Origin of the sequence: Streptomyces sp. NPDC006208 (genome assembly GCF_040613775.1) — a bacterium.
Taxonomy (GTDB): Bacteria; Actinomycetota; Actinomycetes; order Streptomycetales; family Streptomycetaceae; genus Streptomyces.
In genome coordinates, this window is record NZ_JBEXSW010000018.1 from 57,672 (window position 1) to 114,065 (window position 56,394).

General features: G+C 69.8%; 54 protein-coding genes and 5 tRNA genes (1 of these 59 cut by a window edge). 40 read left to right on the top strand and 19 right to left on the bottom strand.

Going from position 1 to position 56,394, the window contains the following annotated elements:
* Positions 1-487: 487 nt before the first annotated feature.
* Positions 488-2,098, top strand: coding sequence for an acyl-CoA carboxylase subunit beta (locus ABZ208_RS16820; RefSeq protein ID WP_328396057.1), 1,611 nt, complete (start codon positions 488-490; stop codon positions 2,096-2,098).
* A gap of 39 nt (positions 2,099-2,137) precedes the next feature.
* Positions 2,138-2,344: an acyl-CoA carboxylase subunit epsilon gene (locus tag ABZ208_RS16825; protein ID WP_356910235.1), complete on the top strand. Its 207-nt coding sequence runs from the start codon at positions 2,138-2,140 to the stop codon at positions 2,342-2,344.
* A 425-nt stretch (positions 2,345-2,769) separates the two neighbouring features.
* Here ABZ208_RS16825 and ABZ208_RS16830 read toward each other — a convergent pair whose 3' ends face one another.
* The 8 genes from ABZ208_RS16830 to ABZ208_RS16865 all read right to left on the bottom strand — a co-directional run bounded on the left by ABZ208_RS16830 (position 2,770) and on the right by ABZ208_RS16865 (position 13,063).
* Positions 2,770-3,351, bottom strand: a complete 582-nt coding sequence (locus ABZ208_RS16830; protein WP_050791473.1) for an ATP/GTP-binding protein — start codon at positions 3,349-3,351, stop codon at positions 2,770-2,772.
* Positions 3,332-3,913: a DUF742 domain-containing protein gene (locus tag ABZ208_RS16835; protein ID WP_356910236.1), complete on the bottom strand. Its 582-nt coding sequence runs from the start codon at positions 3,911-3,913 to the stop codon at positions 3,332-3,334. Before ABZ208_RS16835 ends, ABZ208_RS16830 begins: the two co-directional genes overlap by 20 nt.
* A 96-nt stretch (positions 3,914-4,009) precedes the next feature.
* Positions 4,010-4,423, bottom strand: coding sequence for a roadblock/LC7 domain-containing protein (locus tag ABZ208_RS16840; protein WP_006127847.1), 414 nt, complete (start codon positions 4,421-4,423; stop codon positions 4,010-4,012).
* A gap of 10 nt (positions 4,424-4,433) precedes the next feature.
* Complete coding sequence (locus tag ABZ208_RS16845) at positions 4,434-7,709, bottom strand: nitrate- and nitrite sensing domain-containing protein (RefSeq protein ID WP_356910237.1); 3,276 nt, start codon at positions 7,707-7,709, stop codon at positions 4,434-4,436.
* A 335-nt stretch (positions 7,710-8,044) separates the two neighbouring features.
* Positions 8,045-8,626 (bottom strand): ATP/GTP-binding protein, encoded by a 582-nt coding sequence (locus ABZ208_RS16850; RefSeq protein ID WP_328396049.1) that lies wholly within the window; start codon positions 8,624-8,626, stop codon positions 8,045-8,047.
* A complete protein-coding gene (locus ABZ208_RS16855; RefSeq protein WP_328396047.1) occupies positions 8,607-9,011 on the bottom strand; it encodes a DUF742 domain-containing protein in 405 nt (134 codons plus the stop codon). Before ABZ208_RS16855 ends, ABZ208_RS16850 begins: the two co-directional genes overlap by 20 nt.
* Positions 9,012-9,148: 137 nt before the next feature.
* The gene (locus tag ABZ208_RS16860) at positions 9,149-9,562 is read right to left on the bottom strand and encodes a roadblock/LC7 domain-containing protein (protein ID WP_005311457.1); all 414 of its coding nucleotides are present in this window, start codon (positions 9,560-9,562) and stop codon (positions 9,149-9,151) included.
* A 9-nt stretch (positions 9,563-9,571) separates the two neighbouring features.
* The gene (locus ABZ208_RS16865; RefSeq protein WP_356910238.1) at positions 9,572-13,063 is read right to left on the bottom strand and encodes a nitrate- and nitrite sensing domain-containing protein; all 3,492 of its coding nucleotides are present in this window, start codon (positions 13,061-13,063) and stop codon (positions 9,572-9,574) included.
* Between the two features lie 583 nt (positions 13,064-13,646).
* On the opposite strand from ABZ208_RS16865, the gene ABZ208_RS16870 reads away from it, so the two are divergent.
* The 9 genes from ABZ208_RS16870 to ABZ208_RS16910 all read left to right on the top strand — a co-directional run bounded on the left by ABZ208_RS16870 (position 13,647) and on the right by ABZ208_RS16910 (position 17,561).
* Entirely contained in the window at positions 13,647-13,820 is a 174-nt protein-coding gene (locus tag ABZ208_RS16870; RefSeq protein WP_356910239.1) for a hypothetical protein, read from the top strand.
* A 102-nt stretch (positions 13,821-13,922) separates the two neighbouring features.
* The gene (locus ABZ208_RS16875) at positions 13,923-14,696 is read left to right on the top strand and encodes a fumarylacetoacetate hydrolase family protein (protein WP_356910240.1); all 774 of its coding nucleotides are present in this window, start codon (positions 13,923-13,925) and stop codon (positions 14,694-14,696) included.
* Positions 14,689-16,164, top strand: a complete 1,476-nt coding sequence (gene gltX, locus ABZ208_RS16880) for a glutamate--tRNA ligase (RefSeq protein WP_356910241.1) — start codon at positions 14,689-14,691, stop codon at positions 16,162-16,164. Before ABZ208_RS16875 ends, gltX begins: the two co-directional genes overlap by 8 nt.
* Positions 16,165-16,274: 110 nt before the next feature.
* Positions 16,275-16,994 (top strand): HAD family hydrolase, encoded by a 720-nt coding sequence (locus ABZ208_RS16885; protein WP_356910242.1) that lies wholly within the window; start codon positions 16,275-16,277, stop codon positions 16,992-16,994.
* An 87-nt stretch (positions 16,995-17,081) separates the two neighbouring features.
* Positions 17,082-17,153, top strand: a tRNA-Gln gene (locus ABZ208_RS16890).
* Between the two features lie 21 nt (positions 17,154-17,174).
* Positions 17,175-17,247, top strand: a tRNA-Glu gene (locus ABZ208_RS16895).
* Positions 17,248-17,309: 62 nt separating this feature from the next.
* Positions 17,310-17,382 (top strand) — tRNA-Glu (locus tag ABZ208_RS16900).
* A 16-nt stretch (positions 17,383-17,398) separates the two neighbouring features.
* Positions 17,399-17,470 (top strand) — tRNA-Gln (locus ABZ208_RS16905).
* 18 nt (positions 17,471-17,488) lie between these two features.
* Positions 17,489-17,561: transfer RNA gene (locus ABZ208_RS16910), tRNA-Glu, on the top strand.
* A 41-nt stretch (positions 17,562-17,602) separates the two neighbouring features.
* On the opposite strand, the gene ABZ208_RS16915 is transcribed toward ABZ208_RS16910, so the two are convergent.
* The gene (locus ABZ208_RS16915) at positions 17,603-18,241 is read right to left on the bottom strand and encodes a MerR family transcriptional regulator (RefSeq protein ID WP_356910243.1); all 639 of its coding nucleotides are present in this window, start codon (positions 18,239-18,241) and stop codon (positions 17,603-17,605) included.
* A 103-nt stretch (positions 18,242-18,344) separates the two neighbouring features.
* Between ABZ208_RS16915 and ABZ208_RS16920 the strand changes: the two genes are divergently transcribed.
* Positions 18,345-18,833: a DUF4188 domain-containing protein gene (locus ABZ208_RS16920; protein ID WP_356910244.1), complete on the top strand. Its 489-nt coding sequence runs from the start codon at positions 18,345-18,347 to the stop codon at positions 18,831-18,833.
* A gap of 15 nt (positions 18,834-18,848) precedes the next feature.
* Here the strand turns inward: ABZ208_RS16920 and ABZ208_RS16925 are convergent, their stop codons facing one another.
* Entirely contained in the window at positions 18,849-19,058 is a 210-nt protein-coding gene (locus ABZ208_RS16925) for a nickel-binding protein (RefSeq protein WP_356910302.1), read from the bottom strand.
* 193 nt (positions 19,059-19,251) lie between these two features.
* The gene (gene ndgR / locus ABZ208_RS16930; RefSeq protein WP_026278050.1) at positions 19,252-19,968 is read right to left on the bottom strand and encodes an IclR family transcriptional regulator NdgR; all 717 of its coding nucleotides are present in this window, start codon (positions 19,966-19,968) and stop codon (positions 19,252-19,254) included.
* A gap of 144 nt (positions 19,969-20,112) precedes the next feature.
* On the opposite strand from ndgR, the gene leuC reads away from it, so the two are divergent.
* The 4 genes from leuC to ABZ208_RS16950 all read left to right on the top strand — a co-directional run bounded on the left by leuC (position 20,113) and on the right by ABZ208_RS16950 (position 23,246).
* Complete coding sequence (leuC, locus tag ABZ208_RS16935) at positions 20,113-21,537, top strand: 3-isopropylmalate dehydratase large subunit (RefSeq protein WP_356910245.1); 1,425 nt, start codon at positions 20,113-20,115, stop codon at positions 21,535-21,537.
* Between the two features lie 5 nt (positions 21,538-21,542).
* A complete protein-coding gene (gene leuD, locus ABZ208_RS16940) occupies positions 21,543-22,136 on the top strand; it encodes a 3-isopropylmalate dehydratase small subunit (protein WP_356910246.1) in 594 nt (197 codons plus the stop codon).
* A 104-nt stretch (positions 22,137-22,240) separates the two neighbouring features.
* Complete coding sequence (locus ABZ208_RS16945) at positions 22,241-22,468, top strand: hypothetical protein (protein ID WP_328396025.1); 228 nt, start codon at positions 22,241-22,243, stop codon at positions 22,466-22,468.
* A gap of 142 nt (positions 22,469-22,610) precedes the next feature.
* Positions 22,611-23,246 (top strand): HU family DNA-binding protein, encoded by a 636-nt coding sequence (locus tag ABZ208_RS16950; protein WP_356910247.1) that lies wholly within the window; start codon positions 22,611-22,613, stop codon positions 23,244-23,246.
* A gap of 91 nt (positions 23,247-23,337) precedes the next feature.
* Here ABZ208_RS16950 and ABZ208_RS16955 read toward each other — a convergent pair whose 3' ends face one another.
* A complete protein-coding gene (locus ABZ208_RS16955) occupies positions 23,338-23,541 on the bottom strand; it encodes a hypothetical protein (RefSeq protein WP_328396021.1) in 204 nt (67 codons plus the stop codon).
* A gap of 10 nt (positions 23,542-23,551) precedes the next feature.
* Positions 23,552-24,247 (bottom strand): 2-phospho-L-lactate guanylyltransferase, encoded by a 696-nt coding sequence (cofC, locus tag ABZ208_RS16960; RefSeq protein WP_356910248.1) that lies wholly within the window; start codon positions 24,245-24,247, stop codon positions 23,552-23,554.
* Positions 24,248-24,405: 158 nt separating this feature from the next.
* Here cofC and ABZ208_RS16965 point away from each other — a divergent pair, with 158 nt between their 5' ends.
* The 3 genes from ABZ208_RS16965 to ABZ208_RS16975 are packed head-to-tail and all read left to right on the top strand — an operon-like array spanning position 24,406 to position 27,357.
* Positions 24,406-25,158, top strand: a complete 753-nt coding sequence (locus ABZ208_RS16965; protein WP_356910249.1) for a lysophospholipid acyltransferase family protein — start codon at positions 24,406-24,408, stop codon at positions 25,156-25,158.
* Positions 25,155-26,165 (top strand): NAD(P)H-dependent glycerol-3-phosphate dehydrogenase, encoded by a 1,011-nt coding sequence (locus ABZ208_RS16970; RefSeq protein WP_356910250.1) that lies wholly within the window; start codon positions 25,155-25,157, stop codon positions 26,163-26,165. The genes ABZ208_RS16965 and ABZ208_RS16970 overlap by 4 nt, the downstream gene beginning before the upstream one ends.
* 34 nt (positions 26,166-26,199) lie before the next feature.
* The gene (locus ABZ208_RS16975) at positions 26,200-27,357 is read left to right on the top strand and encodes a D-alanine--D-alanine ligase family protein (RefSeq protein ID WP_356910251.1); all 1,158 of its coding nucleotides are present in this window, start codon (positions 26,200-26,202) and stop codon (positions 27,355-27,357) included.
* 393 nt (positions 27,358-27,750) lie between these two features.
* Here ABZ208_RS16975 and ABZ208_RS16980 read toward each other — a convergent pair whose 3' ends face one another.
* Positions 27,751-27,984, bottom strand: coding sequence for an Lrp/AsnC ligand binding domain-containing protein (locus ABZ208_RS16980; protein WP_356910252.1), 234 nt, complete (start codon positions 27,982-27,984; stop codon positions 27,751-27,753).
* Between the two features lie 227 nt (positions 27,985-28,211).
* On the opposite strand from ABZ208_RS16980, the gene ABZ208_RS16985 reads away from it, so the two are divergent.
* A complete protein-coding gene (locus ABZ208_RS16985; protein WP_356910253.1) occupies positions 28,212-29,183 on the top strand; it encodes a thiamine-phosphate kinase in 972 nt (323 codons plus the stop codon).
* 10 nt (positions 29,184-29,193) lie between these two features.
* On the top strand, positions 29,194-29,997 hold the full coding sequence (gene thiD, locus ABZ208_RS16990) for a bifunctional hydroxymethylpyrimidine kinase/phosphomethylpyrimidine kinase (RefSeq protein WP_356910254.1): 804 nt from the start codon (positions 29,194-29,196) through the stop codon (positions 29,995-29,997).
* Positions 29,998-30,088: 91 nt separating this feature from the next.
* Here the strand turns inward: thiD and rpmB are convergent, their stop codons facing one another.
* Positions 30,089-30,274 (bottom strand): 50S ribosomal protein L28, encoded by a 186-nt coding sequence (rpmB, locus tag ABZ208_RS16995; protein WP_003957616.1) that lies wholly within the window; start codon positions 30,272-30,274, stop codon positions 30,089-30,091.
* A gap of 263 nt (positions 30,275-30,537) precedes the next feature.
* Here rpmB and ABZ208_RS17000 point away from each other — a divergent pair, with 263 nt between their 5' ends.
* The 9 genes from ABZ208_RS17000 (at position 30,538) to mutM (ending at position 39,743) form a co-directional block, all read left to right on the top strand.
* Positions 30,538-32,127: a DAK2 domain-containing protein gene (locus ABZ208_RS17000; protein WP_356910255.1), complete on the top strand. Its 1,590-nt coding sequence runs from the start codon at positions 30,538-30,540 to the stop codon at positions 32,125-32,127.
* A gap of 289 nt (positions 32,128-32,416) precedes the next feature.
* On the top strand, positions 32,417-34,537 hold the full coding sequence (gene recG, locus ABZ208_RS17005; protein ID WP_356910303.1) for an ATP-dependent DNA helicase RecG: 2,121 nt from the start codon (positions 32,417-32,419) through the stop codon (positions 34,535-34,537).
* Between the two features lie 111 nt (positions 34,538-34,648).
* A complete protein-coding gene (gene rsmD, locus ABZ208_RS17010; protein ID WP_356910256.1) occupies positions 34,649-35,233 on the top strand; it encodes a 16S rRNA (guanine(966)-N(2))-methyltransferase RsmD in 585 nt (194 codons plus the stop codon).
* Positions 35,234-35,259: 26 nt separating this feature from the next.
* Complete coding sequence (coaD, locus tag ABZ208_RS17015; protein WP_356910304.1) at positions 35,260-35,742, top strand: pantetheine-phosphate adenylyltransferase; 483 nt, start codon at positions 35,260-35,262, stop codon at positions 35,740-35,742.
* Positions 35,743-35,836: 94 nt separating this feature from the next.
* Positions 35,837-36,928, top strand: a complete 1,092-nt coding sequence (locus ABZ208_RS17020) for a cell division initiation protein (protein ID WP_356910257.1) — start codon at positions 35,837-35,839, stop codon at positions 36,926-36,928.
* A 135-nt stretch (positions 36,929-37,063) separates the two neighbouring features.
* A complete protein-coding gene (locus ABZ208_RS17025; RefSeq protein ID WP_356910305.1) occupies positions 37,064-37,711 on the top strand; it encodes a DUF177 domain-containing protein in 648 nt (215 codons plus the stop codon).
* Between the two features lie 2 nt (positions 37,712-37,713).
* Positions 37,714-37,887: a 50S ribosomal protein L32 gene (rpmF, locus tag ABZ208_RS17030; protein WP_026165248.1), complete on the top strand. Its 174-nt coding sequence runs from the start codon at positions 37,714-37,716 to the stop codon at positions 37,885-37,887.
* 19 nt (positions 37,888-37,906) lie between these two features.
* Positions 37,907-38,770, top strand: coding sequence for a ribonuclease III (gene rnc, locus ABZ208_RS17035; RefSeq protein ID WP_356910258.1), 864 nt, complete (start codon positions 37,907-37,909; stop codon positions 38,768-38,770).
* Between the two features lie 112 nt (positions 38,771-38,882).
* Positions 38,883-39,743: a bifunctional DNA-formamidopyrimidine glycosylase/DNA-(apurinic or apyrimidinic site) lyase gene (mutM, locus tag ABZ208_RS17040; protein ID WP_356910259.1), complete on the top strand. Its 861-nt coding sequence runs from the start codon at positions 38,883-38,885 to the stop codon at positions 39,741-39,743.
* On the opposite strand, the gene ABZ208_RS17045 is transcribed toward mutM, so the two are convergent.
* Complete coding sequence (locus ABZ208_RS17045; protein WP_356910260.1) at positions 39,716-40,141, bottom strand: helix-turn-helix domain-containing protein; 426 nt, start codon at positions 40,139-40,141, stop codon at positions 39,716-39,718. The genes mutM and ABZ208_RS17045 overlap by 28 nt on opposite strands.
* Positions 40,142-40,254: 113 nt before the next feature.
* Here ABZ208_RS17045 and ABZ208_RS17050 point away from each other — a divergent pair, with 113 nt between their 5' ends.
* Complete coding sequence (locus ABZ208_RS17050; RefSeq protein WP_356910261.1) at positions 40,255-40,845, top strand: flavodoxin family protein; 591 nt, start codon at positions 40,255-40,257, stop codon at positions 40,843-40,845.
* A gap of 70 nt (positions 40,846-40,915) precedes the next feature.
* Here the strand turns inward: ABZ208_RS17050 and ABZ208_RS17055 are convergent, their stop codons facing one another.
* On the bottom strand, positions 40,916-41,791 hold the full coding sequence (locus ABZ208_RS17055) for a CAP domain-containing protein (RefSeq protein WP_356910262.1): 876 nt from the start codon (positions 41,789-41,791) through the stop codon (positions 40,916-40,918).
* 154 nt (positions 41,792-41,945) lie between these two features.
* Between ABZ208_RS17055 and ABZ208_RS17060 the strand changes: the two genes are divergently transcribed.
* The 4 genes from ABZ208_RS17060 to ABZ208_RS17075 all read left to right on the top strand — a co-directional run bounded on the left by ABZ208_RS17060 (position 41,946) and on the right by ABZ208_RS17075 (position 48,522).
* On the top strand, positions 41,946-42,227 hold the full coding sequence (locus ABZ208_RS17060; protein WP_356910263.1) for an acylphosphatase: 282 nt from the start codon (positions 41,946-41,948) through the stop codon (positions 42,225-42,227).
* 413 nt (positions 42,228-42,640) lie between these two features.
* A complete protein-coding gene (locus ABZ208_RS17065; RefSeq protein ID WP_215097132.1) occupies positions 42,641-42,859 on the top strand; it encodes a hypothetical protein in 219 nt (72 codons plus the stop codon).
* A 185-nt stretch (positions 42,860-43,044) separates the two neighbouring features.
* Positions 43,045-46,947 (top strand): AAA family ATPase, encoded by a 3,903-nt coding sequence (locus ABZ208_RS17070; RefSeq protein WP_356910264.1) that lies wholly within the window; start codon positions 43,045-43,047, stop codon positions 46,945-46,947.
* A 153-nt stretch (positions 46,948-47,100) separates the two neighbouring features.
* Positions 47,101-48,522 carry a sugar porter family MFS transporter gene (locus ABZ208_RS17075; protein ID WP_356910265.1) on the top strand — a complete coding sequence of 474 codons (1,422 nt, stop codon included), beginning with the start codon at positions 47,101-47,103 and terminating at the stop codon, positions 48,520-48,522.
* A 34-nt stretch (positions 48,523-48,556) separates the two neighbouring features.
* Here the strand turns inward: ABZ208_RS17075 and ABZ208_RS17080 are convergent, their stop codons facing one another.
* Complete coding sequence (locus tag ABZ208_RS17080) at positions 48,557-49,534, bottom strand: LLM class flavin-dependent oxidoreductase (protein WP_356910266.1); 978 nt, start codon at positions 49,532-49,534, stop codon at positions 48,557-48,559.
* Positions 49,535-49,692: 158 nt separating this feature from the next.
* Between ABZ208_RS17080 and ftsY the strand changes: the two genes are divergently transcribed.
* A complete protein-coding gene (ftsY, locus tag ABZ208_RS17085; protein WP_356910267.1) occupies positions 49,693-50,916 on the top strand; it encodes a signal recognition particle-docking protein FtsY in 1,224 nt (407 codons plus the stop codon).
* A gap of 92 nt (positions 50,917-51,008) precedes the next feature.
* Here ftsY and ABZ208_RS17090 read toward each other — a convergent pair whose 3' ends face one another.
* Complete coding sequence (locus ABZ208_RS17090; protein WP_356910268.1) at positions 51,009-51,671, bottom strand: bifunctional DNA primase/polymerase; 663 nt, start codon at positions 51,669-51,671, stop codon at positions 51,009-51,011.
* A 429-nt stretch (positions 51,672-52,100) separates the two neighbouring features.
* Here ABZ208_RS17090 and ABZ208_RS17095 point away from each other — a divergent pair, with 429 nt between their 5' ends.
* The 4 genes from ABZ208_RS17095 to ABZ208_RS17110 form a co-directional block, all read left to right on the top strand.
* Entirely contained in the window at positions 52,101-53,576 is a 1,476-nt protein-coding gene (locus ABZ208_RS17095; RefSeq protein ID WP_356910269.1) for a hypothetical protein, read from the top strand.
* Positions 53,577-53,874: 298 nt separating this feature from the next.
* On the top strand, positions 53,875-55,230 hold the full coding sequence (locus ABZ208_RS17100) for an ammonium transporter (protein ID WP_356910270.1): 1,356 nt from the start codon (positions 53,875-53,877) through the stop codon (positions 55,228-55,230).
* Entirely contained in the window at positions 55,227-55,565 is a 339-nt protein-coding gene (locus tag ABZ208_RS17105) for a P-II family nitrogen regulator (protein WP_356910271.1), read from the top strand. Before ABZ208_RS17100 ends, ABZ208_RS17105 begins: the two co-directional genes overlap by 4 nt.
* 26 nt (positions 55,566-55,591) lie before the next feature.
* Positions 55,592-56,394: the 5' end (the start) of a [protein-PII] uridylyltransferase gene (locus ABZ208_RS17110; RefSeq protein ID WP_356910272.1), read on the top strand. 1,660 nt of this gene lie beyond the right edge of the window; the window shows 803 of its 2,463 coding nt (coding positions 1-803); it begins with the start codon at positions 55,592-55,594; the stop codon falls past the right edge of the window.

Sequence of the window (56,394 nt, forward strand, 5' to 3'; positions counted from 1 at the left end):
CCGCCATGAAATGCCGCTCCGCTCTCAGCGCGCTCGCGCTCGTCTCGGGCGCCTGATCGTCCCCGGTCCCGGTGCCTCGCGAGCCGCCTGCCGGGCGCTGGTCGATCACCTGCTTGGGTCAACGGCCGTGAACTTCTGGCGGCTCGGTAAGGTGGGCCGCCCGCCGCGGCGTGCCCGCACACCCCCTGTGAGGGTCCCTGGCTGTCGCGCAGGGCCGGTGATCAGCAAGGATGCGTCCGCCGAAGCGCTGGCCGCAGGGGCGGGGTGCCTCGGCTGCACCTCCCCCGGGAAACGCCCGGACGGGGAAGGCGTATGAGGTGACGCTCGGCTGAACAGTGTTGTAAGACCTCCACAACGGCAGACCATCCCCGGCTGGTGAATGACGCTCCGTGCGAAACGGTTCTGTGGGACACCGACAGCAGATCGGGCGCGAGACTGTACGGAGTGGACGGCAGGGTTTTCTTGGTCTGATCCGTAGGGTCGATGCATGACCGTTTTGGACGAGACCACCAGCGACGCAGCCGAGGTCGTCGACGCCGTCGAGGCCGTCGACGCGCGCGGCCGCGTGGCCGAGCTGCACGCCCGCCGCGAGGAGGCCCGGCGCGGACCCAGCGACCGTGCCACCGAGGCCCAGCACGCCAAGGGCAAGCTGACCGCCCGCGAGCGTATCGAGCTGCTGCTGGACGAGGGCTCGTTCCGCGAGGTCGAGCAACTGCGCAGGCACCGGGCCACCGGGTTCGGTCTCGAGGCCAAGAAGCCGTACACCGACGGTGTCATCACCGGCTGGGGCACGGTCGAGGGCCGTACGGTCTTCGTCTACGCGCACGACTTCCGGATCTTCGGCGGCGCGCTCGGCGAGGCCCACGCCACCAAGATCCACAAGATCATGGACATGGCCATCTCGGCCGGGGCGCCGCTCGTCTCCCTGAACGACGGAGCCGGCGCCCGTATCCAGGAGGGCGTCTCCGCGCTCGCCGGATACGGCGGCATCTTCCAGCGCAACACCCGGGCGTCCGGCGTCATCCCGCAGATCAGCGTGATGCTCGGCCCGTGCGCGGGCGGCGCGGCGTACTCGCCGGCGCTCACCGACTTCGTGTTCATGGTCCGCGAGACCTCGCAGATGTTCATCACCGGCCCGGACGTCGTCAAGGCGGTCACCGGTGAGGAGATCACCCAGAACGGGCTGGGCGGCGCGGATGTGCACGCCGAGACCTCGGGCGTCGCGCACTTCGCGTACGACGACGAGGAGACCTGCATCGCCGAGGTGCGCTACCTGCTCTCGATGCTGCCCTCCAACAACCGGGAGAACCCGCCGTCCGTCCAGGCCGACGACCCGTCCGAGCGTCGCTCGGACGTGCTGCTCGACCTGGTCCCGGCGGACGGCAACCGCCCGTACGACATGCACAAGGTCATCGAGGAGCTCGTCGACGACGGCGACTACCTCGAGATTCACGAGCGGTGGGCCCGCAACATCATCTGCGCGCTCGCCCGGCTCAACGGTCAGGTGGTCGGCATCGTCGCCAACCAGCCGCAGTCCCTGGCCGGTGTCCTGGACATCGAAGCCTCCGAGAAGGCAGCGCGCTTCGTGCAGATGTGCGACGCCTTCAACATCCCGATCATCACCCTGCTGGACGTGCCCGGCTTCCTGCCGGGCGTCGACCAGGAGCACGGTGGAATCATCCGGCACGGGGCGAAGCTGCTGTACGCGTACTGCAATGCCACGGTGCCGAGGATCTCGCTGATCCTGCGCAAGGCGTACGGCGGTGCGTACATCGTCATGGACTCCCAGTCCATCGGTGCGGACCTCACCTACGCCTGGCCGACCAACGAGATCGCGGTGATGGGCGCCGAGGGTGCCGCCAACGTCATCTTCCGCCGGCAGATCGCCGACGCCGACGACCCCGAGGCCATGCGCAAGCGGATGGTCAAGGAGTACAAGGCCGAGCTGATGCACCCCTACTACGCAGCGGAGCGCGGACTGGTCGACGACGTCATCGACCCGGCCGAGACCCGCGAGGTGCTCATCCGCTCGCTCGCGATGCTCCGCACCAAGCACGCAGATCTGCCGTCGCGCAAGCACGGCAACCCCCCGCAGTGACCCTGCGACGAGACTGACGAGACTGGAGCCACGAAGCTCATGAGCACTCCGACCGACTCCTCCTCCCTCCTGCGCGTCGAGAAGGGCCAGGCGGCCCCCGAGGAACTCGCGGCCATCACCGCGGTCCTCCTGGCCCGTGCAGCGTCCACCACCACTCCCCAGCCCCACCGCGGCCGTTCCACGGCGGGCTGGCGCCGACTGGAGCGCCAGCCGGGCTTCCGCTCGGCCCACAGCTGGCAGGGCTGACAACCGTCCGGCCTCTCGAGGCCGCCGCAGGGCCCCCGCTCGCGCGACTGCGAGCGGGGGCCCTGCGCGTTCCCCCGTCGTCTGCTCACGCCCTGGCCTTCTGTCCGCGGCCCTGAGCCGGGGCTCAGGGCCGCAGAAGGCCGTCCCCTGACACCGCTCGGCGTGCCGCCGGCGTTCGGCCGCCGTAGCCGGGTACGGCGGTGCGTGCCGCAGCGCGGGCCGGGAGGCCGACGGTCACAAAGAGTGCCAGACCCTCGGCACCTCGCCCCTCGTAACGCCCAAGGGCGCGCGCAGACACAGGACTTGGGGAAGTCGTTCGCTCCGGGCGGGCCGGCCAGGGTGATCCGGCGGCCACGAGGAAAGGCTCCGCACTCCTTTCGGAGTGCGGAGCCTTTCCCACGGCCGGACAGGGATCCGGTGCGGACCTACCGCAGGCGCGCCATGAGGGCGTGCTCGACGAGCGTGATGAGGGCGCTCTTGGCGTCCGCGCGGTGGCGGGCGTCGGTGGTGATGATCGGGGTGTCGGGGCCGATCTGGAGTGCTTCGCGGACTTCCTCGGGGTTGTAGGGCTGGTGTCCGTCGAAGCCGTTGAGGGCGATGACGAACGGCAGGCCGCTGTTCTCGAAGTAGTCGACCGCGGGGAAGCAGTCGGCGAGGCGGCGGGTGTCGACGAGGACGACGGCGCCGATGGCGCCGCGGACCAGGTCGTCCCACATGAACCAGAAGCGGTCCTGGCCCGGGGTGCCGAAGAGGTACAGGATCAGGTCCTGGTCCAGGGTGATGCGGCCGAAGTCCATGGCCACCGTGGTGGTGGTCTTGTCGCCGGTGTGGGTGAGGTCGTCGATGCCGGCCGATGCGGACGTCATGACGGCTTCGGTACGCAGCGGGTTGATCTCCGAGACGGCGCCGACGAACGTGGTCTTGCCCACGCCGAAGCCGCCCGCCACCACGATCTTCGCGCTGGTGGTTGAGCGGGCTGCACCGCCGCTAGAGCTTGCGAAGTCCACTGAGCACCCTTTCGAGCAGTGTCACGGCTGGCTGGCCGCCGGCGGACTCGTCGCCGCCGGGCTGGTGAATGGCGACAAGTCCGGCCTCCGCCAGGTCGGCGACGAGGATCCGGGCAACGCCGAGGGGGATGGAGAGAAGGGCCGAGATCTCGGCGACCGACTTGATCTCGAAGCACAGTCGGCAGATCCGCTGGTGCTCAGGCAACTGCCCTTGCAGCCTGGACGGATCGGCCGTGGTGCTGACCAGCGCCTCGATGGCGAGCTGGTAGCGCGGCCGGGTCCGGCCGCCGGTCATGGCGTACGGGCGCACCAACGGGTTGCTGCCGCCCGATGCCGACGACGGCTGAGGAGCCTTCCGCGGCTGCACCGGCTGGATCCGGGAGTGTCCCCCCGGCCCCATCGGCTGGTCGTACGACGGGTCGTACGGCGACTGCTGCTGCTGATAGGGCCCCTGAGTGCCCTGTCTGCTCGGCGTCGAAGGAAAGTTGAAGCGGTTCGCCGAGTGATCGCCCGAAGGCTGATGACCACCTTCATAGGGGCGTCCGCCTGGGGGTGTTGCCACGTTTCCTCCTCCGACTGCCGGTCGCCGGTCCCTGTCCCTGTGGAGCCGCGCCACCGCACCTTACGGTGCGGTGGCGTGAAACGCACTGTCTGCCTGTTAGTTGAGAAGACTTCCCTGGAGCTCCGCCCGCAGGTCCGGGGTGAGCACGCTGCCTGCACGGTCCACCAGGAGGGCCATCTCGTAGCCCACCAGGCCGATGTCGGCATCGGGGTGGGCCAGAACGGCCAGCGAGGATCCGTCGGAGATGGACATGATGAAGAGGAAGCCGCGCTCCATCTCCACAACCGTCTGGTTGACAGCGCCGCCTTCGAAGATCCGGGATGCTCCAGCGGTCAGCGAGGTCAGACCGGAGGCGACAGCCGCCAGCTGATCGGCGCGGTCGCGCGGGAAACCTTCGGACATCGCCAGCAGGAGTCCGTCGGCGGAGACCACCACGGTGTGGGACACCCCAGGGGTGTTGTCCACGAAGTTGGTGATCAACCAGTTCAGATTCTGCGCCGCCTGGCTCATCGGGCTCACACTAACGCTCCTGGTTGTAGGTACTACCCGGGCCACTCTGTCGATCGTAAGTGGCCGGTCCGTTCGTGTCCGTCCCCGCATTGCGTCCCTTCTGGACGCCGCGACGCAGGTTGCTCAACCTGCCGCGCACGTCTTCGGGGGCGCGGGAGACCTGGGGGCCGCCCTGCGGGGTCTGCTCCGCGGTGCCTTCGACCAGGTTGGCCTTGGGCACGCGCCGGGGGAGACCGGAGGAGGTGACTCCTCCTGCCTTCGGGTCGCGAAGCTTCTCCGCCCGCTGCCAGCGCTCGTCGTTCTTCGAACGCCATTCGCCGGGGCCGGAGCCGGTGTCGGAGCCTGAGTCGGAGGAGGTACCGAAGCCGAAGCCGGTGCCGCGGCCGCCGATGGTGGGCCGCCCGCTCGGTGAAGCTTGCGGCGCCTGCTCGGCGGGCTGCTGCCACTGCTGTGCCGGCTGCTGCTGCGACGGCTGGCTGCTGCCGCGCTTGGGAAGGCCGGAGGTCGTCCGCTCGTGGCTGCTGCTCGGAGAGGGTCCCGGACGATCAAAGCCTACGCGCTCGGAAGCGCTCGTGGGAGCGTCCGGGGCAGATTCCGATTCGGTCCGGTACTCCGGCTCGTACGCGGTCTGATAGCCGTCCTGGGCCGACCACTCCGCCTGGTGGGCCTGAGAGTCGTACGAGGCGTCGTACTGCGGCTGGGCGCTCTGCGGAGCCTGGTAGCCGGCTTCCGTATAGGCCTCCGCCGAGTGCTGCGCAGACTCCTGGGTCTCGGGGTAGCCGCCGGGCGCCTGGTAGTCGTCGTACGCCGTCTGCTGGTCCTGCGCGTAGCCCTGGTCGTACGCGGAGCCGTACTCCTGACCGTCCTGGGCGTATCCCTGACCGTCCTGGGCGTACCCCTGCTCGTCCTGGGCGTACCCCTGCTCGTCGCGGTACAGCGGACGCTCGCCGCCGTGCGCCTGGGCCTCGAGGGCGGCACGCCGCTCCTCGCGGGCCAGCGAGCGGCCGACCGGGTCGAGCTGTGAGGAGTCCGCGGGCTGCTCGTAGCGGGAGTCGTCGAAGCCGAGTTCCGCCGCTGTGCGCATCGGGGGGCTGTCGTACGACTCGTACGACTCGTACGACTGCTGCAGCTGCTCCGGGATGATCGAGGAGACCGTGAAGTCGTCCTCGGGCAGTGCCTCGCCGCCGCCGCCGTGGGTGATGGCGTCGGGAAGCATGACGAGAGAGGTGGTGCCGGCCTGCTCGCCCGAGGGGCGCAGCTGGACGCGGACGCCGTGCCGGTCGGCGAGTCGGCCGACCACGAACAGGCCCATGCGCTGCGAGACGGCGGCGTCCACCGTCGGCGGGTTGGCCAGCTTGTGGTTGATGTCGGCGAAGTCCTCGGCCGTCAGGCCGATGCCCTTGTCGTGGATCTCGATCATGACGCGACCGTCGGGCAGCCGGGTGGCCGTCACGCGAACCTTGGTCTGCGGGGAGGAGAACGTCGTCGCGTTCTCCAGCAGCTCGGCGAGCAGGTGCACGAGGTCGGTCACGGCCTGGCCGTGGATGTCCGTCTCCGGGACGCCCGTGAGCTCGATGCGCTCGTAGGACTCCACCTCGGAGGAGGCGGCGCGCAGCACGTCGACCAGCGGAACCGGCTGGTTCCAGCGGCGGCCGGGCTCCTCGCCCGCGAGGACGAGGAGGTTCTCGCCGTTGCGGCGCATACGGGTCGCCAGGTGGTCCAGCCTGAAGAGGTTCTCCAGCTGGTCCGGGTCGGCCTCGTTGTTCTCCAGGTCGGTGATCAGGGTCAGCTGGCCCTCGATCAGCGACTGGTTGCGGCGCGAGAGGTTGGTGAAGATCGCGTTGACGTTGCCACGGAGCATGGCCTGCTCGGCGGCGAGCCGGACGGCCTCGCGGTGGACCTGGTCGAAGGCGCGGGCGACCTCGCCGATCTCGTCCTGGGTGTCGATCGGGATCGGCTGGACCCGGGTGTCGACGCGGCCCGGCTCGGTGCGCGAGAGCTGGTCGACCAGCATCGGAAGACGCTGCTCGGCGATACCGAAGGCGGCGGTGCGCAGCTGGCGCATCGAGCGGCTCATCTGGCGGGCCATGAGACCGGCCAGGATGAAGGCGGTCAGCAGGGCGATGACGACGATGGCGCCGTTGACGATGGCGTCGGTCTTGGCGTCGTCGGAGATGGCCGCCGCTTCTTCCACGGCCCGGTCGACGAGGCTCTTCTCGATCTCGGTGTAGCCGTCGAACTTCGCGGTGGATCCGCCGAACCAGGTCTGGGGCGTGATGTCCTGCGTCTTGAGCTTGTCGGGCGACACGCCCTGGCCGATCTGGGTGGCCATGCCGGTCAGCACGGAACCGTCCTGGCCCTCAGGAGGGGTCAGCCCCGCGGCCGCCAGCCGCTTCTTGCCCTCGGCGGCCTTGGTGGTCATGACCTCCTTGAGCCGGTCCACTTCGGCCTGTGTACCGCCGGAGACGTACTCGCCGATGGCGATCTGCTCGAGGTAGTTGTACGAGTTGAACGCCACGAGCTGGCGATTGAGGACGACCTGGTCCTTGCTGGGCCGGACCAGCAGGTGCATGCCGATGGAGCGCTGCAGGGACGTGGCGGCCTTGGCCAGCTGGACGGCGTAGACGGTACGGCCGTAGCTGGTGATGTTGCCGGTGCCGAGGCCGAGCTCGTTGGAGAACTCCATCAGGTAGTGATGGACGGCGACGTAGCCCTCTTCGGTCTGCACCGGGTCGAGCGCCTTGGTGTAGGCGGCCCCGCGGAGCTTCTCGAGCGTCGGCTCTGCTTTGCGGAACAGGTTCAGACGGCGCTTGAGGCCTTCCGTCTGCGGCATCTGCTCGATGACCTTGTCGAACTTGGCCTTGGCGGCATCCGTGTTCGCGTACGCGTCACGGATGACGGGACCCTTGCGGGCGTCGGCACTGGTGGCCAGCAGCAGAGGCTGGGCCGTCAGGTCACGCTCGTTCAGCAGCGCCTGGCCGTACTCGGAGGCAGCACGCACGACGAGCGCCGTCTTCTCGGCGTCCTGTGCTTCGCTCCAGGTGTCGATCGAGGTCTTGACCTGGAAGCCGCCCATCACCAGTCCGACGATGACGGGGATGAGCAGGATCGCGTTCAGGCGGGTCGGTACCCGCCAGTTGCGCGGGGACAGCCGGCTTGTGCTGCCGGCGGCCGGGGAAGCACCGGAGGTACCCGACACATCCGCAGGCGACGCCGCTGTGCGCGGCGGCGGGGTGAAGTTGCCCCGCGCCTGCTGCTCTGCGGAGCTGTTCTTGCTTCGCCTCACTCGACCAACAACCTCTCGGCGTCGGCACCTAGGTTGTGCCGTTTTTCGTTCAGAGCCGTACTACTCGGGAGTTCGAGAATTTCAGCACGTCGAAGCGTCCCGTTCCAAACACCTGGAATCTGTGATTCCGAGTGGCCTACGCCTCAGATAAATCGGGCATAAAGAACGAGCCTCGACAAAAGGCGAGGCTCATGTGGCGCAGTGGTATCAGCCGTGTGCGGCGGGTGTTCGCTGCGCGTCAATTCTCTGTCGAAATGTTATGAACATGGAGGCGGACCGTGTCAAAAGACACGGCCCGAGCCTCCACAACTACGACAACTGCCGTATAACGCCGTCTACTTGAGCCGTGCCATGAGGGCGTGCTCGACGAGCGTGATGAGGGCGCTCTTGGCGTCCGCGCGGTGGCGGGCGTCGGTGGTGATGATGGGGGTGTCCGGGCCGATCTGGAGTGCTTCGCGGACTTCCTCCGGGTTGTACGGCTGATGCCCCTCGAAACCGTTGAGGGCGATGACGAACGGCAGGCCGCTGTTCTCGAAGTAGTCGACCGCGGGGAAGCAGTCGGCGAGACGTCGCGTGTCCACCAGCACGACGGCGCCGATGGCACCACGGACCAGATCGTCCCACATGAACCAGAAGCGGTCCTGACCGGGGGTACCGAAGAGGTACAGGATCAGGTCCTGGTCCAGGGTGATGCGGCCGAAGTCCATGGCCACCGTGGTGGTGGTCTTGCCTCCGGTGTGGGTGAGGTCGTCGATGCCGGCCGATGCGGACGTCATGACGGCTTCGGTACGCAGCGGGTTGATCTCCGAGACGGCGCCGACGAACGTGGTCTTGCCCACGCCGAAGCCGCCCGCCACCACGATCTTCGCGCTGGTGGTCGATCGGGCTGCGTCGCCGCTAGATCTTGCGAAGTCCACTGAGCACCCTTTCGAGCAGTGTCACATCCGGCGTGCCGCCGGCCTCTCCGTTGCCCGGCTGGTGGATGGCCACCATGCCTGCCTCCGCCAGGTCGGCGACGAGGATCCGGGCAACGCCGAGCGGCATCGACAGCAGAGCAGAGATCTCCGCCACCGACTTGACCTCCCGGCACAGGTGGCAGATCCGCTGGTGCTCGGGGAGCAGCCCGGCAAGGAGTGCCGGGTCGGCCGTGGTGCTGACCAGCGCCTCGATGGCGAGCTGGTAGCGCGGCCGGGTCCGGCCGCCGGTCATGGCGTACGGACGGACCAGCGGCTGATCGCCCTCATCCCCGTAGGCGTCCAGCGAGGCGCCGTACGGATCGTGAGAGGCGGGTGGCGGGGTCATGAATCCTCCGGGCGTGACAACACGTGGTCTGCGTGCCGTCTGAGTGGGCCGGTGGGGGGCCTAAGGGCAGCCTGACGGATGACTGTGCGGTGGAGCGCATTGGAGCAGCTGCGTCTGTACGTGGGGGGAACAGTGACTCAGTGCAGCAGGCTTCCCTGGAGCTCGGCCCTCAGGTCCGGCGTGAGCACACTGCCGGCCCTGTCGACCAGGAGAGCCATCTCGTAGCCCACGAGACCGATGTCGCAGTCGGGGTGCGCGAGCACGGCCAGCGAGGAGCCGTCGGAGACCGACATCAGGAAAAGGAAGCCGCGTTCCATTTCGACCACGGTCTGGCTGACCGGGCCGCCTTCGAAGATCCGGGATGCTCCCGCGGTCAGCGAGGTCAGCCCCGATGCGACCGCGGCAAGCTGGTCGGCACGGTCGCGGGGAAAGCCTTCGGACATGGCCAGCAGAAGACCGTCGGCGGAGACCACCACTGTGTGGGACACCCCAGGGGTGTTGTCCACGAAGTTGGTGATCAACCAGTTCAGATTCTGCGCCGCCTGGCTCATCGGGCTCAACTAACGCTCCTGCTGGTGGGTGGGGCCGAGGTTGAAGCTGCCGGTCGTGCTGTTCTGCTGCCGGCCCTGCTGGATACCGCGTCGGAGGTTGGTCAGTCGGCCGCGCACGTCATCGGGCGCACGAGAGACCTGCGGACCACTTTGGTGGCTCTGCTCCTGCGCGGTGCCCGGCACGAGGTTGGCGCGCGGGACCCGGCGGGGCAGACCCGAGGTGGTGACGCCGCCGGCCGCGGGCTTCCTGACCCGCTCGGCCTGGCGTACCAACTCGTCATTGGGCGACGTGCGCCACGCGGCACCGTTCGCGTTCTGCGCGTTGCCCGGGGTTGCCGGGCTCGGCGCGGGGGTGCGCTGGGGCATCGGCGGAGCGGTGCGCTCCGGCGACGCCTGCGGGACACCGGGGTTCTGCTCGGAGGACCGGCCGCCCGGCCCACCGTGGAACCAGTTCGTCTCAAGGGTGTCGTACAGCGGCGTCCGGCCGTCCCCGGGACCCGAGGCCGGCGGCAGCGCCTCCGGCTGGTACGGGGCGGGCAGCCCCGCCGCGTTTCCCTGGGAGACGTTCCCGGCGGGGCGCTGCGGCGCGAAGCTCGAGGTGTCGCGCTGCTGGGCGGGCGCCGGCTGCTGCGGAGCGGAGTTGCCGTACACGTCGGGGCGGGCGAACTGCCCCGTGGACCGGTCGCCGCGCGGCTGTGCTGCTCCATAGCCTGCGGCCTGGGGGGTGCTTCCGTAATCCGGGCGGGGGAACTCCGCCGTAGCGGCGTGGTCCTCGTGCCCGCGCGGCGCGTCCGATGCCGGACGCTGCTGCGGGACCGGCGGCTGCTCGCTGCCCCAGCTGGTGGTCTGCGGCCGCTGCTGACGCGGCGGTACGGACTCGTCGCGGCGGCCGGCGGGGCCGCCGGGCAGCTCGGCACGCGGACCGCCCGTGGGGGGCAGCTGCCGGCCGCGGTCACCCGCGCCGGGCGCGTTCTGCTGGAAACCGCTCTGCCTGGGGGCCTCGTTACGGGCCGGTGCGCCCTGCGGACCGCGCGGCGCACCGAAACCGGCGCCCTGACGCGAGGCGTCCTGCTGGGCCGTGCCCTGGCCGCCGCCCTGTCCGGGGCGCGGAGCCGGAGCCCCGTCACGGCCCGGGAGCGCAGCGCGCGGAGCCGTACTGGCACCGACCTGGCCGCGGGGGGCACCCGCGCCGAGCCGGCCGCCCGCAGGCGTGCCGCCACCGGCGCCGCCGAGGCCCGGACGGCTGCCGCCGGCCGGTGCACCGGGACGGCCCGCCGGCGCCGGGGGAACGGCGCCCTGGCCGCCCGCACCGGGCTTGGCGGGCACCTTCTTGCCGCCGTGGGCGACATCGACGGGGAGCATGACCAGCGCGGTGGTGCCACCGGAGTCGGAGGGGCGCAGCTGGATACGGATGCCGTGTCGCAGGGACAGGCGGCCGACCACGAACAGGCCCATTCGACGGGAGACCGACACGTCCACGGTGGGCGGCGACGCGAGCCGCTCGTTGATCGCGGCGAGGTCCTCGGGGGAGAGACCGATGCCGGTGTCGTGGATCTCGACGAGCACCCGGCCGTCGGGCAGGGCGTGACCGGTGACCTTGACCTTGGTCTGCGGCGAGGAGAACGACGTGGCGTTCTCGAGCAGCTCGGCGAGCAGGTGCACAAGGTCGTTGACGACGCGGCCGGCGACCTCGGTCGCGGGGACGGCGGCCAGTTCGATGCGCTCGTACTGCTCCACCTCGGAGGCGGCGGCACGGAGCACGTCGACCAGCGGGACCGGCCGGGTCCACCGGCGGCCCGGCTCCTCGCCCGCGAGGACGAGGAGGTTCTCGCCGTTCCGGCGCATACGGGTCGCGAGGTGGTCGAGCTTGAAGAGCGAGGACAGCTGGTCGGGGTCGGCCTCGCGGGACTCCAGCTCCGAGATGAGCGAGAGCTGACGCTGGATAAGACCCTGGCTGCGGCGCGAGAGGTTGGTGAACATCGCGTTGACGTTGCCCCGGAGGAGGGCCTGCTCGGCGGCGAGGCGAACCGCCTCGCGGTGCACGTCGTCGAAGGCCGCGGCCACTTTGCCGATCTCGTCCCGGGAGTGCACACCGACGGACTCGACGGAGGTGTCGACGTCCTGAGGGTCGGCCTCGGACAGCTGCTTGACGAGCTCGGGCAGGCGGTCCTGGGCGACCTTCGTCGCCGTGTCCTGCAGTCGCCGCAGCGAACGGATCATGGATCGCGCCACGACGAACGCGCCGACGAGCGAGACGCCGAGGACGACGAGGATCAGCGCACCGTTGATGATGGCCTCGCGCTGCGACTCCTCGCGCAGCTCACGGGCCTTGTTCTCCATCTGGTCGAGCAGCGTGCCCTCGATCTGCTTCATCGCGTTGATGCGGACCGAGTAGTCGTCGGTCCAGTCCAGGTGCGAGCGCTCGGGCAGCCGCTTCAGGGCGTCCTTCGTGTCCAGCACGCGGTTGGCGTACGCCTCGGAGGACGCGATGATCGGGTTGCCGTTCTCCATCGTGGTGGTGAGCGCCTCGGAGTCGCCGCCGGAGGACTCGTAGATCGACTTGAAGGCCTTGAGCTCGGTCTCGCCGTTCTCCATGGCTGCCTTGCCGTAGAGACGGTCGTTCTCGGACAGCCCCGGGGCCTTCGCGTCGCTGCCGCCGGGCAGCGCCGCGGCGATGATCGCGCGCTGGATGGACGCGTACTCCTTGGCGGAGGAGAACGCCGCCAGGGCGCGCGTCCGCTTGATCATCTCCGGGTTGCTGGTCGCCTGCGCCATGTCCTGGGAGAGGCTCAGCAGCGACTCGATGAGCCGGCTGTAGCGCTCCACGGTCATGGAGTTGGGGACGTCCGGGGCGTAGGCCCCGTCCCGGATGTTGTTGAGGGTGTTGACCTGTACGGCGATCTGGTTCGCGTTGGCGCGGATGGACTCCAGCGCCTCGTCGTCGTCCGTGTTGGGGATGTCACGCGTGGCCTCGAGGAAGGCCTTGCGGGCACGGTCGGTCTGCGTACGCGGCCCGGAGACCTTGAAGTCGGTCTCAGGAGTGCCGTTGGCCAGCGGGCCGGCGGACAGGTCGCGCTCCGCCTGGAGCGCCTGTGCCAGCTCGGTGGCCTCCTGGGTCATCTTGGTCAGCAGCTGCATGTGGTCCAGCTGCTTCATGTCGTCCATGGACTCCTGGATACGGAGTCCACCCAGCGTGGTCGCCGCGACGACCGGCAGGGTGAGCAGTGAGACCAGACGCGTGCTGATGCGCCAGTTGCGGAGCGCTATTCGCGATCCGGTGTCGGTGGGGCTCTTGGGTGCGCGGAAGCTCTTCAGCCTCGCCGAAACCGACCCGTCGCCCGAGGGCGCCGATGCACCGGGGCGTGCGGCACGGTCACCGCTGTCGCCGGGCGCAGCCGGTCCCTGGTTGTGGGCGTGCTGGGGCGAGGAGCCGCGGTCGGTCCCGCCGCGCGGCTCCTGTTCCGCCGCAGCGCTGCCATCCCTCTTGAAACGTCCCTGCACTAGCGTCGCAACCTCTGGACCAGGCGTCCCTCCGCTTGCACGGCGGGACGGTGTCGGCGTCTTGGGGCAAAAGAACTGCCCCATGGGTGGTCGTGATTGACCGGCGCTTCCTCCCCCTTCTCCCGCCGCTGCCCGGCGCTGCGTTGCGCCCTTGCGCGCCGGCATGAAACCCGCGGCGGTGCGTGGAATTCCAGCACAGCGCCGGATCTCCAACAAGAGCCTCGTACCGGCCTGTGACCTAGGTGACACGGTGTAGAGGTCTTGTCACGAATCGTGGAGAGTGTTCCGGGATGAATCGGTCTTTATCGTGCAAGTTGCTTAGGGGTGGGGGGTGTCCTAGTCGCGATGATCAGGAGCGGAATGGTGCATTCAGTGGCGCAATGTCCGATTCCGCAATGATGATTCATGGTCCGAATTGTCTGAATTCACGCGAGACTCGTGAGGAAACTCACACCTAGATCGTTGAGTCATCCGCTCATTTGAGGGGAACCGCATGTTTAGCCTGTCGCTTTACAGGGATTGCCCATCCGTCAACCGGCGCTCACCGCAGTGCCCGTAGCCCGACAAGGTCTGAAAACAACCGATGAAGACGACGATGATGTTCCGCAACATAGCGAACCCGCGGCGCACGACTCTCGCCCACCTCGCGGACGCGGACGAGCTGCAGACGCCGGAGCAGCCGGAACACTCGCTCGATCTTCCCGCCCAGACCGCGAACCCCCGCCGGACCGTCCTGATGGACGCCCCCGACCAGTGACGTCACCTGCGCCGTAATGCGCGCGATCGGGCCCCCTTGCCGCGTTAGCCTGGAGCGTCAGACTCCGGCCAGCGAGCAAGTAGTGAGGGGCGACAGCATCCCGTGCGCATCGCCAGGTTCTCCATCGACGGCAATGTCGCCTTCGGCGCGGTCGAGGACGGCCCCGAAGGCCTCGTCCTCGACATCATCAAGGGCATTCCGTACGCCGACTTCGAGCTCTCCGGGACCAAGGTTCCGCTGAGCAAGGTCCGGCTCCTGCCGCCCGTGCTCCCCAACAAGGTCGTGGCCATCGGCCGCAACTACGCGGAGCACGCGGCAGAGCTCGGCAACGCGGTCCCGGACGTACCCGTCGCCTTCTTCAAGCCCACCACCTCGGTGATCGGCAGCGGTGACGCGATCGAGTACCCCTCGTTCTCGAGCGAGCTGCACCACGAGGCGGAGCTCGCCGTCGTCATCGGCCGTATGTGCCGCGAAGTCCCGCGCGAGCGTGTCAAGGACGTCATCTTCGGCTACACCTGCGCCAACGACGTCACCGCGCGTGACGCCCAGCAGCGCGAGAAGCAGTGGGCCAGGGCGAAGGGCTTCGACACCTCCTGTCCGCTCGGCCCCTGGGTGGAGACCGATCTGGACCCCGGCGACCTGACCATCCAGTGCACGGTCAACGGCGAGCAGCGCCAACTGGGTCGTACGAGCGAGATGGTCCGCTCCATCGAGGACCTGATCGTCCATATCACGGAGGCCATGACGCTGCTCCCGGGCGATGTCGTCCTCACCGGCACGCCGGCCGGGGTCGGCCCCCTCAACGTCGGCGACGAGGTCGCCGTCACCATCGAAGGCATCGGCACTCTCACCAACAGGGTGATCAAGCGTGGCTAACGCGAACGTCCGCGTACGTTTCTGTCCCTCCCCGACCGGCAACCCCCATGTGGGCCTGGTGCGCACCGCTCTGTTCAACTGGGCCTACGCCCGGCACAGCGGCGGCACCATGGTCTTCCGCATCGAGGACACCGACGCGGCCCGCGACTCCGAGGAGTCGTACCTCCAACTGCTCGACTCGCTGCGCTGGCTGGGTCTCGACTGGGACGAGGGCCCCGAGGCCGGCGGCCCGCACGCGCCGTACCGCCAGTCCCAGCGGATGGACATCTACAAGGACGTCGCCGAGAAGCTGCAGGCCGCCGGTCACGCGTACCACTGCTACTGCACCCCCCTGGAGCTCGAGGCCCGCCGCGACGCCGCCCGCGCCGCCGGCAAGCCCTCCGGCTACGACGGAAAGTGCCGCACGCTGAGCGCCGAGCAGAAGGCCGCGTACGAGGCAGAAGGCCGCGAGTCGATCGTGCGCTTCAAGATGCCCGACGAGCCGATCACCTTCACGGACCTGGTCCGCGGCGAGCTCACCTTCACCCCGGACAACGTCCCGGACTACGGCATCGTCCGCGCCAACGGTGCCCCGCTGTACACCCTGGTGAACCCGGTCGACGACGCCCTGATGGAGATCACCCACGTCCTGCGCGGCGAGGACCTGCTCTCCTCCACCCCCCGCCAGATCGCCCTCTACAAGGCGCTGATCGAGCTGGGCGTCGCCCAGCAGATCCCGGCCTTCGGCCACCTGCCGTACGTCATGGGCGAGGGCAACAAGAAGCTCTCCAAGCGCGACCCGCAGGCGTCGCTCAACATCTACCGCGAGCGCGGCTTCCTGCCCGAGGGCCTGCTCAACTATCTCTCGCTGCTCGGCTGGTCCTTCTCCGCCGACCAGGACGTCTTCTCGATCTCCGAGATGATCGAGAAGTTCGACGTCGCGGACGTCAACGCGAACCCGGCCCGCTTCGACCTGAAGAAGGCCGAGGCGATCAACGCGGACCACATCCGCCGCCTGGACGTGAAGGCCTTCACCGAGGCGTGCGAGCCCTGGCTGCAGGCCCCGCACGCCAACTGGGCGCCCGAGGACTTCGACCGCGCCGCGTGGGAGGCCATCGCCCCGTACGCCCAGACCCGTCTGACGGTCCTGTCCGACATCACGGCCAACGTCGACTTCCTGTTCCGCAAGGAGCCGGTGGAGGACGAGGCGTCCTGGACCAAGGCGATGAAGGAGGGCTCGGACGCCCTGCTGCGCACCGCCCGCGAGAAGCTCGAGGCCGCGGACTGGACGAGCCCGGAGTCGCTGAAGGAGGCGGTCCTGGCCGCAGGCGAGGCCCACGGCCTCAAGCTCGGCAAGGCCCAGGCCCCGGTCCGCGTCGCGGTCACCGGCCGTACGGTGGGCCTGCCGCTCTTCGAGTCCCTGCAGATCCTGGGCAAGGAGCGCACGCTGTCCCGCATCGACGCGGCGCTGGCGAAGCTGGCCGCGTAGTCCCGGATCATGCCGATCCGCGCGGTCCTCCGGGACATCGACGCCGCATTGTTCGGGGGATGACCCCCGAACCCCCCGGCAGGGGGCGGCGTGCGGGGTACCGTCGGATCATGCCCATCCGCGCGGTCCTCTGGGACATCGACGACACGATCTTCGACTACACCGGTGCCGATCACGCGGGAATGCAGCAGCACCTGAGCAACGAGGGCCTGCCCGACGGATATGCATCCGTCGGGCAGGCCCTTGGCCGTTGGCGGGAGCTCACGGATCACCACTGGGCCCGGTTCGCCGCCGGAGAGACCGACTTCCAGGGGCAGCGCCGCGACCGGGTGCGCAGTTTCCTCGGCAGGGAACTGTCCGACGACGAGGCCGACGCCTGGTTCGGCCGCCATGTCGTGCACTACGAAGCCGCCTGGGCGCTCTTCCCGGACGCCCTGCCCGTCCTTGACATGCTCGCCCATGACTATCGTCACGGTGTCCTGTCGAACTCGAGCATCCACAACCAGGACCGCAAGCTGCGCGTCCTGGGCGTGCGCGACCGTTTCGAGGCCGTCGTCTGCGCCGTCGAGCTGGGCCTCTCCAAGCCCGATCCTGCGGCCTTCCACGCCGCCTGCGAGGCGCTTGACCTGGCTCCGCACGAAGTTGCCTACGTGGGGGACCAACCCGACATCGACGCCGGCGGGGCCGTGGCCGCGGGGCTCGTCGGTATCTGGCTGGACCGTGCCGGACTCGGCGGGCGCCCCGAGCTGACCAGGATCACCGGTCTCGACGAGCTACCCGGGGTGCTGCGGGCGGATACCCGTTTTGGAGCGCCGTCCACCTTCGGGTAATGTTCTTCCTGCGCCGCCCGAGCGGGCCGAAAGGCCGACCGGGAGGCGCACAACAGAATGAGACCCCCGCAGGGGGTTGATTTTTGATGGCCTATGGTGTAATTGGCAGCACGACTGATTCTGGTTCAGTTAGTCTAGGTTCGAGTCCTGGTAGGCCAGCTCGCAGAGCTCATCTGCAAAGCCCCCGTTGTGTAGCGGCCTAGCACGCTGCCCTCTCAAGGCAGTAGCGCCGGTTCGAATCCGGTCGGGGGTACAGATCCTTCCCGCGTGATCACCTGGGTCGCACCCGACTGATCACGATGCAGGATCGCTAGGGCCCCCGTTGTGTAGCGGCCTAGCACGCCGCCCTCTCAAGGCGGTAGCGCCGGTTCGAATCCGGTCGGGGGTACTGGTCTAAACCACCATGGGCTATGGTGTAATTGGCAACACGAATGATTCTGGTTCATTTGTTCTAGGTTCGAGTCCTGGTAGCCCAGCAGATCGAAGCAGATCTTGCCCCCGTTGTGTAGCGGCCTAGCACGCCGCCCTCTCAAGGCGGTAGCGCCGGTTCGAATCCGGTCGGGGGTACGCGAAGGAAAGCCCCTCCCCTGTCGGGGGAGGGGCTTTTCTCATGTGTAGCGCCGGCGTGACTCCTCCGCCTGTGCCAGTCTGCGCAGGCTCAGCAGCACCGGCTCGTACAGCACCGTGAACGCCACCGCCGCCTCCAGCTGTTCTTCCTCCCGCTCGTACCGCTCGATCAAGTCCAGGTCGGCGACGGCCAGTTCGGCGGCCGAGCGGGCGTACGGCAGCAACTCGGCCACATCGCAGGGGTAGCCGAGCCGGTCCATCGAGGCGATCGCCTCGACCAGCATCCGGTACGCCGGTGACTTGTACCCCGCCTCGTGGCCGAAGCTCCAGTCGAGCCGCTCCAGCAGGGCGTCGGCGGTCCGCAGGGCGGCCTGGGCGGCCGGATCCTGCTCGTCCGGGTCCGGACCGTGCGCAATGGCCCACACGGCTGCGCCGAGGCGCATGTGGTGGTCGAGCGAGTCGTCGTCGACGGCGGCGAGCACCTCGCGGGCGGTGGCCACCGGTACCCGTCCGACCTGGATCAGGGCCCGGACCAGACGCAGGCGGCGCAGATGGTCGTCGTCGTACTCGGCCTGGGTGGCGCTGACCCGGTGCCCGGGTGGCAGCAGCCGCTCACGCAGGTAGTACTTGATCGTGGCGGTGGGTACGCCACTGCGTTCGCTGAGCTCTGCCAGTCGCATCGTCGGGCATCCTTAACGCTTGCCAAAATTATTGGAGAGTGACACTATCCAAGCGTAGATAGATAGCTCCACTATCCAATCTTCCTCGCAAGGGGGAACCGCGATGAGCAACCAGCCGATCCCGGGGCGCATGACCGCCGAGTCGCAGGACGGAGTGACTGTCTTCCTCATCGGGATGCGCATCAACAGCTTCCGTGCGGTGCGGAGTTGGTGGCCGACCTTCACCGCCATGCCGCGCATGCTGAGGGAACTGTCGAAGGAGGAGGACAGCGGACTGCTGGGGTACCAGATGCTGTTGGGCGGACCCCGGCTGACCTACGTCGTCCAGTACTGGGAGTCGACCGAGAAGCTCCTCGCCTACGCCTCCCAGCCGGACAAGGAGCACCGCCCCGCCTGGGCCGCCTTCAACCGCCGGATGCGTGAGGGCAAGGGCAAGGTGGGTTTCTGGCACGAGACGTATGTCGTCCCGGCCGGTTCCTACGAGTCCGTCTATGTGAACATGCCCGCATTCGGTCTGGGCGCGGCGACCGGCGTCGTTCCCGTCGGCCGCCGCGGCGACCGGGCCGCCGACCGGCTGAAGCCGGCGGTCTGACAGAGGTTCGCCGGGTCACACGCTGAGCGGGACAGGGTTTCTCTCGTCCGCGGGGTGGCCCGTGCGCTCGTGCACACGCTGCACGGCCTCCGCCGACGGGCCTTCGGGCAGGCAGTAGACGGTGCCCGACGCCGGGTCGGCCCAGGCCTTCTCGAAGTGCACACCCTCTTCGCCCTCGATCGCCAGGTCGGCCCGGTGTGCCTCGCGCAGCTGGTCGCCGGTGATGCCCTGGTCCTGCCGGCCCGGCCGGGCGTACCGACCGGTGCGTGTGGATCCCTCGGCACTTCCATGCTGCACCCACCGCGTGCGGCCGCCCGCGCCGGAAGACGGTCTGTCGCGGGCGCCCGTGGCGGCACAAACACGTCCGGCCGGCCCCTGCGGCGTTGAAGGGGCCGGCCGGACGTGGACGAAGGGGGGTTCAGCCTGAGCGGCGCAGGGCCTCGCTCAGTCGTGCCGCCGCGTCGATGACCGCCTGGGCGTGCATCCGGCCCGGGTGGCGGGTCAGACGCTCGATCGGTCCGGACACCGAGACGGCGGCGACCACGCGGTTGGACGGGCCGCGTACCGGTGCGGAGACCGAGGCCACGCCCGGCTCGCGCTCGCCGATCGACTGGGCCCAGCCCCGGCGCCGTACGCCCGAGAGCGCCGTGGCCGTGAAGCGGGCACCCTGCAGTCCGCGGTGCAGACGCTCCGGCTCCTCCCAGGCCATCAGGATCTGGGCCGACGAGCCCGCCTTCATCGTGAGCGTCGAGCCGACCGGCACGGTGTCCCGCAGTCCGGACAGCCGCTCGGCCGCAGCCACGCAGATGCGCATGTCGCCCTGCCGGCGGTAGAGCTGCGCGCTCTCGCCGGTGACATCGCGCAGGTGGGTGAGTACGGGCCCGGCCGTGGCCAGCAGCCGGTCCTCGCCCGCCGCGGCGGCGAGCTCCGCCAGCCGCGGGCCGAGGATGAACCGGCCCTGCATGTCCCTCGCCACCATCCGGTGGTGTTCCAGTGCCACGGCCAGCCGATGGGCCGTGGGTCGTGCGAGCCCTGTCGCCGCGACCAGCCCGGCGAGGGTGGCCGGACCGGACTCCAGAGCGCTCAGAACCAGAGCTGCCTTGTCGAGAACGCCGACGCCGCTAGAGTTGTCCATGCAACGATATTCACGTCTCACACTGTGAAACGCAAGTTCAAATTTCCGGGGAACTTGCGACGCTGTAGTTGCGGCCCGCGGACCAACGGGCTCTGCACAAGATCTCTAGTTGTGTCGGCGGCACAGTCGGCCGGAGGGAAAGCGATGGGTAGGACACTCGCGGAGAAGGTCTGGGACGACCATGTCGTCCGGCGCGCCGAGGGCGAGCCCGACCTCCTCTTCATCGATCTGCATCTGCTGCACGAGGTGACCAGCCCCCAGGCTTTCGACGGGCTTCGGCTGGGCGGCCGCCAGGTGCGTCGTCTCGACCTCACCATCGCGACCGAGGACCACAACACCCCGACCCTGGACATCGACAAGCCGATCGCCGACCCGGTCTCGCGAGCCCAGCTGGAGACGCTGCGCAAGAACTGTGCCGAGTTCGGTGTCCGGCTGCACCCGCTGGGCGACGTCGAGCAGGGTGTCGTCCACGTGGTGGGCCCGCAGCTGGGCCTGACCCAGCCCGGCACCACCGTGGTCTGCGGTGACTCCCACACCTCCACCCACGGTGCGTTCGGCGCCCTGGCATTCGGTATCGGCACCTCCCAGGTCGAGCATGTGCTGGCCACCCAGACGCTGCCGCTGGCCCGCCCCAAGACCATGGCCATCACGGTCGAGGGCGAACTGCCCGACGGCGTCACCGCCAAGGACCTGATCCTGGCCATCATCGCCAGGATCGGCACCGGCGGCGGCCAGGGCTATGTCCTGGAGTACCGCGGCTCCGCCATCGAGAAACTGTCGATGGAAGCCCGGATGACCATCTGCAACATGTCGATCGAGGCGGGCGCCCGGGCGGGCATGATCGCTCCGGACCGGACCACGTTCGACTATCTGGAGGGCCGCGATCACGCGCCCGAGGGTGACGACTGGGACGCCGCCGTCGAGTACTGGAAGACGCTGCGCACCGATGACGACGCGGTCTTCGACGCCGAGGTGTTCATCGACGCCTCCGAACTCTCCCCGTTCGTCACCTGGGGCACCAATCCCGGTCAGGGCGCGCCCCTGTCGGCACATGTCCCCGACCCGGCTTCGTACGAGGACGCTTCGGAGCGCCTGGCTGCCGAAAAGGCCCTGGAGTACATGGGGTTGACCGCCGGGCAGGCATTGCGTGACATCAGGGTCGACACCGTCTTCGTAGGCTCGTGCACCAACGGCCGCATCGAGGACCTGCGCAACGCCGCCTCGATCCTGCAGGGCCGCAAAGTCGCCGACGGCGTACGGATGCTGATCGTTCCCGGCTCGGTTCGGGTCGCGCTGCAGGCGGTGGAGGAGGGCCTGGACAAGGTCTTCAAGGACGCCGGCGCCGAATGGCGGCACGCTGGCTGCTCGATGTGTCTGGGCATGAACCCCGACCAGCTGGCGCCCGGCGAGCGTTCCGCCTCCACCTCCAACCGCAACTTCGAAGGCAGGCAGGGCAAGGGCGGCCGTACCCATCTGGTCTCGCCGCAGGTCGCCGCCGCCACCGCGGTCCTCGGCCACCTGGCCTCACCCGCCGACCTGTCCGACACCCGTACGCCCGCCGGAGTCTGAACACCATGGAAGCTTTCACCACGCACACCGGCCGGGCCGTCCCGCTGCGACGCAGCAATGTCGACACCGACCAGATCATCCCGGCGCACTGGCTGAAGAAGGTCACCCGGGACGGCTTCGAGGACGGACTCTTCGAGGCCTGGCGCAAGGACTCCGAGTTCGTGCTCAACCGCCCCGAGCGGCAGGGTGCCACGGTGCTGATCGCCGGATCCGACTTCGGCACCGGTTCCTCGCGCGAACACGCCGTGTGGGCGCTGCAGAACTACGGCTTCAAGACCGTCATCTCCTCCCGGTTCGCCGACATCTTCCGCGGTAACTCGCTCAAGAACGGGCTGCTGACGGTGGTGTTGGAGCAGAAGATCGTCGAGGCCCTGTGGGAGCTGACCGAGGCCGACCCGACCGTGGAGATCACGGTCGACCTCGAGACGCGTCAGGTTCTCGCCCCGGGCATCACCGCCGACTTCGAACTCGACGAGAACGCCCGCTGGCGACTGCTGAACGGTCTCGACGACATCAGCCTCACCCTTCAGAACGAAGCGGACATCGCCGCCTACGAGGCCGGCCGGCCGGCCTTCAAGCCGCGGACGATTCAGGCCTGAGCAGCGCTTTTCCCGAACTGCGCCCCCCACCGCCCGGTGGGGGGCGCAGTCGGTTGTTGAGGTCCGGCCGGGCGACAACTCGCCCCAGATGGCACAATCGGTGCATGGACCGTGACAGCCAACTCGAGCTCTACGAGGCAGTCGCGGCCCGATTGAAAGAGGCGCACACAAGAGTGCGCGAACTGCAAGTCCCGGAGGGCGTAAGGATGGCGCTGTCCCGGAAGCTGCTGGTCGTCACGGCAGCGGCGAAGCACGATCTCCCGGACGCGGCAAGGCGTCTGGACCGGTTGATGAACGACCTCGATGAGGGTCGTTTCCCCGAAGGCGACTGACACCCAGAACTCCGAGGCGGTCGACATCGTTGCGGCACTAGGGTGATTAGCCCGTTTCGTGTTTGATTTGCGGTATATATCTGCCTAACGTGCGAAAAAGCCTGGACCGATTCGTTCCGGCAATGTCTCCGAAGGGGAAGACGTGAACAAGGCGCAGCTCGTAGAAGCGATTGCCGACAAGCTCGGCGGCCGTCAGCAGGCCGCGGAGGCTGTCGACGCGGTACTTGACGCGATCGTCCGCGCAACAGTCGCCGGAGACCGGGTTTCGGTCACCGGCTTCGGCTCGTTCGAGAAGGTCGACCGCCCCGCCCGTTACGCCCGCAACCCGCAGACGGGTGAGCGCGTGCGGGTCAAGAAGACGTCCGTTCCGCGCTTCCGTGCGGGCCAGGGCTTCAAGGACCTGGTGAGCGGCACGAAGAAGCTCCCCAAGGGTGGCGAGGTCGCCGTCAAGAAGGCTCCCAAGGGCAGTCTTTCGGGCGGTATTTCCCGCACGACGGCCAAGGCCGCGGCCAAGAAGGCCACCGCCAAGAAGGCCGTCGCGAAGAAGACCACCGCCAAGAAGGCCGTCGCGAAGAAGACGACGGCGGCCAAGAAGACCGCGGCGAAGAAGACGACCGCCAAGACCACGGCGGCCGCCAAGAAGACCACGGCGGCGAAGAAGACCGCTGCGGCCAAGAAGACCGCGCCCGCCAAGAAGGCCACGGCCAAGAAGGCTCCGGCCAAGCGGGCGACGTCCCGCAAGACCACCGCCAAGAAGACCACTGCCAGGAAAAAGTAAGCGGCACACGGTCGTACAGCCACTCACGCGCCGGGCCGGTTTCCCCTTCGGGAGACCGGCCCGCGGCGTGTCCGGAGTGCTGCCGCGGGTGTCAGAAGGTCTGCAGCGTCACCAGCGTGATGCGGCGCGCCTCGCCCTCGCCCTCGGTCTCGATCCGTACCCGCTGCCCCGGCCGCAGCAGCCGCAGCCCGCCCGCGTCGAAGGCGGCGGCATCGAACTCCACCGGGGTGCCGTCGTCGAGCAGCACGCTCCCGCTGCGGGTTTCGGGGTCGTATGTGTACGAGGTCGCCTGCATGCGCGGCAGCCTATCCGCCCGCCCGGCCGTCCAGAACGCGGGCGCCGGCCGCCCAGCGCCCAGCCGTGTACGGACCCGCCCCCAGCGCCAGCGCGGCCATGAGGTCCTGGGCGGTGTCCACGTCCTGGCGCACGGAATCGACGCCGTCGAGAAGGATTTCAACGGCGCCGGACATCAAATGCCGACGGCGCGAAGGGCCGCCGAATGCGGGCCTGAATTCGGCGCCCGGCGCGGCGGTGAGCAATGTCGTGCCCATTCCTGCCGCATCCGCCAGAAATGCCCGATTGAATCCCGAGGCGGCGTCAAGTACACGTGCCAATTCCGCGGGACGCAATGCGGGGAGATCCGCGTTGAGCGCGGCGACCGGAGCGCCGGGACGCACGGCGCGCACCGCGGCGGAGCCGTGCGCGAGGGCCGCATTGAGGCCGGCCGCGGGCGTGTCCGGCACGATCCGTGCCCCCAGCGCCGCGAGTGCGACCGCAGCCGCCGGATCGTCCGTGACGACCACCACATCGCGTACGGCGGGACAGGACAACGCGGCGGCCACGGTGTCCTGCGCGAACGCGAGCGCCAGATGCGGCCGCAGGCCCGCGTCCGCCGCGTCCGCCAGCCTGCTCTTGGCCTGGGCGAGGGGCTTGAGCGGGACGATCAGCGACCACTGTGGGGTCGGGTCGGTGTTCGCGGCGGGCTCCGGGTCGATGCGCATCGCGCCCATTGTGGCTCGCTGTGGCAAGCTGCCGGGGGCCGGGCTGAGGGCCGCTCGCGGGGTCGGGGCGTACGGTGTTCTCGACAGACCAGGGGCCTGGGGCGACACTTGACCCCCAGCAGCCAGGCAGTAGCCCGGTCATAGAGGAAGGTGTCCGAGTGTCCCGCCGTAGAATCGGCTTCTGGTACCGCCTGGCGGCGGTCATCGCAAAGCCGCCGCTGGTCGTTCTGTTCAAGCGGGACTGGCGGGGAATGGAACACATTCCGGGCGACGGCGGATTCATCACCGCGGTCAACCACAACTCCTATCTGGACCCGCTGTCCTACGCGCACTTCCAGTACAACACCGGACGAGTGCCGCGCTTCCTCGCCAAGGCCGCTCTGTTCAAGGGCTCCTTCGTCGGCACGATGCTGCGCGGCACCCAGCAGATCCCTGTCTACCGCGAGACCACCAACGCGCTGGACGCCTTCCGCGCCGCCGTGGACGCCATCGAGCGCGGTGAATGCGTGGCGTTCTACCCCGAGGGCACCCTCACCCGCGACCCGGACATGTGGCCGATGGCCGGCAAGACCGGCGCCGCACGGGTCGCCCTGATGACCCGCGTCCCGGTGATCCCCGTCGCCCAGTGGGGCGCCAACCTGGCGATGCCGCCGTACGCCAAGGAGAACAAGCTCCGGCTGTTCCCGCGCAAGACGCTCCGGGTGCTCGCCGGACCGCCCGTCGACCTGGACCGTTTCTACGGCCTCGACCCCACCCCCGACGTGCTGCGCGAGGCGACCGAGGCCATCATGGCCGCGATCACCGCGCTGCTGGAGGAGGTACGCGGCGAACAGGCGCCGGCCGAGCCGTACGACCACCGCACCGCCCGTGCGGAACAGCGGCGCAGGGCCGCTGAGGAGGAAGCGAAGTGACCCACCCGGTCAAGGCAGCCGTCTTCGGAACAGGCTCGTGGGGCACGGCGTTCGGCATGGTGCTCGCGGACGCGGGCTGCGAGGTCACCCTCTGGGGCCGTCGCGCCGAACTCGTCGACGCGGTCAACACCACCCGAACCAATCCCGACTACCTGCCCGGGATCGAGCTCCCGGCCGGCATGCGGGCCACCACCGACCCGGCCGAGGCGCTGCACGGCGCGGACTTCACCGTCCTTGCCGTCCCGTCCCAGACCCTGCGCGGCAACCTCGCCGCCTGGGCGCCGAAACTGCCCTCCGACACCGTCCTCGTCTCGCTGATGAAGGGCGTCGAACTCGGCACCGCCAAGCGGATGAGCGAGGTCATCGAGGAAGTGGCCCAGGTGCCCGCGGAGCGCGTCGCCGTGGTCACGGGCCCCAATCTCGCCAAGGAGATCGCCTCCCGCCGCCCGGCCGCCGCCGTGGTCGCCTGTCGCGACGAGGCCGTCGCCCGCCGCCTGCAGGCCGCCTGCCACACCCCCTACTTCCGCCCCTACACCAACACCGACGTCGTCGGCTGTGAACTGGGCGGTGCGGTGAAGAACGTGATCGGGCTCGCCGTCGGCATCGCCGACGGCATGGGCCTGGGCGACAACGCCAAGGGCTCGCTGATCACGCGCGGTCTCGCCGAGACCACCCGGCTCGGCCTCGCGATGGGCGCCGACCCCCTCACCTTCTCCGGACTCGCCGGCCTCGGCGACCTGGTGGCGACCTGCTCCTCCCCGCTGTCCCGGAACCACACCTTCGGCACCAACCTCGGCCGCGGCATGACGCTCCAGGAGACCATCGCGGTCACCAAGCAGACCGCGGAAGGCGTCAAGTCCTGCGAATCGGTGCTGGATCTGGCGCGTCGGCACGGCGTCGACATGCCCATCACCGAAACGGTCGTCGGCATCGTCCACGAGGGGAAGCCCCCAGTGGTCGCGCTCAAGGAGCTGATGTCGCGCGCCGCCAAGCCCGAGCGGCGCTGACGCACGGCGTACCAGCAGGTACGCTCATCGCGATATGAGCACCGAGAACCTCCCCCAGAGCCCCGAGCAGCAGCTCCGTAAGCCGCGCGTGGCGGTCGTCTTCGGCGGCCGCAGCTCCGAACACGGGATCTCCGTGGTCACGGCCGGCGCGGTGCTGCGCGCGATCGACCGCACCAAGTACGACGTGCTGCCGATCGGCATCACCACCGACGGCCGGTGGGCGCTGACCGCCGACGAGCCGGAGCGGATGGCGATCACCGACCGCAGGATGCCGAGCGTCCATGACCTCGCAGAGTCCGACGAGGGCGGCGTGGTGCTCTCCGTCGACCCCGGCAGCCGCGAGGTCGTCTACAGCGAGCCCGGAGCCGTGCCCAAGGCGCTGGGTGAGGTCGACGTCGTCTTCCCGATGCTGCACGGCCCGTACGGCGAGGACGGCACCCTCCAGGGGCTCCTCGAGCTGGCGGGCGTGCCCTACGTCGGCTCCGGTGTGCTCGCCTCGGCCGTCGGCCAGGACAAGGAGTACATGAAGCGCGTCTTCCTCTCCTTCGGACTGGCCGTCGGACCGTACGAGGTGATCCGGCCGCGTGAGTGGGAGCAGGACCAGGCCTCGGCCCGCAAGAAGATCATCGACTTCGCGGGCGAGCACGGCTGGCCGCTGTTCATCAAGCCTGCGCGGGCCGGGTCCTCGATCGGCATCACCAAGGTCGACGACCTCTCCGGCCTCGACGAGGCGATCGAGGAGGCACAGCGCCACGACCCCAAGATCCTGGTCGAGGCGCTGCTGCGCGGCCGCGAGATCGAGTGCGGGGTGCTCGAGTTCGAGGACGGCCCGCGTGCCAGTGTCCCGGCCGAGATCCCTCCGGTCAGCAGCCACGACTTCTACGACTTCGAGGCGAAGTACATCGACTCGGCGTCCGGGATCGTTCCGGCGCCGCTGACCGGCGAGCAGACCGCCGAGGTACAGCGGCTCGCGGTACAGGCCTTCGACGCGGCCTCGTGCGAGGGCCTCGTGCGCGCCGACTTCTTCCTCACCGAGGACGGCGAGTTCGTCATCAACGAGATCAACACGATGCCCGGCTTCACGCCGATCTCCATGTACCCGCGTATGTGGGAGGAGAGCGGCGTCAGCTATCCGGAGCTGGTCGACCGGCTGATCCAGGCCGCGCTGCGCCGCCCGACGGGACTGCGCTGAGGCCCGGACTGGGCCCGGTTCCCAGGGGCGTCGACAGCGGCCGGCGCCGCCGGGTCGACGGAGCCGGCCGGCGCGGCGGGCAGGTCGCGCGGCACGTTTCGTGAGCGGGCGGCTTCGGCCCGTGCCCCCGCATCCGGCCGTACCTGTGCATGTCCTCGGCCTCCACTCGTCTTCTCCGGCCGGGGGACCCCGCAGCGCAGTACGATCGCGGCGTCGCCCCGGCCGGCGGCCGGTCCGGACGAGGGCCCGGCTCCGGCGGGGGCCGGGAACCGTGACCTGCGCCGCCGCGTCCGTCGATGAGAAGCCCTCGGGGGGCGGCGTCACGACGGCCGACGGCGGACAGACAGAGGGACCGGCGAGGCGATGATGTCACCGGCCAGGTGCAGACGGGGGCTACAGGTGCACGACCGGGCAGGTCAGCGTACGCGTGATGCCTTCCACTTGCTGGACCTTGGCGACCACCATCCGACCGAGATCATCGACCGTGTCGGCCTGGGCACGCACAATCACGTCGTACGGGCCGGTCACGTCCTCGGCCTGGATCACACCAGAAATCCTGCCGATGGTCTCGGCGACCAGCGACGCCTTGCCCACCTCGGTCTGAATGAGGATGTACGCCTGTACCACGGAGCCTCCAGGGCGGCACGAGGATCATGTCCCCTACCGTCGGTGGGGAGATCCCAGGGAGAGGGGTCGCCACGGTATCGCGTCGCCATGGGCCACGGGGAGACCCGCGCGCAGGACGGCGCCCGCAGCGTGGCGTACGGAAAGCAGAAGTTGACGTATCTCTTGAAGGTACCTACAGCAGTGACCGCTCGCGACCGCAAGCGCACTGGGGCAGAAGGGGCACAGCGATGAAGGGCACTGTGGGCGAGCTGGGGGAGTTCGGGCTGATCAGGGAGCTCACCTCCCGGCTCACCTCCACCCCCGCGGTACGGCTCGGCCCGGGCGACGACGCGGCGGTCGTGGCCGCGCCCGACCGCAGGGTCGTGGCCAGCACGGACCTCCTGCTGGAGGGGCGGCACTTCCGCCGCGACTGGTCGACCGCGTACGACGTCGGACGCAAGGCCGCGGCACAGAATCTCGCCGATATCGCGGCGATGGGCGCGGTACCGACCGCCCTGCTGCTCGGCCTGGTCGTACCGGCCGAACTCCCGGTCACCTGGGCAACCGAGCTGATGGACGGTATCCGGGACGAGTGCCAGGTCGCCGGGGCGGCGGTGGTCGGCGGCGATGTCGTCCGCGGGGACGTCATCACCCTCGCCATCACCGCACTTGGGGATCTGCGCAACCACGAGCCGGTCACCCGGGCCGGTGCCCAGCCCGGCGATGTCGTCGCCTACACCGGCTGGTTGGGCTGGTCGGCCGCCGGGCACGCGGTGCTCTCGCGCGGCTTCCGCTCGCCGCGCGCCTTCGTGGAGGCCCACCGCAGACCCGAACCGCCGTACCACGCGGGCCCCGCGGCCGCCGGGCTCGGCGCCACGGCGATGTGCGACATCAGTGACGGCCTCGTCGCCGACCTCGGACACATCGCCGAGGCCAGCAAGGTGAGGATCGATCTGCGCTCCGGACTGATCGACATTCCCTCGCAGATGAACGACATCGGCCAGGCCGTCGGCGTCGATCCGCTGCAGTGGGTGCTGACCGGGGGAGAGGACCACGCGATCGTCGCGACGTTCCCGCCGGACGCGAAGCTGCCCGCGCGCTGGAAGGTGATCGGCGAGGTGCTCAACCCGTCCGCGCTTCCGCAGGTGACCGTGGACGGTGCGCCGTGGACCAGCAAGGGCGGTTGGGACCACTTCGGCGACATCGAGGACGGCAAGTAGATTCGGGGGCATGGACATACGCCCTCGCGCCGTACCTCCTCGTGTGCTCACCGTCGCCGGATCCGACTCCGGCGGCGGTGCGGGCATTCAGGCCGATCTCAAGACCATGCTGGCGCACGGGGTGCACGGTATGAGCGTGCTGACCGCCGTCACCGCCCAGAACTCGCTGGGGGTGCAAGGCGCGTGGGAACTGCCTGCCGAGGCGGTACGGGCCCAATACCGCAGCGTCGTCGACGACATCGGCGTCCAGGCCGTGAAGACCGGCATGCTGGCGTCGGCGGAACTCGTCGAGACGGTCGCGGAACTGCTCGCGGACACGGACGCGCCGGTGGTCGTGGACCCGGTCGGCGTCTCCAAGCACGGCGATCCGCTGCTGGCGGCCTCGGCTCTCGAATCCGTGCGGACGAAGCTGCTGCCGGCCGCCACCGTGGCCACCCCCAACCTCGACGAGGTCGCCCAGCTCACCGGTGTGGTCGTCGAGGGCGAGGCCGGGATGCGCCGTGCCGCCGACGCGGTGCTGGCCTTCGGGCCGCGCTGGGCGCTGATCAAGGGCGGGCATCTCGCCGGGGACGCGGTGGACCTGCTGACCGACGGGAGCGAGGAGCACTGGCTGCGTGCCCCGCGCCACGACAACCGGCACACGCACGGCACGGGCTGCACGCTCGCATCGGCGGTCGCGGCGTCCTTGGCCCAGGGGATGGCTGTCCCGGAGGCCGTACGGGCGGCCAAGGAGTACGTGACCGGGGCCATTGCCGCTGGGTTCGCGCTCGGTGGCGGGATCGGCCCGGTGGATCACGCCTGGCGCCATCGCTGACGGGCGCGCCGGAACGGCGAAAAGCCGGTCCACCGAGGTGGACCGGCTTTCAAGGCAACCGCAGGGGCTGCGCTACGACGAAACGTCGGCGTTAGCGCGAGACCTTGCCGGCCTTGATGCACGAGGTGCAGACGTTGAGCCGCTTCGGCGTCCGACCGACCACGGCACGCACACGCTGGATGTTCGGGTTCCAGCGACGGGACGTACGGCGGTGCGAGTGCGAAATGTTGTTGCCGAAGCCCGGCCCCTTGCCGCAGACGTCGCAGTTGGCAGCCACGGGTCACTCCAAAGACTTCAGATGCACTTACAGTGAATTCCGGCGCGACCGGAATCAGTGATCTGATTGGTGGCTTTGCCGGGGGAATGGCCCGACTCTCATCGGGCAACCGGAGCAGCATACAACGGCTGCGTCCGAGATACGAAACTACCATGCCTTCCTTCGCCCCCGCCCAGCTCCCAGGTGGTGGCCGGGGTCTACGCTGCGAGGCAGCCCGCAGCCCGCAGCCAACGGCCGCACGGCCGTTCAAGGAGGATCACCAGGTGCCGCAGTCCCTCGACGCCGAAGCGGTACGCGCCTGGTGCTCACTGGCGCTGGAGGCCCTGGGCCGGGAGCGCGAGGAGATCGACGCGATCAATGTGTACCCGGTCGCGGACGGTGACACCGGAACCAATCTGTATCTGACCGTGGAGTCGGCGGCCCAGGCGGTGGATGCGGTCTTCGCCGCGCATGAGACCGGGAAGTCGGCGCCCGCCCTGGCCGATGTGGTGCGGGCGATGGCGCACGGAGCGCTGCTGGGTGCCCGCGGGAACTCGGGGACGATCCTGGCGCAGCTGCTGCGGGGCATGGCGGAGCGGATCAGCGGTGGGCAGGACCTGGCCGGAGCGCTGCGGCGGGCTGCGCAGCTGGCGCGCGAAGCGGTCGCGCATCCCGTCGAGGGCACCATCCTGAGCGTGGCCTCGGCCGCCGCGGACGCTGCGGCGAGCTCACCGACGGACGCGGCCCGCGCGGCGTACGCGGGCGCGCGCGCCGCGCTGGAGGAGACGCCGCGGCAGCTCGAGGTACTCGGCCGCGCGGGTGTCGTCGACGCGGGTGGACGCGGGCTGCTGATGGTGCTCGGGGCGCTGGTCGAGGCGGTCGCGGGGGAGGCTCCGGTCGCGCCCGTACTGGCCCATGCGCGGCGTGAGCCACAGACGGACGCGCTGCGGCCGTGCGCCGACGGCGGGCCCGCGTTCGAGGTGATCTATCTGCTGGAGGCGGACGACGCGGCGGTGGCCCGGCTGCGGACCCGGCTCGACGGGCTCGGCGACTCGCTCGTCGTCGTCGGCGGCGACGGCCTGTGGAACGTCCATGTGCACGTCGACGACGCGGGTGCCGCGGTCGAGGCGGGGGTGGAGGCCGGGCGGCCCTACCGGATCCGTATCACCCACTTCGACAGTGCGTCTCCCGCGTCGACGACGCGGGAACCGGTGCAGCGGGCCGTCGTTGCGGTCGTGCCCGGGGAGGGCCTGGCCGGCCTGTGCACGGAGGCGGGCGCGACGACCGTGCCCGCGCGGCCGGGGGAACCCCCGGCCAGCGGCGAACTCGTCGAGGCCATCCGCCGGGCCCACGCCCGCGAGGTGGTCCTCCTCCCGAACGACCCGGCCCTGCGCCACACGGCCGCCGCGGCCGCGGAACAGGCCCGCACCGAGGGCATCCGTGTCGCGCTGATCCCGACCCGTTCGCCGGTCCAGGGCATCGCGGCCCTGGCCGTACATGAGCCGGACCGCCGCTTCGACGAGGACGTGGTCGCCATGACGGCGGCCGCGGGCGCGACCCGCTACGCCGAACTGGCCGTCGCGGAACGGCAGTCGTGGACGTCCGCGGGGGTGTGCCAGGCCGGTGACGTCCTGGGCCTGATCGACGGCGACGTGGCGGTAATCGGCGCGGATGTGACGGCGACGGCCGTGACGGTGCTGGACCGGATGCTGTCGTCCGGCGGTGAACTGGTCACTCTCGTCCTGGGTGCCGCCGCTCCGGAAACACTGGCCCACAGCCTGGAACGCCACGTCCGCGAGGGCTATCTGGCGGTCGACACCGTGACGTACGAGGGCGGCGACGCGGGGACGCCGCTCATGATCGGCGTGGAGTAGGAGGAGCCGGCCACCGGCGGAACCGGGCCCGTGACCAGGCGAAACCCGCCGGTGCGCGACGACTGTCGGTGCGGTGGTGTGCAATGGATCGCGTGTCCGCACTGGATGAACCGCTCAAGACCCCCGGTCCGGCGACCGCGAGGGCCGTGGCCGAGCACCTCGACCTGGCTGTGTTTTCCCGGGGGGCGACCCCCGGACCCCCGGCAGGCTGCGGGGCAGGGGTGTGCCGGGAGGCGCTGTGCTGAGTGAGACCCTCAAGAAGACTCTCGGTCCGGCGACCGCGAAGGTCATGGCCGAGAACCTCGATCTGCATACCGTCGGCGATCTGCTCCACCACTACCCCCGGCGGTACGAGGAGCGCGGGCAGCTGACGCGGCTCGACGAGCTGCCGCTCGACGAACACGTCACCGTGGTCGCCCAGGTCGCCGACTCCCGCGTGCACACCTTCAACGGCGGCCGCGGCCAGCGCCTCGAAATCACCATCACGGACGGCAGCGGCCGGCTCCAGCTCGTCTTCTTCGGGCGCGGTGTCCACAAGCCGCACAAGGATCTGCCGCCCGGCAGCCGCGCGATGTTCGCCGGCAAGGTCTCCATGTTCAACCGCAAGCTCCAGCTCGCCCACCCGACGTACGAGAAGCTGGACGCGGACAGCGGCGACGGCGCGGTCAGCGCCTTCGCGGGAAAGCTCATCCCGATCTACCCCGCCTGCAAGGGCCTGGAGTCCTGGAAGATCGCCAAGGCGGTCGACGCGGTCCTGCCCCAGGCCCAGGAAGCGCTTGACCCGCTTCCGCCCGCCCTGCGCGACGGCCGCGGATTCGTCGCCCTCCCCGAGGCGCTGCTCAAGATCCACCGCCCGCAGTCCAAGGCGGACATCGAGGACGCCCGGCAGCGTCTGAAGTGGGACGAGGCCTTCGTCCTCCAGGTCGCCCTCGCCCGGCGGCGGTTCGCCGACACACAGCTGCCCGCCGTCGCCCGCAGACCCGCACCGGACGGACTGCTCGACGCCTTCGACACCAAACTGCCCTTCACCCTCACCGAAGGCCAGCAGCAGGTCAGCAAGGAGATCTTCGACGACCTGGCGACCGAGCACCCGATGCACCGGCTTCTCCAGGGTGAGGTCGGCAGCGGCAAGACGCTGGTCGCGCTGCGCGCGATGCTCGCCGTCGTGGACGCCGGGGGCCAGGCCGCGATGCTCGCGCCCACCGAGGTCCTCGCGCAGCAGCACCACCGCTCCATCACCGAGATGATGGGCGAGCTCGCGGAGGGCGGCATGCTCGGCGGTTCCGAGCAGGGCACCAAAGTGGTGCTCCTGACCGGCTCCATGGGCGCGGCCGCGCGCCGCCAGGCGCTGCTGGACCTGGTGACCGGCGAGGCGGGCATCGTGATCGGCACCCACGCCCTGATCGAGGACAAGGTGCAGTTCCACGACCTCGGTCTGGTCGTCGTCGACGAGCAGCACCGGTTCGGAGTGGAGCAGCGCGACGCCCTGCGCTCGAAAGGCAAGCAGCCACCGCATCTGCTGGTCATGACCGCCACCCCCATCCCCCGCACGGTGGCGATGACGGTCTTCGGCGATCTGGAGACCTCCGTCCTGGACCAGCTGCCCGCCGGCCGCTCGCCCATCGCCACACATGTGGTTCCGGCAGCCGACAAGCCGCACTTTCTGGTGCGTGCCTGGGACCGGGTGCGTGAGGAGGCCGAGGGCGGACACCAGGCGTATGTGGTCTGCCCTCGGATCGGGGACGACGAGGACGAGAAGCCGAAGAAGAAGTCCGCGGAGGACGAGGCGGAGAAGCGGCCGCCGCTGGCCGTCCTGGAGGTCGCCGAGAAGCTCATGGCGGGGCCGCTCAAGGGACTGCGGGTCGAGGTGCTGCACGGCCGTATGCACCCCGACGACAAGGACGGCGTGATGCGCCGCTTCGCCGTCGGCGAGGCCGATGTGCTCGTCGCCACCACGGTCATCGAGGTCGGGGTGAACGTACCGAACGCCACCGCGATGGTGATCATGGACGCGGACCGGTTCGGTGTCTCACAGCTGCACCAGCTGCGCGGACGCGTCGGCCGCGGCTCCGCCCCCGGCCTGTGCCTGCTGGTCACCGAGATGCCCGAGGCGAGCCCGGCCCGGGCCCGGCTCGGCGCCGTCGCCGCCACCCTCGACGGCTTCGAGCTCTCCCGTATCGACCTCGAGCAGCGCCGCGAGGGCGATGTGCTCGGCCAGGCCCAGTCGGGCGTGCGCTCCTCGCTGCGTGTCCTGGCCGTGATCGAGGACGAGGACGTGATCGCCGCAGCCCGGGAGGAGGCCGTCGCGATCGTCGCGGCCGACCCGGAACTGACAGGGCTGCCCGAGCTGCGCACCGCCCTGGACGCGCTGCTGGACAAGGAGCGGGAGCAGTACCTGGAGAAGGGCTGAGCGCCCCTGCCCGGACCCGGGCGCCGCTCCGTCCGGGGACCTGCCGTGCCCGAAGCCATATCGTGGGGGTGCACCCGCCGTACCCCCACGACCCGACGAGGACACACACCCATGACCCGCGTGATCGCCGGCGCGGCCGGCGGACGCCGGCTGGCCGTACCGCCCGGCAACGGCACCCGCCCCACCTCCGACCGCGCCCGCGAAGGACTCTTCTCCAGCTGGGAGTCGCTGCTCGGCTCGTTGCGGGGCGTGCGCATCGCCGACCTCTACGCGGGCTCCGGCGCCGTCGGACTCGAGGCGCTGTCCCGGGGCGCGGACCACGCGCTGCTCGTCGAGGCGGACAGTCGCGCAGCGCGCACCGTCCGGGAGAACGTGCGCACCCTGGGCCTGCCGGGGGCAGAGGTCCGCACCGGCAAAGCGGAACAGATCGTTGCGGGACCTGCCCCGTCGACCCCGTACGACGTGGTGTTCCTGGACCCTCCGTACGCCGTCACGGACGACGATCTTGGCGAGATTCTGCTCACACTCCGCACGCAGGGCTGGCTCGCGGACGACGCGATCGTCACCGTGGAACGCAGCACCAGAGGCGGAGAATTCAACTGGCCCAAGGGTTTCGAACCACTGCGGGCCCGTCGCTACGGCGAGGGGACGCTTTGGTACGGTCGCGCCGCCTCTACGTGCGAAGACGCACGATGAACGGACCGGAGAGCGAGGGACTTCAGTTGCGCCGCGCAGTCTGTCCGGGGTCATTCGACCCCATCACCAATGGGCACCTCGACATCATTGCCCGCGCCTCCAAGCTGTACGACGTCGTACATGTCGCGGTGATGATCAACCAGGCCAAGAAAGGGTTGTTCACGGTCGAGGAACGGATCGAGCTGATCCGCGAGGTCACCGGCGATTACGGGAACGTGATCGTCGAGTCCCACCACGGCCTGCTCGTCGACTTCTGCAAGGACCGTGACATCCCTGCCATCGTCAAGGGCCTGCGCGCGGTCAGCGACTTCGACTACGAGCTGCAGATGGCCCAGATGAACAACGGCCTCTCGGGTGTCGAGACTCTGTTCGTCCCCACCAACCCCACCTACAGCTTCCTCTCCTCCAGCCTGGTCAAGGAGGTCGCCGCCTGGGGCGGCGACGTGTCCCACCTGCTGCCCCCGGTCGTCCACCGGGCCCTGGTCGAGCGACTGGCCGCCAAGGGCTGAGCTGACAGACCGTCATCCGGTGTCGGGAGGGCGCCCGCTGCCCGTACAGTCGTCCCGTCCGTCTCCCAACAGCAGTAGAGAGTGGCGAACCACGGTGGACGTGCACAAGAAGCTGGACGAGATCGTCGAGACGGTCGGCAACGCCCGGTCCATGCCCATGTCGGCCTCGTGCGTGGTCAACCGCGCCGAGCTGCTCGCCATGCTCGAAGAAGTCCGCGAAGCGCTGCCCGGGTCGCTGGCCCATGCCCAGGAGCTCATCGGCGGCCGGGAGCAGATGGTCGAGCAGGCCCGCCAGGAGGCCGAGCGGATCATCCAGTCCGCCCACGCCGAGCGCGGCTCGCTGATCTCCGACACCCAGGTCGCCCGCCAGTCCCAGGACGAGGCGGACCGCATCCTCGCCGAGGCGCGCCGCGAGGCCGACGAGATCCGGGCCGAGGCGGACGACTACGTCGACTCGAAGCTGGCCAACTTCGAGGTCGTCCTCACCAAGACCATCGGGTCGGTCGACAGGGGGCGCGAGAAGCTGCTCGGCCGAGGCCCGTCCGCCGATCTCGCCTACGGCGAGACCGAGGACGACGACGCCCCCGAGTACAGCGCCGACCCGGAGACCCTCAAGCAGCGCGCGGACCAGTACGTCGACACCAAGCTGGGCGCCTTCGAGGCCGTGCTGTCCAAGACGCTCGACGCCGTGGGCCGCGGTCGGCAGAAGCTGCACGGCCGGATCGCCACGGACGACCTCGGCGCGCACATGGCCGCCCAGGACGCCGCCGGGCCGCACCAGCACACGAGCGACGCCGACTACCTGGCGGGCCTCGCAGAGCTCGCCGAACCCGAGCCGCAGGCGGTGCCCGCCGCGCCGCAGCAGGACCCGTACGGCTACCAGCCCCAGGTCCCCGCCCAGTCCGGCACCTACGGCTACCAGGACGCCTACGCGGGCTACCAGCAGCCGGACCCGTACGCCGCCGGCTACGGAGGACAGCAGCAGGGCTACGACCAGCAGCAGTACGCCCAGCCGGACCCGTACGCCGCCGGGGCCGGTGCACACGCGGGCTACGGGGGACAGCAGCCGCAGCATCAGCAGCACCAGATTCCGGTCCAGCAGGGCGCCGCCCTCGACGAGACAAGCCTTTTCGACACCGGCATGATCGACCTGGACCAGCTGCACCGGTACGAGCAAGGGCGCTGAGAGGCCCGGATTGGGTCTATGGCGGCCGTTCCAGTATCCTGGCTCTTCGGTCGCGCGTAGTTTTGCGATCCCGGCTGTCCGCTTCGCACCGCGAATCGGGACGGCCCTCCCCACGAACCGAAAGCAGGAAGAGCCCTGAGCACGCGCCTCGACCACCGCAACCCCCTCGTGTTCGACACGCACGAGCTGGGCCGGCGTCCTGGTGCGCTCCAGCGGCTGTCCCGCACGGCCGACGCTCCGAAGGACTTCGGCATCGACGGGGTCATCGGGGTGCCGGAAGGCGCTCCGATGGAGCTGGACCTCCGCCTCGAGTCGGTCATGGAAGGGGTGCTTGTCACAGGCACCGCCCGTGCAGCGGCCGAGGGGGATTGCGTAAGGTGTCTGGAGCCGCTGCGCCATGAGGTCGCCGCGGACTTCCAGGAGCTGTTCACCTACCCCGACGCCGACGACCGGGGCCGCAGCCGTGCTGCGACCCCCGACAAGGACACGGTCGACGCCGAGGACGAGGACACGCTCTTTCTCGAGGACGGCCTGTTCGACCTCGAACCCGTGCTGCGTGATGCGGTGGTGCTCGCACTGCCGATGCAGCCGGTGTGCCAGGAGGACTGTGCAGGTCTGTGTTCCGACTGCGGGATCAACCTGAACGAGAACCCGGGCCACCACCACGACGCCGTCGACATCCGTTGGGCGGCACTGCAGGGACTCGCCGAGACCGTTCAGGACGGCGAGAAGGACAACATGGGCGGCGCCGAAGCGGGCGTCGACGAGAAGCAGGAGAAGTAGCCGTGGCTGTTCCGAAGCGGAAGATGTCGCGCAGCAACACGCGCCACCGCCGGTCGCAGTGGAAGGCTGCGGTCCCCACCCTGGTTTCGTGTGAGCGTTGCCAGGAGCCGAAGCAGCAGCACATCGCGTGCCCGAGCTGCGGCACCTACAACAAGCGCCAGGTTCTCGAGGTCTGAGCGGCTGGTGAGAGGCACGATGTCTGAGCTGTCCAATGCCAAGAAGCAGGCAGACGCAGTGAACACAGCCAACGCGGCCTCGTCCCACACCCTTCTGGAAGGGCGGCTCGGGTACCACCTCGAGTCCGCCCTTCTGGTGCGCGCGCTGACGCATCGTTCGTACGCGTACGAGAACGGCGGGCTGCCCACCAACGAGCGGCTGGAGTTCCTCGGGGACTCGGTGCTGGGCCTGGTGGTCACCGACACGCTGTACCGCACCCACCCCGACCTGCCCGAAGGCCAACTGGCCAAGCTGCGGGCCGCGGTGGTCAACTCTCGTGCGCTGGCGGAGGTCGGTCGCGGCCTGGAACTCGGTTCGTTCATCCGGCTCGGCCGGGGCGAAGAGGGCACGGGCGGCCGGGACAAGGCGTCCATCCTCGCCGACACACTCGAAGCAGTGATCGGCGCGGTCTATCTCGACCAGGGCCTCGAAGCGGCGTCCGAGCTGGTTCACCGGCTCTTCGACCCGCTCATCGAGAAGTCCTCGAACCTCGGAGCCGGCCTGGACTGGAAGACCAGTCTCCAGGAGCTCACGGCTGCCGAGGGGCTCGGAGTCCCGGAGTATCTCGTCACCGAGACCGGCCCGGACCACGAGAAGACCTTCACTGCTGCCGCCCGCGTCGGTGGTGTCTCGTACGGCACCGGCACCGGCCGCAGCAAGAAGGAAGCGGAGCAGCAGGCGGCGGAGTCCGCGTGGCGGGAGATCCGTTCCGACGCGGACGAGCGTGCGGCGGCGGCCAAGGCCGCGGCCGAAGCGGGTGCCGCGCTGGACGAAGGGGCCGCCGAAAGCCCTTCGGATCCTGCACCTTCGGATCCTGCACCTGTGGACCGGGCATCCGCCTGACCCGCATGTGAGGCTGTTTTCCCCCGAGGTCCCTCGCCCCTGGCGAGGGACCTCGGGGCGTTGTGGGAGCGGTACGCTGCGAGCGTCGTCGGAGACTGACACAGGAGAGCCCGTGCCCGAGCTGCCCGAGGTCGAAGTCGTACGCCGTGGCCTGCAGCGCTGGGTCAGCGGGCGGACGATCGCCGAGGTCGAGGTGCTGCACCCCCGCGCGGTGCGACGGCATCTCGCGGGCGGTGAGGACTTCGCGGCGCGGCTGAAGGGCCGCATCGTCGGCGACGCGAGCCGGCGCGGAAAGTATCTGTGGCTGCCCGTGGCGGAGACCGACACGTCCGTCCTCGCCCACCTCGGTATGTCCGGTCAGCTGCTCATACAGGCCGAAGACGCCCAGGACGAGAAGCATCTGCGGATCCGGGTCCGCTTCGACGACGTTCTCGGCACCGAGCTCCGCTTCGTCGACCAGCGCACTTTCGGTGGTCTGTCCCTGCATGAGAACGCTCCCGGCGGGCTGCCCGACGTCATCGCGCACATCGCCCGCGATCCGCTGGACCCGCTCTTCGACGATGCGGCCTTCCACACCGCGCTGCGGTCCCGGCGTACGACGATCAAGCGCGCGCTGCTCGACCAGTCACTGATCAGCGGTGTCGGCAACATCTACGCGGACGAGGCGCTGTGGCGGGCCAGACTCCACTACGAGCGGCCCACCGCGACGCTGACCCGCCCCCGCTCGGCCGAACTGCTCGGCCATGTACGGGAGGTGATGACCGCCGCACTCGCCGTCGGTGGCACCAGCTTTGACAGTCTGTATGTGAACGTCAACGGCGAATCGGGTTATTTCGAGCGGTCGTTGGACGCCTATGGACGCGAAGACCAGCCCTGCCGCCGCTGCGGTACACCCATGCGCCGCCGGCCCTGGATGAACCGCTCCAGCTATTTCTGCCCGCGCTGTCAGCGGGCCCCGCGCACCGTGTCCTGACTCCCTGCCGTGTCCTGACCCGCTGGGCCCTCACGCTCGGTGTCGTAGTGCTCGCGAGCGGCCAGCACTTCGGGCATCCGGCCCTCCACCAGGTGGATCAGCCCCAGCAGCCGCTCGGCAACGGCCCGGCCGAGGCCCGTGAGTTCGTAGTCCACCCGCGGTGGATTCGTCGGCTGGGCCTCCCGGTGCACCAGGCCGTCCCGTTCCAGCGCGTGGAGCGTCTGGGAGAGCATCTTCTCGCTCACGCCGTCGACGCGTCGCCGCAGCTCGTTGAAGCGCATCGATCCCTCGTGCAGCGCCCCGATCGTCAGACTGCCCCAGCGCCCCGTCACATGCTCCAGCGTGGTGCGCGAGGGGCACTGCCGGGAGAACACGTCGAACGCGAGGTCGTTGTCCATGGCTGCCAGGATACTCACGCACAGCGCTAACCAAGGGTTTGCGCTAACTGAAAGTTAGTGCTTTCCTTTCTTCATTGCTGAAGGCCAGTGCTGCTGATGAGGAGACCCCTGCAATGACCACACCTGTCGTCTCGATCGCCTACCACTCCGGCTTCGGGCACACCGCCGTGATCGCCGAAGCCGTCCGCGTCGGCGCTGCCGACGCCGGCGCACGGGTCCACCTGGTCAAGGTGGACGAGATCAGTGACGCCGAATGGGAGCTGCTGGACGGCTCCGACGTCATCGTCTTCGGCTCGCCCACATACATGGGCACCGCGTCCGGCGCCTTCCACCAGTTCGCCGAGGAGACATCGAAGCGCTGGTTCACCAAGTCCTGGCACAACAAGCTGGCCGCCGGATTCACCAACTCCGGCTCCAAGAGCGGCGACAAGCTGCACACCCTGCAGTACTTCCAGACGCTCGCTTCGCAGCACAACATGATCTGGGTGCCCCTGGGCCTGGCCCCGGGCTGGAACACCACGGAGGGCTCCGAGAACGACCTCAACCGCCTCGGCTTCTTCGCCGGCGCCGCCGCCCAGACCAATGCGGACGAGGGCCCGGAGGGCGTGCACAAGGCGGACATCGCGACGGCCGAGCACCTCGGCCGCCGCGTCGCCGAGACGGCCCGGGTGTTCATCGCCGGCCGGAGCGCCGTCGCCGCGTAACGGCCGCAGACACGCCAAGGGCCCAGGTCACCATGGGGTGACCTGGGCCCTTGACGTGACGAACCGACTGCTAGAAGCCGAAGTCCTGCGTCCACCACGGGCCGCCGTCGGCGATGAACACACCGACACCGAGCGTCTTGTAGTCGCAGTTGAGGATGTTCTGGCGGTGACCCTCGCTGTTCATCCAGGCGTCCATCACGGCGGCCGGATCGGCCTGCCCACGCGCGATGTTCTCGCCGCCGAGGTTGGTCACACCCGCCTTGCCCGCGCGGTCCCAGGGGGTCGCACCCTCAGGGTTGGTGTGGTCGAAGAATCCACGGTTCGCCATGTCCCGGCTGTACGCGTCGGCCAGCTTGCCCAGGGTGGGGTCGGCCTTGACCGGGCTGCAGCCGACCTTGGCGCGTTCGTCGTTCACCAGCTTCAGCACGCCCGCCTCGGCGGAGGTCTCGGCGCTCGACGGGGTCTCGGCGACCGGGTTCGACCGCTCGGGTGCCGGGCGGCTGGGCGCGCTCGACCGCTCCGGGGCCGGGGCGGTGCGCGGCTTCTTCTTCTCGGGCCTCTCGGCGGCCTTCGAGGGCGCCGCCGACGGCTTGGCGGCCCTGTTCGGCTCGGCCGGCTTGGAGGACGGGGTCTTCGAAGCAGGCTTGGACGGTGCCTTCGACGGGGCCTTGGGGTCCGCCGAGGGCTTGCGCGGGGAGGTCGCGCTACCCGAGGTGCCGGATGTGCCCGCTGTCGGCTCGTCGCTTGCGTCGCCCTGCGTCTGAAGGTGCGGGACTCCCTGCGTACGCACCTGCGAAGCGGACTGGCCTGCGGGAACCGCGGTGTCCTTGTCGCCGCCCGGCAGAATGCCGGCGGTCACTGCCACCGCGCCGACCGCCATGGCTGCGGAGGCGCCGAGCAGCCCGGTGCGGACGGGCAGACCCCTCTTCCGTCGATGGCGTCCCATCTGCTCTGCCTTCCTGGTTTCGGACGCTCCCGCCATCGGCGGTCCGGTCCACGAGACTCACCCGTTCGAGTGAGGGTCATTGGATGGCGACTGTACGCGAATACGCCCAAAGGCGACGTGACCGGTGAGCTACCGGCCCGTTACCGTGCACCCCATGAACGATCATGCGCGGCTCACCGCCTGGGTACGCGGCCGAGTACAGGGAGTGGGCTTTCGCTGGTTCACCAGGGCAAATGCCTTGGAGATCGGCGGCCTCTCCGGCTTCGCCCTCAACCTCGATGACGGTCGCGTTCAGGTGGTCGCCGAGGGGCCACGTGACAATTGCCACCTTTTGCTCGAATGGCTCCGTTCCGACGACACGCCCGGCCGGGTCGACGGAGTCACTGAGATCTGGGACACGCCCCGCGGTGGTTACGACGGCTTCGCCATCCGCTGAGACGGCCCCGGCGTACCCGTCGGCACGGCGTCCCACGCGTGCGGGCGGACGTCCGGGGAGCATGCCGTGAGCACCCTGTCGGCAGGAGAAAGAGGCTGGTGGTTGCCAAGAAGCGGCTACTCGTGCCAGGCTGCGCCCTAAGGATGATCTCCATGCCCCCAGGGCCCCGCAGGTCAGGCTCCGCCGCGGTTTCAGCGGCTGTATGCCCCCGGGTTGCCCGCCGATACGGGGTGTGATCGTGTTGACCGTCAAACTTTTTGGTGAGACTCTGGAAGCCCCGCGCACCTTAGCTGTTTGGCAGTAAGAACCGCAGCAATATCAAGCAGTAACAAGCACTGCCGAGCACCGCGGGTGCGAATCCCTCACGACCCACACCGATTCGGTCGGTCACTCAGTGTGGAGGACCATCCATCATGGCAAAGGCGCTTCTCGGTTACGTCGGCGGTTCCGATCCGCGACTCCTCGCCGAGATGCGACGGCTCCAGCAGCGCGTCCAGGACCTCGAATCCGAGCTGGTACGGATTCAGTCCGAGAACGACGCGCTGAACGCTGCCGTCGCTCAGCACCCTGGAGAGTCGCTGCTTGACGGCATCGACATCGACGTACCCCAGGCGGAGCCCGCGCTCACCTGAGCACGGCGTCCGCTGGAGTTCTTCGAAGCAAGATATGCAAGGGACGCCTAGGCGTCCCTTCTTTCTTTCCGGGCTGGTGCCCCGCCCCGACCGATGCCTCGCCCCCCTGCGGTGCTTTCTTTAACGTCTGATGTGCCCTGCACCTTCATGGGTGAAACCGCGAGTGAAAGGTAGAGTCCGGCGGCGTGCACCTCAAGGCCATGACCCTGCGCGGCTTCAAGTCGTTCGCCTCCGCCACCACCCTGCGCTTCGAGCCGGGTATCACCTGCGTGGTGGGCCCCAACGGGTCGGGCAAGTCCAATGTGGTGGACGCGCTCTCCTGGGTCATGGGTGAACAGGGAGCCAAGTCCCTGCGCGGCGGAAAGATGGAGGACGTCATCTTCGCCGGGACGACCGGGCGGCCGCCGCTCGGTCGCGCCGAGGTCTCCCTGACCATCGACAACTCCGACGGTGCGCTGCCCATCGAGTACGCCGAGGTCACCATCACGCGGATCATGTTCCGCAACGGCGGCAGCGAGTACCAGATCAATGGCGACACCTGCCGACTGCTCGACATCCAGGAACTGCTGTCCGACTCCGGTATCGGCCGGGAGATGCACGTCATCGTCGGACAGGGCCAGCTCGACTCCGTCCTGCACGCCGACCCGATGGGGCGCAGGGCCTTCATCGAGGAGGCGGCCGGCGTACTCAAGCACCGCAAGCGCAAGGAGAAGGCGCTGCGGAAGCTGGACGCGATGCAGGCCAACCTCGCCCGCGTACAGGACCTGACCGACGAACTGCGCCGCCAGCTCAAGCCGCTGGGACGCCAGGCGGCGGTCGCCCGGCGGGCCGCCGTCATCCAGGCCGATCTGCGCGACGCCCGGCTCCGGCTTCTCGCCGACGATCTCGTACGCATGCGGGAAGCGCTGCGTACGGAGGTCGCCGACGAAGCCGCGCTCAAGGAACGCAAGGAAGCCGCCGAGGCCGAGCTCAAGTCGGCGCTGACGCGTGAGGCGGATCTGGAGGACGAGGTACGCAGGCTCGCGCCGAGGCTCCAGCGGGCCCAGCAGAGCTGGTACGAACTCTCGCAGCTGGCCGAGCGGGTGCGCGGTACGACCTCGCTCGCCGACGCCCGGGTCAAGAGCGCGACAGCTCAGCCGGCGGAGGAGCGGCGGGGGCGTGACCCGGAGGACATGGAGCGCGAGGCCGCCCGCATCCGCGAGCAGGAGGCGGAGCTGGAGGCCGCGATGGAGGCGGCGCAGCACGCACTGGAGGACACCGTCGCCCACCGCGCCGAACTGGAGCGCGAACTCGCGGTCGAGGAACGCAGGCTCAAGGATGTCGCCCGGGCGATCGCCGACCGGCGCGAAGGACTGGCCCGGCTCGGCGGCCAGGTCAACGCCGCCCGCTCGCGTGCGGCATCGGCACAGGCCGAGATCGACCGGCTGGCCGCCGCGCGGGACGAGGCGCAGGAGCGGGCCGTCGCGGCGCAGGAGGAGTACGAGCAGCTGAAGGCCGAGGTCGACGGCCTCGACGCGGACGACTCGGCGCTGGCCGAGCAGCACGACGCGGCCAAGCGGGAACTGGCCGCGGCGGAGGCGGCGCTCGGCGCCGCCCGGGAGGCGCTGACCGGCGCGGAACGCAAGCGCGCCGCGGTGGCCGCCCGGCGCGAGGCGCTCGCGCTCGGCCTGCGCCGCAAGGACGGCACCGGGACTCTGCTCGGCGCGAAGGACCGCCTCGGCGGCCTCCTCGGCCCGGCCGCCCAGCTGCTCACCGTGACCCCCGGCTTCGAGATCGCGGTGGCAGCGGCCCTGGGCGTGGCGGCGGACGCGGTGGCAGTCGCCAACCCCGCCACGGCCGCAGAAGCGATCCGCCTGCTGCGCAAGCAGGACGGGGGGCGTGCGGCGATGCTGCTGGCGGGCGCGGCGGAACCTGCTCCGTCCGCCGGTGACCACCTGACCGGTGGCGCGGGCACCGACAGCATCGGCGTCCGCCACGGATCGCACAGCGGCGGAGGTCACGCGCCCGGCGATGCCGAGGGGATGACGGGTACACGGCCGACGGGCGGGCCTGGGGCACCGCTCGACGGGGCGCCGGAGAACGACACTCACCCGGCCGTGGTCCGCTCGGGCAACCACGGCGTCGGCGGTGGCGCGGCTGGTGCGGGCGACAGCCGTGAACCGGCCGAGCGGTGGGACGACGCACGCGGCGCAGCCGCAGCCGTCACGGGCGACGACCTTCGCGCGCCGGGCCCGGACAGGTGCGACCCGGCCGGCGTGGCACCGGCGGTCGGGCGGGCCTGGGACCACGCCCCGCACGTCGCCGACCTCGTCCGCGGGCCCGATGAGCTCATGCCCGCGGTGCGGCGTCTGCTGCGCGGCATCGTCGTCGTCGGGACGCTCGAGGACGCCGAGGACTTTGTGTACGCGCACCCCGAGCTGACCGCCGTCACCGCCGAAGGCGACGTGCTCGGCGCCCACTTTGCACACGGCGGCTCCGCCGGGGCGCCCAGTCTGCTCGAAGTGCAGGCGTCCGTCGACGAGGCAGCCGCCGAGCTGGAGGAGCTGGCCCTGCAGTGCGAGGAGCTGACCGCCGCACAGCAGCAGGCCGTGGCGCGCCGCGGCGCCTGCGCCGCGCTCGTGGAGGAACTGGGGGAGCGGCGCAGAGCTGCCGACCGGGAGAAGTCCGCGGTCTCCGGGCAGTTGGGACGGCTCGCCGGGCAGGCGCGCGGCGCCGCCGGTGAGGCCGAGCGGACCACGGCGGCCGCGGCCCGGGCCCAGGAAGCATTGGAGCGGGCCCGCGAGGAGGCCGAGGAGCTGGCCGAACGGCTTCTTGTGGCCGAGGAGGCCCCTGTCGAGGACGAGCCCGACACCTACACACGGGACCGGCTCGCCGCCGACGGCGCCAACGCGCGCCAGACCGAGATGGAGGCCCGCCTCCAGGTGCGTACGCACGAGGAGCGCGTAAAGGGGCTCGCGGGCCGAGCCGACGCGCTGGACCGGGGAGCGCGGGCCGAGCGCGAGGCCCGGGCGCGCGCCGATCAGCGCCGGGCCCGGCTGCGTCACGAGGCCGAGGTCGCCGCCGCGGTGGCCGGCGGTGCCCGCCAGCTGCTGGCGCACGTCGAGGTGTCGCTCGTACGGGCCGAGGCGGAGCGCGTCGAGGCCGAGGCCGCCAAGGCGGAGCGGGAGCAGGAGCTGACCGCCGCCCGCAACCGGGGGCGCGACGTGAAGAGCGAGCTCGACAAGCTGACCGACTCGGTCCACCGCGGCGAGGTGCTCGGCGCGGAGAAGCGGCTGAGGATCGAGCAGCTGGAGACCAGGGCCCTGGAGGAGCTTGGTGTGGAGCCGGCCGGGCTGGTCTCGGAGTACGGCCCCGACCAGCTGGTGCCGCCGTCGCCGCCCGCCGAGGGCGAGGAACTGCCCGAGGACCCGGAGCATCCGCGGAACCTGCCGCGGCCCTTCGTGCGCGGGGAGCAGGAGAAGCGCCTCAAGGCCGCCGAACGGGCCTATCAGCAGCTCGGAAAGGTGAATCCGCTGGCGCTGGAGGAGTTCTCCGCGCTGGAGGAACGGCACAAGTTCCTCTCCGAGCAGCTTGAAGATCTGAAGAAGACCCGGGCCGATCTGCTGCAGGTCGTCAAGGAGGTCGACGAGCGCGTCGAGCAGGTCTTCACCGAGGCGTACCGGGACACCGCCCGGGAGTTCGAAGGGGTCTTCTCCCGGCTCTTCCCCGGCGGCGAGGGCCGGCTCGTCCTGACCGATCCCGACAACATGCTCACCACAGGCGTGGATGTCGAGGCCCGGCCGCCCGGCAAGAAGGTCAAGAGGCTCTCGCTGCTCTCCGGCGGCGAGCGTTCGCTGACCGCCGTGGCCATGCTGGTGTCGATCTTCAAGGCCCGGCCGAGCCCGTTCTACGTGATGGACGAGGTCGAGGCCGCACTCGACGACACCAACCTCCAGCGGCTGATCCGCATCATGCAGGAGCTGCAGGAGAGCTCACAGCTGATCGTGATCACGCACCAGAAGCGGACCATGGAGGTCGCGGACGCCCTGTACGGCGTGTCCATGCAGGGAGACGGCGTCTCCAAGGTGATCAGCCAGCGCCTGCGGTAGCACCCCTTTTCGGCTCGGAGCTTCGACATATGAAGACATGGCCTCTGCGGCATTGCTTGTGTCTTCAAGTGGTGGGCTGCCTGAAGTTGTGCGCCACTGGAGGGGCTGACCCCCCACGCCCGGCGTCGCCGCCGGGCGGCCCCAGGAGTGCATGTGACAGGTGCAGCGCAGGCGCCCGAAGGCCGTAAGGCCAGGCCGGAGCATCTCAGCCGGGTCGTCTTCCTCGCGGCAGCGGCCGCGATGGGTGGCTTCCTCTTCGGCTACGACAGTGCGGTGATCAACGGCGCCGTCGTCGCGATCCGCGATCGCTTCGATGTCGGTTCCGAGCTCCTGGCCCAGGTCATCGCCGCCGCGCTGATCGGCTGTGCCATCGGCGCGGCGACCGCCGGCCGGATCGCCGACCGCATCGGCCGGATCCGCGTCATGCAGATCGCCTCCGTGCTGTTCATCGCCAGCGCGCTCGGCTCCGCGCTGCCGACCGCCCTGTGGGACCTCGCCATGTGGCGTGTGATCGGCGGCGTCGCCATCGGCATGGCCTCGGTCATCGCCCCGGCCTACATCGCCGAGGTGTCCCCGTCGGCGTACCGCGGCCGCCTCGCCTCGTTCCAGCAGGCTGCCATCGTCATCGGCATCGCCGTCTCACAGCTGGTCAACTTCGGCGTCCTCAACCTCGCGGACGGTGAGCAGCGCGGTGAGATCGGCGGGTTCGAGGCCTGGCAGTGGATGCTCGGCATCATGGTTGTACCGGCTCTGCTCTACGGACTGCTCTCCTTCTTCATCCCGGAGTCGCCCCGCTACCTGGTCTCCATCGGCCGCACGCAGGAGGCCCGCAAGGTGCTGCGCGAGGTCGAGGGCAAGACGGTGAACCTGGACACCAGGGTCGCCGAGATCGAGCAGAACATGCGGCACGAGCGGAAGCCGTCGTTCAACGACCTGCTCGGCGGAAAGTTCCTCTTCCTGCCGATCGTCTGGATCGGCATCGGCCTCTCCGTCTTCCAGCAGCTCGTCGGCATCAACGTGATCTTCTACTACAGCTCCTCGCTGTGGCAGTCGGTCGGTATCGATCCGGAGAGCTCGTTCCTCTACTCCTTCGAGACGTCCATCGTGAACATCGTCGGTACGGTGATCGCGATGCTGCTCGTCGACCGGCTCGGCCGCAAGCCGCTCGCGCTCATCGGTTCCATCGGCATGACGATCTCGCTCGGCCTGGCCGCCTGGGCGTTCTCGTACAAGACCGGCACCGGCAAGGACATCTCACTGCCTGACCTCCAGGGCACGGTGGCGCTCTTCGCCGCCAACTTCTTCGTGCTCTTCTTCGCCCTCTCCTGGGGCGTCGTGGTGTGGGTGCTGCTCGGCGAGATGTTCCCGGGCAAGATCCGCGCCGCCGCGCTGGGTGTCGCCGCCTCGGCCCAGTGGATCGCCAACTGGCTGATCACCGTGACGTTCCCGCCCCTGTCCGACTGGAACCTGTCGGGCGCGTACGTGATCTACGCAGCCTTCGCCCTGCTCTCGATCCCCTTCATCCTCAAGTGGGTGCCGGAGACGAAGGGCAAGGCGCTGGAGGAGATGGGCTGATCCCCGCCACCCTCGCCACGGACGCTGCCCCGGCTCAGCGCGTGAGCCGGGGCAGCACCGTCTCGCACAGCAGCTCCAGGCTGCGCCGGCCCTCGTCCACCGGCATCCCTCCGCACAAGGGGTGCAGGACCAGACTCCCGCCCCGCGCTCCGAGCTCCGTGCACTCGCCCGGCGTGACGATCCGGTACACACCCTCGCGCCGCAGCTCCTCGACCGTGCTCGCCTTGGAGCGCACGGCGGACCGGATGTCCTTGGACTGCCAGGAGGCATACGTCCGCGCCTCGTGCAGGAAGTGCTCGCCGTACAGCGCCCAGGCCCGGTCCGGGTCCTCGGCGACATGCAGCAGCGGGGTCCGCTCGGCGGGCATCATGCAAAAGCCCTCGGTTCCGTACGCGGCGCGCTGCTCGTTGTAGTACGCCTCCAGCTCCGGCAGGTGCGCGCTCGGGAAGAACGGCAGCCCGAACCGGGCAGCGCGGCGGGCGGCGGCCCGGGAGGAGCCGCCGACCAGCAGCATCGGATGCGGCTGCGTGTACGGGCGGGGAGTGACGCGCACGGTGCGCCCGCGGTACGTGAACGGCTCACCGGTCCAGGCCGCCAGCAGCGTGTGGATCAGCTCGTCCTGGAGCGCGCCGCGCCGCCCCCATTCCACGCCCAGCTGTTCGTACTCCTCCGGCCGGTAGCCGATACCTGCGACGGTGACCAGCCGGCCCTTGCCGATCAGATCGAGTACGGCGATGTCCTCGGCCAGCCGCAGCGGATCGTAGAGCGGCCCGATGATCGCCGATACGGTCACCGCGATACGGCGCGTCGCGCCGAGCACGGCCCCCGCGAAGACGAAGGGGGAAGGGAGCCAGTTGTCGGCGGCTCCGTGGTGCTCCTCGGTCTGGACGGTGTCGACGCCGCGTTCGTCGGCGTACGCCGCCATCTCCAGCGCCGACCGGTAGCGAGCCGCCAGCGTCTCGGCCGTGGCGCCGGGGTCGACGAGGTTGAAGCGGACAACGGTGAATGCCATGGGAACGTCCCCCTCCGCCGGGTGTGGACATGGCAAGGAGGGACAGTAGCTGACGTAGCGTCAGATCGGCAGGGTTCCGGACCCGGAACCGCGGCGGTTGCGCGTCCCGCCTCGGGGAACCGGGCGTGCGGCGAGGGGTCACGCATACTGGACGCGTTATGGAAATCGTCATCCTTGCTGTAGTCATCGCCCTGGTCGCGGTCGGCGCCATCAGCGGGCTCGTGGTCAGCAGCCGCAAGAAGAAGCAGCTGCCGCCCCGGCCGCCGTCGAGCACGCCGACCATCACTGCTCCGCCCGCCGAACCGCACGTCGGTGACGAGGCGGAGACACCGCGCGACGAACCCCGCCGCACCATCGAGGAGGTCGACCTCCCGACCGCCGAAGAGGCGGTCGAAGCCCCGGTCGCCCTCGAGGACCCGGTCGTCGCCGAGCCCCTCGCCCCCGAGATCGAGATCCCGGAGCCGACCGCCGGACGGCTGGTCCGGCTGCGCGCCCGGCTCGCCCGCTCGCAGAGCTCACTCGGCAAGGGGCTGCTCACGCTCCTGTCCCGCGAGCACCTCGACGAGGAGACGTGGGAGGAGATCGAGGACACGCTGCTCACCGCCGACGTCGGTGTCGCGCCGACCCAGGAGCTCGTCGAGCGGCTGCGCGAGCGCGTGAAGGTCCTCGGCACCCGTACCCCGGTGGAGCTGCGCACCCTGCTGCGCGAAGAGCTGCTCACGCTGCTCGGCACCGACTTCGACCGCTCCGTCAGGACCGAGAGCGGAGTCGACACTCCTGGCGTGGTCATGGTCGTCGGCGTGAACGGCACCGGCAAGACCACCACGACCGGCAAGCTGGCCCGCGTCCTGGTCGCGGACGGCCGCTCCGTGGTGCTCGGCGCTGCCGACACCTTCCGTGCCGCCGCCGCCGACCAGCTCCAGACCTGGGGTGAGCGGGTGGGCGCCCGTACCGTACGCGGCCCCGAGGGGGGCGACCCTGCCTCCATCGCGTTCGACGCGGTCAAGGAAGGCATCGCCGAGGGCGCCGATGTCGTGCTCATCGACACCGCCGGCCGGCTGCACACCAAGACGGGCCTGATGGACGAGCTCGGCAAGGTCAAGCGCGTCGTGGAGAAGCACGGCCCGCTGGACGAGATCCTGCTGGTCCTGGACGCCACGACCGGTCAGAACGGTCTGGTGCAGGCCCGGGTGTTCGCCGAGGTCGTGGACATCACCGGCATCGTGCTGACCAAGCTGGACGGCACCGCCAAGGGCGGCATCGTCATCGCGGTCCAGCGGGAGCTGGGCGTTCCGGTGAAGCTCGTCGGACTCGGCGAGGGCCCGGACGACCTGGCGCCTTTCGAGGCGGAGGCCTTTGTCGACGCGCTGATCGGCGACTGAACGCCGGTCTGAACGCCATTGCCCGGCCGCGTCACCGACGCGGCCGGGCAATTCTGCTGTCCGGGCCCGTCCCGGCCGTGCCCCGCTCCCGGTCAGGGGTGGGAGCGGTGGCAGACGTAGGCCAGCGTGCCCAGCAGCAGCCGGGCCTGCGGCGGGGCGGCCGCCCTGTCCAGCGACGGGGCGCGCAGCCACTGCACCGGGCCGAGGCCCGCGCGGTCCGACGGCGGGGCCGTGACATGGTCGCCCGGGCCCAGGCAGTGCAGATCCAGATCCGCGTCGTCCCAGCCCATCCGGTAGAGCAGCTGGGGCAGCTCCGCAGCCGCTCCCGGCGCCACGAAGAACTGGCAGCGGCCGTCCGGGGTGAGCGACACCGGGCCGATCGGCAGCCCCATGCGCTCCATCCGCACCAGTGCACGGCGGCCCGCGAAAGCCGCGACGTCGAGGACGTCGAAGCTGCGTCCCACGGGCAGGAGCAGCGAGGCGCCGGGTACCTCCGCCCACGCCTTGCTCGCCTCGTCGAGCGTGGCGCCCGCCGGGACCTCGAGCGCGAAGTCGAGGGGGTGCGCGCCCGGGGCCGTGCACCCCTCGTCGCCGCAGGAGCACCGGCCCGCCGCGGCGCGTGCGCCAGGAACCACCGGCCAGCCCCACAGGCCGGTGTACTCGGCCACCGCAGTGGCCTCCGTCGTGCGCCCGCGGCGCCGGGAGCCGGACCGGATCTGACTGATCCCCCGGGTGCCGCCGATCGTGAAGCCCATGCCCCCTCCAACGGGTCCAACGCGCCGGTGGTTACGACTCGGAGTTCTCCTGTGACGCTCCGTCGTCCCCGATCCGGGTGACGGCGGCGCGCGACGGCCGGCGGGGGAGCGCGAACGATGGCGCGCGCCTGTAAGTGCATCGTTCCACTGCCTCCCGATTGTCCCGTGTCAAGTGAATCGCGCCTGGCGGTAGGCGAGTTCATTCGAAGGGGTGGCGAATGGTGGCGTTTCTGCAATCTCCCTCGCCGGGGCGGTGATCGTAGGATTACTTTCGGTGCACGGACCCTGGGAATCTGTGCGTCTTTGGGTATGCCAACGGCAACCAGGTTTCCTGTTCGAGTGGGTGCAAGGTCCCCACCGGCAGTCGCAATTCACGGCATTCTGGTAGGGGTTCGAAGCAACGAGGCTTCGACGGATGGAGGCGTTCCAGTGGGCGGCAGCGGCGCAGACGGTACGACCACCGGCAAGCGCCCGAACGAGCAGCTGAGCTCATGGTTCGTGCGCAGTGGCTGGTCCAAGGGCGAGCTCGCGCGCCAGGTGAATCGCAGGGCGCGCCAGATGGGCGCACACCACATCAGCACGGACACGTCGCGCGTGCGCCGCTGGCTGGACGGCGAGCAGCCGCGCGAGCCGATTCCGCGCATCCTCTCCGAGCTCTTCTCCGAGCGGTTCGGCAGCGTCGTCGCCATCGAGGACCTCGGACTGCGGTCGGTGCACCAGTCGCCCTCCGTGTCCGGCGTCGACCTGCCCTGGGCGGGCCCGCAGACCGTCACCCTGCTCAGCGAGTTCTCGCGCAGCGACCTGATGCTGGCCCGGCGCGGCTTCCTCGGAACATCGCTGGCGCTCGCAGCGGGACCCGCCCTCGTCGAGCCGATGCAGCGCTGGCTCGTGCCCAGCCCGGCCGCCGAACCGGGACCCCAGGAAGCACCCCCTGCCCAGCGCCGCTCGTCAAGGCTGTCCAAGCCCGAGCTGGACCTGCTCGAGTCCACCACCGCCATGTTCCGCCAGTGGGACGCCCAGTGCGGCGGGGGACTGCGGCGCAAGGCCGTGGTCGGCCAGCTGCACGAGGTCACCGACCTGCTCCAGGAGCCGCAGCCCGCGGCCACCGAGAAGCGGCTGTTCAAATGCGCCGCCGAGCTCGCCGAACTGGCCGGCTGGATGAGCTACGACGTCGGCCTGCAGCCCACGGCGCAGAAGTACTTCGTCCTCGCCCTGCACGCCTCCAAGGAGGCGGGCGACAAGCCGCTCGGTTCGTACATCCTGTCCTCGATGAGCCGCCAGATGATCCACCTCGGCCGCCCCGAGGACGCCCTGGAGCTCATCCATCTGGCCCAGTACGGCGGCCGTGACTGCGCCACCCCGCGCACCCAGGCCATGCTGTATGCGATGGAGGCCCGCGCATACGCCAACATGGGCCAGCCCAGCAAGTGCCGGCGAGCCGTCCGGATGGCCGAGGACACCTTCGCCGACGCCGGTCTCGACGGTGAGCCCGAGCCCGACTGGATCCGGTTCTTCTCCGAGGCCGAGCTCAACGGCGAGAACGCCCACTCCTACCGTGACCTGGCCTATGTCGCGGGCCGCAGCCCCACCTACGCCTCGCTCTCCGAGCCGGTGATGGAGCGGGCCGTGGACCTGTTCCGCGAGGACGACGTGCACCAGCGGTCGTACGCACTCAACCTCATCGGCATGGCCACGGTGCACCTGCTGAAGAGGGAGCCCGAGCAGTCCACCGTGCTGGCCGGCGAGGCACTCGCCGTCGCCAAGCGGGTGCGCTCCGAGCGCGTGAACACCCGGCTGCGCAAGACCGTCGACACGGCCGCGCGGGACTTCGGCGACGTCCCCGAGGTCGCCCAGTTCACCGACCTGCTCACAGCTCAGCTGCCCGAGGCCGCCGAGGCGGTCTGACCGCGGCACCCAGGACCCCGGCCGCGACACTCACCCTGAACAGCCCGACTCGGCTCCCCCGCCAGGTCATCCGGGTGAGTGCCGCGGCCGGTCTGCGTCCGGGGAGGATACGCCCGCCCCTTTCGGGCGATCATTCCGTTCATGGTGACGTAACACGCCGGACCTCTTCGTCACGGCCGCGAAACATCGTGCGGCATCCGCCGAAACGGCGCTGCGTCAACCTCATGGCGCATAACCGGCCCGCCCATTCCGCTCAGGCTCCGCCCGCACGCGGCCGCACGACGACGAGGAGACGCCGATGCCCCCAGGCATCTCGACCCTTGCCGCAGACACGCCGACGCTGTCTGCTGCCAACACCGGCTTCATGCTCATCTGCTCCGCCCTGGTGATGCTCATGACCCCCGGCCTCGCCTTCTTCTACGGAGGCATGGTCCGCGTCAAGAGCACCCTGAACATGCTGATGATGAGCTTCATCAGCCTTGGGATCGTCACCATCCTCTGGGTGCTCTACGGCTTCAGTCTCGCCTTCGGCGCCGACGTCGGCTCGGTCATCGGCTGGAGCTCCGACTACGTCGGCCTCAGCGGTATCGGTCTCAACGAGCTCTGGGACGGCTACACCATCCCGATCTACGTCTTCGCCGTGTTCCAGCTGATGTTCGCGGTCATCACGCCCGCCCTGATCAGCGGTGCGCTCGCGGACCGCGTGAAGTTCACCGCCTGGGCGATCTTCGTCGCCCTGTGGGTCACCGTCGTCTACTTCCCGGTCGCGCACTGGGTCTGGGGCGCCGGCGGCTGGCTCTTCGAGCTGGGCGTCATCGACTTCGCCGGTGGTACCGCCGTCCACATCAACGCCGGTGCCGCGGCCCTCGGCGTGATCCTCGTCATCGGCAAGCGCATCGGCTTCAAGAGGGACCCGATGCGGCCGCACAGCCTGCCGCTGGTCATGCTCGGCGCCGGTCTGCTGTGGTTCGGCTGGTTCGGCTTCAACGCCGGCTCGTGGCTCGGCAACGATGACGGCGTCGGCGCGGTGATGTTCGTCAACACCCAGGTCGCCACCGCCGCCGCCATGCTCGCCTGGCTGCTGTACGAGAAGATCCGCCACGGCGCTTTCACCACCCTCGGTGCGGCCTCCGGCGCGGTCGCCGGTCTGGTCGCCATCACCCCCTCCGGCGGCGCGGTCTCCCCGCTCGGCGCGATCGCCGTCGGTGCCATCGCCGGTGTGCTCTGCGCCATGGCCGTCGGCCTCAAGTTCAAGTTCGGCTACGACGACTCCCTCGACGTCGTCGGCGTCCACCTCGTCGGCGGTGTGGCCGGCTCCCTGCTGGTCGGCTTCTTCGCCACCGGCGGTGTCCAGAGCGACGTCAAGGGCCTCTTCTACGGCGGCGGCGTCGACCAGCTCACCAAGCAGGCCATCGGTGTCTTCTCGGTCCTGGCCTACTCTCTGGTGGTCTCCGCGATCCTCGCCTTCCTCCTCGACAAGACGATCGGCATGAGGGTCGACGAGGACGTCGAGGTCTCCGGCATCGACCAGGTCGAGCACGCCGAGACCGCGTACGACTTCAGTGGTGCGGGCGGAGGAGCCGGCTCCCGCAAGGCCGCACCCGCGCCGAGTGACACCGTGGCAGCCGCAGAATCCAAGAAGGTGGACGCATGAAGCTCATCACCGCAGTCGTGAAGCCGCACCGGCTGGACGAGATCAAGGAGGCCCTGCAGGCCTTCGGCGTCCAGGGCCTCACGGTCACGGAGGCCAGCGGTTACGGCCGGCAGCGCGGCCACACCGAGGTCTACCGGGGCGCCGAGTACACGGTCGACCTGGTCCCCAAGATCCGTATCGAGGTACTGGTCGAGGACGGCGACGCCGAGCAGCTCGTCGATGTGATCGTCAAGGCCGCCCGCACCGGCAAGATCGGTGACGGCAAGGTCTGGAGCGTTCCGGTCGAGACCGCGGTACGGGTCAGGACCGGCGAGCGCGGTCCGGACGCGCTCTGAGCGCAGGGCAGAACAGGAGCTGTTGGGTGACGAGCCCCGAAGTGACCACCGAAGCGGAAGACTCGGGACCCAGCGGCTATGCGGCGGCCCGGCTGCGCCTTCTCACCGAGAAGGCGCAGTCCGGGCCGCCGCGCCGTGCTGCGCTGGCCGAGCTCACGGACGACTGGCTGTCCGCACTCCTCGCCGCCGCCGTGCAGGCGGCGGACGTACGCGGTGTCGCCCTTGTCGCCGTCGGCGGCTACGGCCGCGGCGAGCTGTCGCCACGCAGCGACCTCGACCTCTTGCTGCTCCACGACGGCAGCGCGGAGTCCAGCGCGATCGCCACCCTCGCCGACAGGATCTGGTATCCCGTCTGGGACCTGGGACTCGCCCTGGACCACTCCGTGCGCACCCCCGCCGAAGCCCGCAGGACCGCGGGCGAGGACCTCAAGGTGCAGCTCGGACTGCTCGACGCCCGGCCCGTCGCCGGAGATCTCGGACTGGTCGCCGCGCTGCGCACCACCGTGCTCGCCGACTGGCGCAACCAGGCCCCCAAGCGGCTGCCCGAGCTCGACGAGCTCTGCCGGGAGCGCGCCGAACGCCAGGGGGAGCTGCAGTTCCTGCTCGAACCCGACCTCAAGGAAGCCCGCGGCGGACTGCGGGACACCACCGCACTGCGCGCCGTGGCCGCCTCCTGGCTCGCCGACGCACCCCGCGAAGGACTCGGCGAAGCCCGCCGCACCCTGCTCGACGTACGCGACGCCCTCCATCTGACCACCGGACGGGCCACCGACCGGCTCGCTCTCCAGGAACAGGACCAGGTCGCCGCCGAACTCGGCCTGCTCGACGC

What these genes read in the sequence shown, in the direction of transcription:
- ABZ208_RS16820 (WP_328396057.1), top strand. Translation starts at nt 488, where the DNA reads ATGACCGTTTTGGACGAGACCACCAGCGACGCAGCCGAGGTCGTCGAC.
- ABZ208_RS16825 (WP_356910235.1), top strand. Translation starts at nt 2,138, where the DNA reads ATGAGCACTCCGACCGACTCCTCCTCCCTCCTGCGCGTCGAGAAGGGC.
- ABZ208_RS16840 (WP_006127847.1), bottom strand. Translation starts at nt 4,423, where the DNA reads ATGAGCCAGGCGGCGCAGAATCTGAACTGGTTGATCACCAACTTCGTG.
- ABZ208_RS16855 (WP_328396047.1), bottom strand. Translation starts at nt 9,011, where the DNA reads ATGACCCCGCCACCCGCCTCTCACGATCCGTACGGCGCCTCGCTGGAC.
- ABZ208_RS16860 (WP_005311457.1), bottom strand. Translation starts at nt 9,562, where the DNA reads ATGAGCCAGGCGGCGCAGAATCTGAACTGGTTGATCACCAACTTCGTG.
- ABZ208_RS16870 (WP_356910239.1), top strand. Translation starts at nt 13,647, where the DNA reads ATGAAGACGACGATGATGTTCCGCAACATAGCGAACCCGCGGCGCACG.
- ABZ208_RS16885 (WP_356910242.1), top strand. Translation starts at nt 16,275, where the DNA reads ATGCCCATCCGCGCGGTCCTCTGGGACATCGACGACACGATCTTCGAC.
- ABZ208_RS16915 (WP_356910243.1), bottom strand. Translation starts at nt 18,241, where the DNA reads ATGCGACTGGCAGAGCTCAGCGAACGCAGTGGCGTACCCACCGCCACG.
- ABZ208_RS16920 (WP_356910244.1), top strand. Translation starts at nt 18,345, where the DNA reads ATGAGCAACCAGCCGATCCCGGGGCGCATGACCGCCGAGTCGCAGGAC.
- ndgR (WP_026278050.1), bottom strand. Translation starts at nt 19,968, where the DNA reads ATGGACAACTCTAGCGGCGTCGGCGTTCTCGACAAGGCAGCTCTGGTT.
- leuC (WP_356910245.1), top strand. Translation starts at nt 20,113, where the DNA reads ATGGGTAGGACACTCGCGGAGAAGGTCTGGGACGACCATGTCGTCCGG.
- leuD (WP_356910246.1), top strand. Translation starts at nt 21,543, where the DNA reads ATGGAAGCTTTCACCACGCACACCGGCCGGGCCGTCCCGCTGCGACGC.
- ABZ208_RS16945 (WP_328396025.1), top strand. Translation starts at nt 22,241, where the DNA reads ATGGACCGTGACAGCCAACTCGAGCTCTACGAGGCAGTCGCGGCCCGA.
- ABZ208_RS16955 (WP_328396021.1), bottom strand. Translation starts at nt 23,541, where the DNA reads ATGCAGGCGACCTCGTACACATACGACCCCGAAACCCGCAGCGGGAGC.
- cofC (WP_356910248.1), bottom strand. Translation starts at nt 24,247, where the DNA reads ATGCGCATCGACCCGGAGCCCGCCGCGAACACCGACCCGACCCCACAG.
- ABZ208_RS16975 (WP_356910251.1), top strand. Translation starts at nt 26,200, where the DNA reads ATGAGCACCGAGAACCTCCCCCAGAGCCCCGAGCAGCAGCTCCGTAAG.
- ABZ208_RS16985 (WP_356910253.1), top strand. Translation starts at nt 28,212, where the DNA reads ATGAAGGGCACTGTGGGCGAGCTGGGGGAGTTCGGGCTGATCAGGGAG.
- thiD (WP_356910254.1), top strand. Translation starts at nt 29,194, where the DNA reads ATGGACATACGCCCTCGCGCCGTACCTCCTCGTGTGCTCACCGTCGCC.
- recG (WP_356910303.1), top strand. Translation starts at nt 32,417, where the DNA reads ATGGCCGAGAACCTCGATCTGCATACCGTCGGCGATCTGCTCCACCAC.
- rsmD (WP_356910256.1), top strand. Translation starts at nt 34,649, where the DNA reads ATGACCCGCGTGATCGCCGGCGCGGCCGGCGGACGCCGGCTGGCCGTA.
- rnc (WP_356910258.1), top strand. Translation starts at nt 37,907, where the DNA reads ATGTCTGAGCTGTCCAATGCCAAGAAGCAGGCAGACGCAGTGAACACA.
- ABZ208_RS17045 (WP_356910260.1), bottom strand. Translation starts at nt 40,141, where the DNA reads ATGGACAACGACCTCGCGTTCGACGTGTTCTCCCGGCAGTGCCCCTCG.
- ABZ208_RS17050 (WP_356910261.1), top strand. Translation starts at nt 40,255, where the DNA reads ATGACCACACCTGTCGTCTCGATCGCCTACCACTCCGGCTTCGGGCAC.
- ABZ208_RS17055 (WP_356910262.1), bottom strand. Translation starts at nt 41,791, where the DNA reads ATGGGACGCCATCGACGGAAGAGGGGTCTGCCCGTCCGCACCGGGCTG.
- ABZ208_RS17060 (WP_356910263.1), top strand. Translation starts at nt 41,946, where the DNA reads ATGAACGATCATGCGCGGCTCACCGCCTGGGTACGCGGCCGAGTACAG.
- ABZ208_RS17065 (WP_215097132.1), top strand. Translation starts at nt 42,641, where the DNA reads ATGGCAAAGGCGCTTCTCGGTTACGTCGGCGGTTCCGATCCGCGACTC.
- ABZ208_RS17080 (WP_356910266.1), bottom strand. Translation starts at nt 49,534, where the DNA reads ATGGCATTCACCGTTGTCCGCTTCAACCTCGTCGACCCCGGCGCCACG.
- ftsY (WP_356910267.1), top strand. Translation starts at nt 49,693, where the DNA reads ATGGAAATCGTCATCCTTGCTGTAGTCATCGCCCTGGTCGCGGTCGGC.
- ABZ208_RS17090 (WP_356910268.1), bottom strand. Translation starts at nt 51,671, where the DNA reads ATGGGCTTCACGATCGGCGGCACCCGGGGGATCAGTCAGATCCGGTCC.
- ABZ208_RS17100 (WP_356910270.1), top strand. Translation starts at nt 53,875, where the DNA reads ATGCCCCCAGGCATCTCGACCCTTGCCGCAGACACGCCGACGCTGTCT.
- ABZ208_RS17105 (WP_356910271.1), top strand. Translation starts at nt 55,227, where the DNA reads ATGAAGCTCATCACCGCAGTCGTGAAGCCGCACCGGCTGGACGAGATC.